The sequence below is a fragment of the Prevotella sp. oral taxon 317 str. F0108 genome, from assembly GCF_000162415.1.
GTDB classification, from domain to species: domain Bacteria; phylum Bacteroidota; class Bacteroidia; order Bacteroidales; family Bacteroidaceae; genus Prevotella; species Prevotella conceptionensis.
The window spans coordinates 163,809-221,479 of record NZ_GG740076.1 but is presented as its reverse complement, the minus strand read 5'-3'; the positions used below and the strand labels follow the sequence as shown (position 1 = coordinate 221,479).

Genomic DNA, 57,671 nt, shown 5'->3' with positions numbered 1-57,671 from the left:
AGATAAGAAAGGGTTAGTTTCTTTCCCGAAACAACTTTGTAATAGCAATCACCGAAATTCACAATTTGGTCGTCGGTGTATGAAAATCCCCTAATTGGCATTGCCACAAACAGCATAAAAAATAAAAGTCTAAACGTGTTCATGTTATTATGAGTTATTTAATGAAATGGTAATTGCCCCAGAAGGTTAGATGTTTAACAATACGATAAGCCCCAGCAATAAACAACATGCCAGCTGCTTAAACGCCCAACGCACCACGGCATTGCCGTACTCAATGGTTTTGCATTTGCACAAGACTTGTGTTTCGTAACCCCCTACGGTATTAATTCTCTCGTTTTCCATGACATGTATAAGTTGCATCCTTATAATACGTACGTACAATTCCGTAACTCTCAATAAAGGGGCATTTGCCATCTCTAATCTCTATCGGACGCTGTTTTTCATGGGCATCCGCTGTGCGTTGCGAAGTTTCCAACCCGTTGTCCACGATGTTGAATACGAACGTGCTTTACCTGTCACGACCTTTACAAAGCAACTATTTGCCTCTGCATAGTCTTATGCTGCAAAGTTAAACAATTTTACAGACATGGCAAACAATAAGAGGTTATTTTATGTTATTATACGTTTTGAAAAACGGAAGTTGTGAAATTTTGAATGAAACAAACGCACCTTGTTTCGGTTTTAGCCTAAGGTCTGTTCTAAAAAACATCACGCTTATGCCGTTCTCCTTAACTAACTTTCGCAAGTGAATAAATCACCCTGCGATTTTATATTTATAGTCAAACAAAGGAGTATTTAACAACGATAGCTGTCAACTAATCTCAGTACACTACACTTTTTAATCTATCAGATGGCGTCAGCATCATTGACATCCCCTCCCCTTTCCGCCTATTGTTCGCCAATTTCACCACCAAATGTCCGTTTTTGTGTATTTTTAAATAAGCGTTTTGTCCTTATATCAAGATAATTGCGTATTTTTGCAGATGCTGCGCCACGCGCAATAAAACGAGAAGAGATGCTGAAAGTAAAGATTATTAACCGCGGACACCAACCGCTACCCACATACGCCACGGCTCTTAGTGCAGGAATGGACTTGCGAGCCAACATCGACGAAGACATCACTCTGCTGCCCATGCAACGCCGACTGGTGCCAACGGGGCTGCACATGGCTCTGCCCGAAGGCTACGAGGCGCAGATAAGGCCACGCAGCGGTCTTGCCCTTAAACACGGCATCACCGTGCTTAACACCCCTGGCACAGTGGATGCCGACTATCGCGGCGAAATTATGGTGCTGCTGATTAACTTCTCTAACGAACCTTTCATCGTGAAAGACGGCGAACGAATAGCACAAATGATTGTTGCCAAGCACGAACAAGTGAGCTTTGAACTCACCGAAACGCTCGACGAAACCGAAAGGGGAGCAGGCGGATACGGACATACTGGACTGAAATAACACAACTGATGAAACGAAATCTGATACACATCGCCGTTGCGACAGCCACTATCGCCACGGCTTTCACCATGGCAACACCCACGCTATGGGCCAAGAAAAAGGTGCAACCCGCAAGAGTTGTGCCTACCAAAACTTTGTCGTATAACGACCAACGCCGTTTCGACTACTTCTTTCTCGAAGCCGTGAAACAAGAAAACACAGGCAATTACGCCTCGGCACTTGCCTTGATGAGCCACTGCCTGAGCATCAACCCCAACGCAGCGGAGGTTTATTTCATGCAGGCACCTTACTATGTGCAGATAAAAAACGACTCGTTGGCATTGGCCTGCCTGCAAAAGGCGGCATCGCTACGCCCCGACAACGCCACCTTTACCGAACGCCTAGGGCAGTTTTACATCAGCAGCGGCAACTTCGACAAGGCCATCGAGACGTACGAAAGGCTCACCACAAACAGTGGGGAGCGCGACAACGACGATGCGCTGAACATCCTCATGCAGCTTTATAACAAGAAGAAAGACTTTGCAGGGGTGCTAAGGTCGCTCGAACGACTGGAACAAGTGAACGGCGTTAGCGAAGAAACAACCCTCTCGAAGGTGCGCGCCTACGAGATGCTGGACAACAAGAACGCGGCATACAAGGCCTTGAAACAGCTAAGCGACGACCATCCCAATGACGTGAACTATCGTCTGATGCTCGGAAACTGGCTTATGCAGAACCAAAAGGAGGCCGCCGCGCATAAGATTTTTACCGATGTGCTGGCCGACGACCCCGACAATAGCTTTGCACAGGCATCGCTCTACGACTATTATCGCGCCAAAAACGACGAGGCGAAGGCCTCACAGCTGCGCGACAAGATGCTAATCAGCTCGAAGACCGACGACGAAACGAAACTCTCCATCATGCGACAGGTGGTGCAAGAGAACGAACGCGCAGGCGGCGACAGCACAAAGGTGCTGGCACTTTTCGACAAAATAACGGAGGCCAACCCCAACGACGCGGGCATGGCCGAGCTGAAAGCGGCCTACATGTCGGTGAAGAAGATGCCCGACAGCTTGGTGGTTGATGCCCTGAAGCGGGTTGTTGCCATCGCACCCGACAACGCTGGGGCACGTTTGCAGCTTATCGAGAACCTTTGGAGAAAACAAAAATGGGACGAAATACTGGCTTTGAGCAAGCAGGCACAGGCCTACAACCCCGAAGAGATGGCTTTTTACTACTTCGAAGGCATTGCCTGCTTTCAGAAAGACAAGAAAGACGAGGCGTTAGATGCTTTCAGAAGGGGTGTAACGCAGATTAACGCCAACAGCAATAAGGACATCGTGTCGGACTTTTACGAGCTGATGGGGGAAATTCTGTATCAAAAGGGGTTGGCAAAGGAGGCTTTCGCATCGTATGACAGCTGCCTGCAATGGAAGCCCAACAACCTGGGATGCCTTAACAACTACGCCTATTACCTAGGTGAAAAGGGCATCGAGCTAGATAAGGCCGAGGCCATGAGCTACCGAACTGTGAAGGAAGAACCCAACAACGGCACCTATCTCGACACCTATGCGTGGCTGCTTTTCCTTAAAAGGAGGTATTCGGAGGCGCAGGTTTACATCGACCAGGCACTCAAAAACGACTCTAACAGCCTTAAAAGCAAGGTGGTGGTGGAACATGCAGGCGACATTCACGCCATGAATGGCGACACGAACAAGGCCATTGAATATTGGAAAAAGGCCTTGGAACTGGGTGCCGACAAGGCGGTTATCAACAGGAAGATAAAGCTTAAGAAACCTTTCTGAGTGAACAGAAGAAGGCATTTCGGGAATTAAGGAGTTAAACCGCATGATGAAAAGTAACATGGAGTGAAGGAGGAAAGATGTTTAAGGAGTTAAGCAATGCCCTTTTCCGAGCTTTGTTTGGCAAGCTAATTCAACTAGTTAGGCTAGAAAAACTAGAAAAACAGGAGTCTAGAAAGTCTAGAACAACTAGAACAACTAGAAAACCTAGAATAACTAGAATAACTAGAAAACCAAAAACAACTAGAAAACCTAGTTCAACTAGAAAAATTAGCAAGCCAAAGCCAACAAACGCAACGGGCGCAGCCATCTTTTCACCCTTTCACCTTTTCACCTTTTCACCTTTTCACCTTTAAAGGCCCTTTCACTCTTCGAGAGTACATATACACTATTTACCACCAAAAAACATACAGTTATGATAAAGAAGAAAAAAACAACAACGGCATGCACCCGCAATGGGCTGCGACACATAACAGGTTTTAAAGCGGCAGTAAGAATACTAAGTCTTGCTCTCGTAGTGGTACTTACACCACTGATATGGACCTCTTGCAAAACAAAGTCGGCTGTGGTGTCCGACAGTTCGACACCCACGCACAAGGCTGCACGCGACCGCGAAGTGCTGGCCAACAACCAATTGGCCTTTATGCGCCGCGTTAACGACAACCAAGTGTATGCCAAAAACATCGTTGGAAGTATTTCGCTCAACGTGCAAGGCGCGGGAAAAGACGTAACAGTGCCAGGACAACTGCGCATGAGAAAAGACGAAGTGATACGTCTGCAAGCATTTGTGCCACTGCTTGGCACCGAAGTGGGGCGTGTAGAGTTCACACCCGACTACGTACTGGTTATCGACCGCATTCATAAAGAATACATCAAGGCCGACTACAACCAAATGGATTTCTTGCGAAAGAACGGACTTAACTTTTATAGCTTGCAGGCCTTGTTCTGGAACCAACTGCTATTGCCCGACCGCCCACGCATCACCGAAAGCGACCTCAACCAGTTCAGCGTTACTTTCGGCGGCGGCAGCAGCAACCCCATAACCTATTCCACGGGCAATTTCAACTACGCCTGGCTAGCCGATGCCGACAACGGACGCTTACGACAAACGGACATAACCCATCAAGACGCCACACGCGGAACTTCTAGACTTACATGGAAGTATGGCGACTTCAAAGGAGTTGGTGTAAAGATGTTCCCCGCATCGCAAGTGTTCAGTATGAGTTCTGCAGCCGTGAAGGGCGGACAAACTTTGCAAGTGAGCATCAAGATGAACGAAGTGAAGACCGACGAGAAATGGGAGGCACAAACAACGGTGTCGCCTAAGTATAAGCGCGTAAAGGCACAAGATGTCTTCAACAAAATACTCAACATGTAAATGAAACACGTTCTAACCATCCTCCTTGCCCTCATGGTGGCCTTCCCACTCGGTGCGCAGAAAAAGCGTACCGCCAAGAAGTCGCGCCCTACGGCCACCACACAAAAGCGAACGCAGGCTAAACCCAAAGGCGCAACCAAAGGCAAAACCGCTCCGCCTGCCAAAAAGAACGCCAAGATAGCAAAAGCTCCTGCTAAGAAAACAGTCAAGCCTGCACCCAAGAAGGGTGCAAAGGCGGCAAACAAACGTGGAAACGCCGCGCGCGAAAAGAACACGCAGGCCGAAACCAACAAAGTTATCAAGGGCTTACAGGGGCAAAGGGAGGCCATAAAGAAAAAAATTCAACAACAAGAGGCCGCACTTAAAGCCAATCAGGCCGACGTAAAGAAGAGGTTGCAAGAGTTGATGGTTATCAACAGCGAGATTGGCGAACGCCAAAAGAACATCGACGGCATTCAAAAAGACATCAAGCACATCGAAGGAAACATCGGCATACTTAACTCGCAGTTGGCTACGCTTGAACAACAGTTGGCCGATCGCAAAGCAAAGTACATCCGTTCGGTGCGCTACATGGCGCGCCACCGTTCGGTGCAGGACAAGATGATGTTTGTTTTCTCGGCCAAAAATTTGGCACAAGTATATCGCCGCATGCGTTTCGTGCGCGAATACGCCTCGTATCAAAAGGCACAAGGCGAATTGGTTAAGGCCAAACAGCAACAAGTAACCGAGAAACATATCCAATTGGAAGAGGTGAAAGGCCAAAAGAACACCTTATTATATAAGGGACGCCAAGAACACGCCGCACTGCAAACCAAACAAGGCGAACAACAAAAAGCCGTTGACGGACTGCAACAGCAACAAAAGACCATTCAGGCCGTCATTGCCGAACAACAAAAAAAAGATGCCGCCTTAAACGCCGAGATAGACAGACTCATTGCCATCGAAGTGGAAAAGGCTAGGCAAAGAGCCATCGCCGAGGCCAAGCGTAAAGCAGAAGCGGCCGAGGCTGCTAAACGTAAAGCCGAAGAGTTGGCAAGAAAGAAAGCTGCGGCCGAAGCTGCGGCACGGGAGAACCAACGCCGTATTGCCGAAGCCAAGGCGCGCGAAGAGCGACTAAGAGCAGAAGCTAAAGTGGCCGCAGAAGCCGAAAGGGCACGCCGAGTTGAGGCCGAAAGGGCTGCACGCGAGGCTGAAGAACGCCGGGCAAGAGCAGAAAGGGAAACGGCAGACAAACGGTCACGTGCCGAAAAGGAGGCCAGAGAGGCTGCCGAACGTAAGGCAAGAGCCGACCAAGCGGCGCGCGAGTCGGCCGAGAAACAAGCACGAGCACAACAAGCGGCACGCGAAGCCGAGGCTGCACGCGTGGCGGCCGAGCGCAAAGCCGAAGCCGAAAGGGCGAGAAGCGAGAAGGCCATTGCCGACAGCAAGAAGGAAGTGGAAGAGACACGCAAGCTCAGTACGGTAGACCGAATGGTGAGCGGTGGTTTCGAAGCCAACAAGGGGCGCTTGCCCATGCCCATTACAGGCAACTATCGCATCGTTAGCCACTTCGGGCAATACAATGTTGAAGGCCTTAAAAACGTAAAACTAGACAACAAGGGCATCAACATCCTTGGCGGCAATGGCTGTCAAGCACGCAGCATCTACGATGGCGAGGTGAGTGCCGTGTTTGGTTACGGAGGTTCGATGGTGGTAATGGTACGCCACGGTGCCTATATCTCAGTGTATGCCAACCTCCGTTCGGCCAATGTAACGCGTGGCCAGCACGTAACCACACGCCAAACGCTCGGAACCGTGGGTGCAGATAACATCCTGCAATTCCAACTGCGCAAGGAAACAGCAAAACTAAACCCAGAAACTTGGCTAGGCAGGTAATTCCTGTTGCTCACCACCAATCTACATCTAGATACTCGCTACTCAACAAGTGTCACCATGTTTGGCATGCTTGCTGAGTAGCGTGTTTGTTGTCTTATAATGAAGTCATCCAGACTTTTAAAATCTCTACAAATTGAGAGGAGTTTATTATCCTTATGCAGTAAAACCAAGACAAACACTCCTCTCATGTACGAAGTACTGGACAAAGATACAATAAAAACTGTAATCTTGCCACATTTGTCTGTGGCAAAACGCTGTTGTGTTACTAAAAGCAACCTGGTGGAGGCCATTCAGTGCATTCGCTACAAGTTGAAAACGGACTGTCAGTGGCACATAATGAGGAAAAAGTAAAGGACGTTTCTTTATGTTTCTTATGTTCTTATGTCAAAAGTGGACGTGTTTATGCCAACACACGAGAAAAGAACGTTTTCAGTAAGCCAATTGAACACTGTCGAGCTTGCTCGAACATTGTCATGGCGAGAAAACGCACTTTTCGAGGAACGAGAAAAGAACAATCAACTTGTCCACTTGTCTTCTTGTTAACTTGTCAACTTACCACACCCTGTCAACTTTTCCGCAAGAAATTTAACATTATGAGTGCCCTTTTTACCAACCAATCACCCACCTTGTCGCAAAAAATCGATTCTCGCGAAGGTTTGTTTTGATGCAAAAAAGGGTTGGTCTGTGAATACGATAAAATGAATATTTATTTCAAGAAACCGCCATTTGTACCACATTTGAGGCTATTTGCGGCTAAATATACTGCAATTTGCAGCAAAACGCAGTGCAATTTGCCGCTAAACGCAGTGCGTTTTGGTGCTAAATGCAGTGCGTTTTGATGCTAAATGCAAGGTAAAATGGTGCTAAATGCAGTGCAAAATGCAGCTAAACGCAAGACGAAAAGTATAAATATGCGCCGCAATGGTATAAACAAAACCTCTTAGAGCCATGAAATATATGGCAAAAAAGGCAAAATGGTGGTTAAAAAGTGAGGTTTTAGGGGCTAAAAGTGGGTAATTGGGGGTAAAAAATAATGAGTTGGCAGCCAATCTAGAAAGGCTAAATGGTACAAAATGCAGGTTCTTTTCTTAAAATTAAACATATTGGGAACCGTAAAAGATCAAAAACAGTGGCAATTTACCCACTTTATGGCCTATATTTTCGCTAGAACGGAGCGAAAACTAGAGCAATGCTGTAAAATAAAAGATAACGATTTAAGCTTTTGAGTTGATGAGTTTTTCAGTTGGGGAGCTTTTGGGTTGATTAGTTCTTGAGTTGATGAGCTTTTCAGTTGATGAGCTTTTCAGTTGATGATGTTTTCAGTTGATGATGTTTTGGGTTAATGGGCTTTGGAGTTGGGGCGTTTGTGAATTTGTGAGTTGATTTCTTCGGGAGTTGTTGGGCTTTTGTGAGTTTATAAGCCAGTGAGTTGGTTTGTCAAGCACTTCTCTCAATTTATAGAAACATTAAAAGTCAAGACGACTTCAAAGATAATAAACCCCTCTCAATTTGTCGAGATTTAAAAAGTCTAGATGACTTCAATGGTTAAATTTAAATTTCAATCGGTCGTTAGTCTGCTTATCAATTCTTTTAGGCCGTTTCCATCTCCTCCAATAGCAAGTGTAACGAAAGACGTTTTTACCAGAAAGCATGAACCCAAATTGGACATTAAGGAACACATCTTTCTTTTTTGCTGGAAAAACACAGTATGCTTGCAAATGGTTCGTTCTCCATTAACGTCTTTGTCGATTACGGGAGGCGTCTCATTACACTTTACTTTCAACCCCAACCAGAGTTCATTAAACCGTTTATCAAACATTTTAAGTTATTCCCATCGCTGCCTGTTCATCTTTCGTTTGCTTGCAGGCATATTGTCTGTCTTATCCTCTTAAAAGTAGCCCGTTACGCCTTCAAAAGAATAAGCCGACAAGATGCCGGCAAGCAAACAAAATCCGCGCTGGCTCGAACGACTGACTTGGGACAAATGACTGGTTTGGGATTAATCATTTGCGCCCATATAGCAATTTCTCCGACAAGATGAAAGTGTTTTTTCTAATGGCCAATTTGACATAGACAATTCACGCTGGCTGTTACTCCTGATGAGGAACGTTGCGTCCATGCTACGCGGTAGCTAACGAATAACGTTCTTCTCTTACGCCTTAGACATGTTCAACACATGGTAGCCTTATTTCATAACTCGTATGGTTTAGTCCGTCAAAATCGAACATCTTAGCGGTGTACCGCTGCCACAAAAGGAGAATAGGGGAGTGTTACTCTCCCCTATTCGATCAACCATAAATATTCATTTAACCATGAAATTTATCGCCCTTCCTATTTCAAACGAAGTGATTCGATCGCCCATAAAATTTCGTTTACTCATGAACAATCTATCTTTTTATGAAGGTTTGGCACGAAAAAGAGCCTTCGTAGCCTAATACCCCCAAGTGGGTTCGTAGCCCTGTTGCTTAATTAGTTCGTCTTCGTTTTCATCGAAGAAATCAGAACCTTTTCCATCTATGGGCTTGCCAGGATCATACTCTCCGCCAACTCCAGGGCTGGCAATAATCATCAGCTGTTCTATGGGCAAAAACATGTTCTCGGCTCTGGGGCCTTTTGTATGTTTTCTTCTCCATAGCCTTGTCTTTACTTGACAAGCACTTTCCTGCCATTATGTACATATACACCCTTTTGCGGATTGCTCACGCGCTGCCCGTTCAGGTTATAATAAACGTCGTTGGCTTTCATTTCCTCACTCGTGGTGGCGTTTTCGATGTTGGTGGTCTCGTCATCGTCAAAGCATGGTTTCAACTCCTTGGATGGTGCAGCCCCAGAAGGTAGAGTCAGATATGCCTTATGTACGGGGAAGTTGAGAATAGGTGCTGTTGCCTTTTTAAAGACACCCTTTTGCAATACATAAATGGGAGAAGTTGTACTGGCGTCTACTTTTTTTGACTTCACCTCTATGCCATTCATGACATTGTCCGTGATGTGATAAGTAACGTTGTCTTTCTCACCGATGGTGTAATACAACAGACCGCCGGTGCTATTTTTCGAGCCAAGAATCTTCAACAGTACGCCCGTGTTTGCTGGCACGTATGTGTAGGAATCACTAACGCCTCCATGCTGGTCGATGCTTTTCATTCTTATGTGTTGCGGTGTGTTTCCACCATAATCCCCTGATCCATTCAATAGCCTACCATAGACGAATGCAGCTACATTCACCCCTCCATTAGAGGCGCAGTCGCCAAAGTCAACATCGAATTCACGGGCGAAAGTCACGTATTTAGTTTCAATCTGTGTGTCCTTTATCTTATAGTCTATCTGTGATGTGAAGTTAAAGGGACTTAACCCCTCTCTCTTCTTGGTGTCGTTATAGACCGTCTTGGTCCATTCTGCTTTATACTTGTCGTATGCCGACTTCTTAACATATATCTTCGTGTCGGGGTCGAACTCGTTATAGTTTTTCCCAGTGGCATCAAGTTCGAAACGCGTAGTGCCGAGCATCTCCTTGGTTGGTTCGCTTTCGATGAAGAACACACTCTGTATTTTACTGTTGTTCTTTACGAAAGCCTTAGCCCCAATATACTTTACGTTCTGCTTAACCACAACTTCCTTTATGCTGTTGGGAGCATTCTCGAAGGCGTAGTCGCCAATGAGGCTCACTTCGTACTTCTTACTCCCATTGCTGATTTCAGTGGGTAAGATAAAGGTATGATCGTTGCGGGTTGTGCTGAGCAAGTCTACGGCATTCTCAGATACGGCTATATACTCCTCCGTCCCAGCTTGGAACGAACTGTTTATCGAGGCGAACTTTTGATAGAAGGGATCGCTTTGATACGCGCTCAACTTGTCTTTACGCACGTTGATCTTGATCTTCCCCATCTTCTTTTGTCCTGGTTTGTCTACATCAAAAGATTCTTCATTCTGCTCTTGATTGATGTTCATAGGGGTGATGATCTGATCGCAAAGGAATGTTATGGTGTTAAGGTTGTCGCAAAGACCAAATGCGCGCTTTCCGATAGACATCACCTTGTTGGGTACGGTGACGTTTTCCAGTTTTTTGCAATCGTAAAATGCATATTCACCAATGGCGGTGATGGATGGTGGCAGAGGTGTAAACTTACTGTTGGCCTTGCCGGGAGGGAATATCATCAGCGTATTCTTGCTTTTCGATAGTAAGTATCCGTCAACGCTAGAATATACGCTATTATCCTTGTCTACGTTTATTGCTGTAAGGTTAGAGCAGTATTTAAACGCCTCAGGACTGATATAGGTTGTTGCCTTCGTTATGTCTATCGTCGTGAGAGCCTGACATCTCAAGAAAGCTTCCCTTTCTATCTTCTTTACCTTCTTGGGAACGTTGATACTGGTGATGCCGCAATCGGCAAAGGCCCCTGCGCCTATCTCCACCATATCTGCGTTAGGATCAAACGTAACCGTCTTCATGTTCGTGCAACCGATAAAGGCATTAGACTCGATGGTCTTCACCGACTTGGGTATTTTAAACGACTGAAGATTGCTCAAACCTGCAAACACGTTCCTCTCAATCTTCTCCAAATCACAGTCACCTAAAAAGTTAAACGCTTTAAGTTTGGTGTTCGTGGCGAACGCCTTTATTTTAATGCCTCTCAACTTCGAACCTGCGGGAATGTTGATGGTTTCAAGACCCGTACAAACATAGAAAATCTCATTTAGGTAGAGCAACGACTTTGGCAGTGTCACTTCCTTCAGTTTGTTACACGACCAAAACGCGTAATATTGGATATCCTCCAATTGTGAGTTCGCGTCAAAGATTATCCTTTCGAGATTTGACATGCCACGAAATGCCATCGCGTTTATGCTCTTTACTTTTGCAGGAATGTGCATCGTAGTTATCCCTTTGACACCTTGAAACGCCTGTCTAGCGATTAGCTCCACTGTCGAGGGTATAGTATAGCTCGCACCAGCTTTGGCGGCGGGGTAGAAATACAGTGTTTTCATATCCTTAGAGAACAGCACTCCGTTTACGGCAACAAAGTCGGCATTTCCTGGGTCTACCTTATATTCCGTCAAATTCGGACATGCCTCGAAACCTCCTTCCATCATACCATCGCCAGTTTCGTAGGTGAATGGTTTCAGTTTTTTAGGCAAAGTGATGGTGGTGAGCTTGGGGGCATTGTAGACCGCCGATCCTACCAGCCTTGTCACTTCATTAAGACTGATGGATTCGAGAAAGCGACTACTTGATATCGCATAACTTGTAATAGCCTTAATTCCGTTAGGCACCGTATAATTTTTATCCGCTTTTGCCATTGGGTACACAACGAGTGTCGTGTCTCTGAAAAGTACGCCATCGATAGTCTTGTAGTGTGGTGCATCCGATGGAATCTCCATTTCGACGAGTGTGCTAATTGGTGCAATTGTAGGGTAGCCTTCATACGTACCTTCTAAGTTCTTGGGCAAAACAATCTTTGTGAGGCCCTCAATGTTTTGGATGGCCGCTGCGTTGATATACTTCACATCTGAGTTAACGGTATACGTTCCTCCCTTGAGTGGAACATTAGACGGAACGGAAAGGAGCGACCTCTTGCCCGTGGTATAAAGAGCGCCATCCTCATCGTTCTCGAAGTAGGAGTTTGATGGGTCTACGGTGAACTTGGGTGTAGAGAAAAGGGCAATCCATGCACCAGGTTCAATCGTTTTCACCTTTTTAGGAATGTTCATGGTAGATAGCTTAGCCCAGCGGAAAGCGTACATCTTGATAAATTCGATGGTTTCCGGCAATTGCACAGAAGTAATACCAACACTTTTGTAAAGTGGATTAAACTCTACCCCGACAACGGTAAGGACGTATCCCTCATTGTCGGTAATCTTTGCGGACAAAGTCAATGCGCCCGTCTTAGTGGGTTTCGTTCCAAGAAAGGATAAGGTTAGTTTCTCCTCGGAAACCACCTTGTAATAGCAGTCGCCGAATACCACGACTTGATCGTTGGTGTATGAAAAGCCTCTAATCGGCATAGTTACAAACAGCAATACTAAAAACGTAAATCTAAATGTGTTCATGTTCGTGTGTATTTAAGATGTACCATTAATTATCTTCTATTATCTTCGTGAGTCCTAGGTCTGTAGAGGGAATGCCCTCCATGCCCCATGAGTAAAGCCTTGGGGACACCAAGCACTTTAATTCCTTATTCTGTTTCTTCGAGAAGAGACAGGTTCCAGATCATTATCATTCTCCCATTTACATTTGTTTCCCATGATATTTTCAACGTAAAACGTATCAATATATATTATAAATCCATCAGGCCATTTGGCGTGTATGGACACGGATTGCAGTTTTCGCCTTCTTACAGGGGGCGGCAAGTCACTGCGCCATCCAACGCAAAACAAGATAATTTTACAAGGCGAGCAAATTATATGCGTCACCACTGTCACCTTAAGACGAATCGGCCGATCTTCGGAATTGTTGGATTACAGTCTTTTAGAGGCTCTTCTGAGAGTCTACAGCTTTGAATTTGCAGCTTTACAACCTAATTCAACAGGGTGTAATGAATCAAAGTCTAGAGGTATGCTCTCAATTCGCAAGTTATTTAGACGGAAACCACTTCAATTATATTGTTTGCGAATATGATGGAGACAAGTACACGAAACATTTCTAATGTTAGGACCAACCATTTGCAATGATATTTGGACCTCTCTCATATCATGAAAGTCAGATAGGTGCCGTCGCAGTTTTGAAATCTCACCAATTCAAGTGTCAGTTTCTTGGTATAGGAAGTAAGCCGATTGCCAAAGTCACATTGGCAGCTGCAAACCAGAGCCGCCACTACAAGGGTTTCGAGATTTTCGTCCTCTACATGATGAAGGAGACTTGCAAGAATCATTCGACCAACCTTCTGGACATTTCAGTAAAGAAATAGGTATTTCACCCAACGACCATTACCTGCACCTCTCCACGTTTCCATATGCAAGATTCAGAAAGACAAAAGGCGGTACCAAAGCCCATGTATCGTATCACATTGAGGTTCAAATGCGATTTTTCTACGCGGCAACCACTGCATCAAAGCATGGATTCTACGACAATGGTTCCAATTCATTACACCCCAAACGCTTACTAAACACACGACAGGGATTATGAATTCTCCAAGGAACTCTATGGGATACAACATCTAAAAGAGTCCTTTTCTGCAGTCAGAGCCAAGACCAAATTGAAATACAAGATAGTCAGATGGAAAAGCCACACACCAAAGAACGTGTAGACCGATGCCGAGGTGAAACTTTCATGCCACCCGCCTGAGGAGAAACACCCACAACCATTTAGGTTTGTAAGACATTATGATGGGGAAAAGAACATGAGTTCACTTTTCTCGCCAAAGCCAAGCAGCTTACAACTCTTGAAGTTGCATATCTTTACAAGGAAAGATAAGTGGTCGAATTCTTCATCAAATGCCCAAAACAGCATTTCAAAGTCAAGACGTTTGGGGTACGATATAGAATGCCGTCCGTTTCCAGATTGCTGTCGCCATTATAACCCCTTGTCTTGTGGCTATGGTCCATCATGATATGAATTTGGAAAGCTCTACCTATGAAGTCTTGCAAATCTCAAGCATGTCCACTAGTGGACAAGGCTCGCTTAACAGCCCCGCTCGATAAGACTAAATTCAACGAAGTCAAAGAACTCGATAGCCACCTCCTTCCGAGATTGTTCGACCAACCATTAACTTTCCCAATTCTAACGAAACGCCGATGACCATTTCTCATGAACGACCTTTTGCGTAGTCATGCAAGACACAATCGTCTACCAATAATCGCCAATGTCTTGATCGTTTTCTGGTTCTAAGCTCGTATCTTCCTCGTCTTCGAAACAGTTTGTCCCCTTGCCCTCTATGGGTTTTCCAGGATCGTAGCCGCCACCAACACCAGGACTGGCTACTATCATCAGCTGCTCAATCTCCAAGTTCACTAACCCGGCCTGAGGTTTTCTGTATGTTCTCTTTTTCATTACAATGTACTTTATTTAATGATTACCTTCTTGCCTCGATGGATGTAAATGCCTTTCTGCGGATTGTCTACACGTTGTCCGTTAAGGTTATAGTATGCGTCGTCCTCCTTACCGTTCTCGTCGTTTGTTACTCCGCCTATACCAGTAACCGTTTCCCCCTCGTCGGCAGCAATCTCTTCGTCGTCAAATTGTAGTATCAGCTTGGCACCGGCAGGTTTATTCACCTTAAGGTAGGCCTTATGTACGGGGAAATTATTCACGGGTACTGTTACCCTTCTGAACGACCCTCCTTGCATCACATAGTAACGTGCAGAACCAAAGGGCACCACTTTGGTGGCATTAACCGTAACACCTTTCATTACATTATTGGCAATGCTGTACTGCACATCGTCTTTCTCTCCTATAGTGTAATAGAAATCGGCATTAGTGGTACTTTTGTTATCAATAACTTTCAGCAGCACGCCAGTGTTGGCTGGGACGTAGCCGTACGAATCGCTCACACCACCGTTGCAATCGATACTCGTCATACGAATGCGATATGTAGCCGTCCCATAGTCGGGCTTGCCGAACACCACTTTCGAGCCAGACACGAATGCAGCCACGCGCGAACCGTTCTCTGTAACACATTCTTTGAAGTCTACATCAAATTCGCGAGCGAATGTCGCATACTTCGTATTAATCTTCACGTCTTTTATACGATAGTCTATCTGATTTGTGAAATTATAAGGGCTCTGTTCCTCATGCTTTGTAACGGAGTTGTAGCGTGTCTTGGTCCATTCAGCCTTATACTTATTGTATGCCGACTTCTTAACATATATCTTAGTATCGGGTGCAAACTCATTGTAATTATCCCCTGTTGCATCTAGATCGAAACGAGTAGTGCTAAGCATTCCCTTAGTGGGGTTACCCTCAATGAAGAACACGTTCTTCAAAGTATTTCCAGTAGTCACGAAAGCCTTGGCTCCGATATACTCAACATTCTTCTTCACCACCACCTCTTTTACATTGGGCGAAACATGTTCGAAGGCATAGTCGCCAATAAAACTTACTTCGTATTTTTTGCCCCCATAGTGGAAGTCGGTTGGAAGCACGAAAGTATGGTCGGCGTTCTCGGTGCTGAGCATGGCCGCGGCCTTCTCCGAAACAAGGATATACTCTTCCTTGGAAATAGTGAATGATGGACGTATCAAGGCAAATTTCTTGTAGAAAGGAATGCTTTGATAATCGACAAACTTGTTCTTACGAACGTTAATGGTAATCTTACCCATTTTTTTTGTCGCTCCTTTGTCGGCATCGAATGCCGCATCATTGCCACCTTGACTAATGTTGGCAGCAGGTATTATCTCGTCGCAAAGGAATGTGATGGTGGTAAGATTGTCACAAAAGCCAAACGCACGTTTACCAATATGTTTCACTTTATTGGGTATAGTCACGTTCTTCAGTTTCTTGCAATCGTAGAAAGCATAATCACCAATCTTAATGACGGAAGGAGGTAAGAGCGTGAAACGCTCATTAGCCTTGCCTGGAGGGAATATCATTAGTTCCTGTTTGTTTTTCGACAACAAGTATCCGTCAATGCTTGAATACACTTCGTTGTCCTTATCCACGTTTATGGCGGTAAGTCTGGAACAGTATTTAAATGCCTCCGGGCTGATAGAGGTCGTTGCTTTCGTGATGTTTATTGTGGTAAGGGCCTCGCATTTCAAAAAGGCCTCCCTTTCTATCTCCACCACTTTTTGGGGGATTTTGATGTTGGTTATTCCACAGTCGGCAAAAGCTCCTTCACCTATTTTCTGTATTACAGCATTCGGATCGAAGGTTACGGTTGTTAGATTTTTACATCCAATGAAAGCATTAGCATCAATGTAGGCCACTGACTTGGGAATGCTAAATGCCGTAAGTTCTTTAAGGCCAGCGAACACGTTGGCCCCTATTCTGTTCAGTTGGCACTCGCCCATGAAGTTAAACGCCTTCAATTTTCTATTGGTTGAGAATGCGCCCGAACGGATAGTGGTTAACTTAGAGTTAGCGGGCACATTGATAACCTCCAGGTTTTCACATTCGTAGAACACCGCTCCAAGTGAGGTTATACCTTTGGGAAGTGTCACCACGTTCAATTTCGAACATCCTCTGAAAGCTAAATCAGAGATGTAGTTCACTTTAGAATTAGCATCGAAAGTTAATGTTGAGAGGTTACTCAATTGGCGAAATGCACTTGAACCTATTACTATTACGTTTTGCGGAATATGAATGGAGGTGATGAATTGCGCATTTTGAAAGGCATTGTTGCCAATTTGGGTTACACTATTGGGAATAGCATAACTACTTCCCGGCTTACTTGGCGGATAGCAGTACAGTAGCGTTTTATCTGCCGAGAACAAAACACCATTCTCAATAACAAAGTCGGTATTGCCGCTGGCCACATAATAGGTTGAAACCTTTGGGCACGACTCGAAACAACCTTCCATTAGTCCTTGTCCAGGAACCTTGCCATACTTTTTAATGTCTTTGGGGATTGTTATCGAAGTCAATTCCAATGCATTATATATGGCAGAATTACGGAGCGTGGTAACTTGGTTCAGGTCGATACTTCGTAAGTGTCCGTTGTCTGATATGGAATAGGTCGCTAACTTCTTGATACCATTTGGAACTACGTAGTTCTGCGTAGATTTTCCTTGTGGGTACAAAACAAGCTCATCTCCCTTAAACAGCACACCGTCTACAGCCGAAAAAGGAGTGCTACCACCTGGCCTGACCTCAAAAGCTTCAAGTGAGGACGTGGGAGCAATGGTGAACATACCCATATCAATACTCTGCAATCCATTGGGCAACACCACTTTTTTTAGACCGTTGGTTTTAAGAAACGCACCTATGCATATACGTTTAACATTATTGTCTACATTATATACGCCCCCAGCTGCCAATTGTACGTCCGAGGGCACTGAATAGAGCTTAGTCTTCCCTTTTGAGTAAAGTGCACCATCGCTACCTGCCTCAAAATGTAGGCTCCCCGATGCAACGGTAAATTTTGGTGCTTTATTTAAACAGCAAAAAGCACTCTCGGAAATATTGGTTACCGATTGGGGGATATGTACTTTGATAAGTGGAGCCCAAAGAACACTAAACGCCCCAATTGTCTTGACCGTCTCTGGAATTGTTAACTCGGTTACTCCATAACAGGCATAACCAGGTTCATACTGCAACTCGGTAATTGTAAACGTAGCATCTTTGCCATCGAAGACACTGTTAGGCAATGTTAATGGACCAGAAGGAAAACCATTAGTGCCTATGAAAGCCAGCGTATGACTAGTGGGAGATAACACCTTGTACCATAATTGGTTAAATGTGACAATTTGACCGCCAGTATAAGCGAAACCCATGATTGGCATTGCTGCAACAAACAACGTCAATAATAAAAGTCGAAAAGTGTTCATGTTCTTGCGATTTAAATGGATTATTAGACCTTTTTTGAAACTTCTACGAATTGTAGCAAACGCACCGCTCATGGCAGCACATTCGAAGTATTGCGTACCTCGAACCCAATCGCGTCTTAGACAAGACCCATTGGGGCGATAGATTCCACCTTCTACACTTATATTTCTTTCTTTTGTGTTTCATGATCTTTCTAAACTTAGTATCAAATGACGAGGCGTACAAATCTCCTAATTCTCCATTAAGGGCTATTGTCGTCTCTAATTCTCCAAATCTTTATTTCATGGCATGCCCGTTATTTGCATAGTGGGCATTCTCTTTTGCTTATTGGCCAAACACCGACATAGAAAGCCATCTTAGATCCCAACAAGGATGGCAGAATGGGCAACTGCATTGCCGGCATTCGGTTATGTTTTGCAAAGTTAAACGTTTTTACAAACAAAACAAACTTCTTGACGTTATTTTATGTTATAATTCGTTTAGAAGACGGTAAAAAAGCAGTAGAGTTTTCCTGTTTCTCGCAACTATTCTCCTACCTTTAACCATCTTCGCCTATTTTAACATACATCACATAGATTATGTTTATCAACTTAAGCCCCAATCGACGAGTTAAACCGCTTATCAGACATTTTAAGTTGATTGCATTGTTTCCTGTCTGTCTTTCGTTTGCTTGTCGACACCTTGTCTGCCTTTTCCTCGTACGCTGCCCGCTACGCCGTCAAGAACAAGACGGGCGATACGCTCTACTGTCAAACAAAATCGGCACAGGCACCAACGATCGGTTTAGGCTAAACCATATGATGACGTATGCCCCTAAAATACACGGTGAAAAAGAGAGGAAACAAAGCAAAAATGAGAGAACAGCCAATAAGCCTCAATCGTGCCAATGGTCTATTGTGGTTTTGGGTGTTTTCAACAGGTAGAAAACTAGCTGTCAAAGGCGGATGTGTTCTACATTTCCACGATGAGGTTTCTGTTGGTCATGAGCGGCATACCCAACAAACGCACGCATTGCCAGTGTTAACAGCAAAAACAAAGTTCCAACGCAAGAGCTACATATCCTGCAAACGCTCGTATTGCCAGTGATAGGCATACGCGCGATTTCAGAGCCGTTGCCCTTACACGCGTACATGCGACGAGCCCGCTTGTACAGTTTTCGGCAATTATTTTAACATTATGGCTGACTTTTTCGCCACCAATCGCCTACCTTCTCGCAAAAAATCGATTCTCGCGGAGGTTTATTTTGGTGCAAAAAGGGCTTAGTTGTACATACAGGCAAAATGAATTTTTATTTAAACTGACCGCCACTAACACCCATTTTTGGTCGATTTGCGGCAAAACACAATGCGTTTTGCCGCTAAATGCAGTGCAATATGGTGCAAAACGTAGTGCGTTTTGGTGCTAATTGCAGTGCGTTTTGGTGCAAAACGCAAGGTGAAATGGTGCAAAACGCAAGGTGAAATGGTGCAAAACGCAGTGCAAAATGCCGCTAAACGCAAGACGAAAAACATAAATATCCACAGCAATTGCATAAATAAAACCCTTTATCGCCACCAAAATCATAGCTGGAAAGAGTGAAATAGCGGTTAAAAAGTGGGGTTTTAGGGTCTAAAAACGTGTAATTGGGCATGAAAAATTACGAGCTGGCAAGCAAACTAGAAAGGCTAAATGGTGCAAAACGCAGGTTGTATGCTTAAAAACGGACAATTCGAAAGACGTGAAAGACTAGAAATAGTGTCGATTTACCCACTTTATGACCTCTATTTTCGCTAGAACGAGATAAATTTTAGAGGCGTATTGTAAAGATAAAAATAATAATTTAAGATTTTGAGTTGATGAGGTTGTGTCGTGTAGGCTGATGAGAGCACGAGCTTGAAAGTTGATGAGGGTGTGAGGATGTTAGTTGATGGGTTGGTGGGGCTGTGGGGGCGTGAGGTTGAAAGAAGGTGAGAGCATGAGCTTGAGAGTTGGCGAGGGTGTGAGAATGTAAGTTGATGGGGTAGTAAGTTTGTGGGGGCGTGAGGTTGAAAGTTGATGAGAGCATGAGCTTGAGAGTTGGTGAGGGTGTGAGGATGTAAGTTGATGGGTTGGTGGGCTTGTGGGGGCGTGAGGTTGAAAGTTGGTGAGTGTGGAGTTGTAAGTTGATGAGGTCGTGAGGGTGTGAGTTGGCGGAGCTGTGAGTTGATGGGATTGTGAGTCGATGGGGTTTTGAACTTGGAAGTTGGTGAGGGTGTGAATTTGCAAATTGATGGGGATGTGAGTTCATAAGTTTGATGCGTTTGTGAGATCGCAAGTTGATGAGGTAGTGAGGTTGTTAGTTGGGTAAAGTTGTGTGTTTACAAGTTGATGATGTTGTGAGTTGATGAGGTAGCGAGTTTGTAAGTTGGGTAAAGTTATGTGTTTGCAAGTGGATAATGTTATGAGTTGATGAGTTTGCAAGTTTGGAAATTGGTGAGGTTGTGAATTTGTAAGTTGACAAGCTTGTGGGTTTGATGCGTTTGCGAGGTTGTGAGTTGATGAGTTTGCGAGTTGGGAAATTGGTGAGGTTGTGAATTTGTAAGTTGACAGGCTTGTGGGTTTGAAGCGTTTGCGAGGTCGCAAGTTGATGAGTTTGTTAGTTTGGAAATTGGTGAGGTTGCGAGTTTGTAAGTTGACAAGCCTGTGGGTTTGAAGCGTTTGTGGGTTCGTAAGTTGATGAAGTAGCGAGTTTGTAAGTTGGATGAAGTTGTGTGTTTGTAAGCTGGTGAGCCTGTGGGTTTGCAAGCTGACGAGGTTGTGAGGCTGAAAGTTGGAGAGTTGATGTATTCGGGGAATACGGGGCTTTCGTGAGTTTATTAGACATTGAATTGATTTGTACTGCAATACGCATGTGGCAGGGGCACTTATTTTGGGTAGGCATCACAAGGTCGACAAGCAACTCTCTATTTATAGAAACATTAAAAATCGACGTGGATTGTACATTGCAGGAGACGAAACACATGATGTGCGCTATATAAAATATGTGTGTGAATAGTGTGCAAACGAACTTTTTTGTGTAAGTTTGCAAATACAAAATAATGAACAACGACGATGAACTGGCAACAACTGATATCCAACATGCGCCTTGGACAAGAAGGCAAACACCCCGAAAGGCACGACGACCGATCGGAATTTAAACGCGATTACGACCGATTAATCTTCTCGGCTCCTTTCAGACGTCTGCAAAACAAGACGCAAGTGTTCCCGCTGCCGGGCAGCGTATTCGTACACAACCGCCTTACACACAGCCTTGAAGTGGCCTCGGTGGGCATGTCGCTGGGCAACGATGTGGCTCGCGCGTTGGTAAAGCTGCATCCCGAATTGGCCAACACGCTGTTCGAAGAAATCGGCACCATCGTAAGTGCTGCCTGTTTGGCACACGATATGGGTAACCCTCCCTTCGGGCACAGTGGCGAAAAGGCCATACAGACGTTCTTTTCAGAAGGTGCCGGGCTGACGTTGAAAGACAAACTGCCGCCCAAATTCTGGACAGACCTCACCCATTTTGAAGGCAACGCCAATGCCTTCCGCCTGCTTACACACCGCTTTAACGGGCGTCGTGCGGGTGGTTTTGTGATGACTTACACCATGCTATCCAGCATTGTGAAGTACCCCTTCGAAAGTGGCGCATCGGGAAAGAAGAGCAAATTTGGGTTCTTTGCAACGGAATCAGACACCTATTGCAAAATCGCCGATGAATTGGGCGTTATTCGTCTGTCGGCACCCAACGAGCCTTTGCGGTTTGCTCGCCACCCATTGGTGTATCTGGTAGAGGCTGCCGACGACATTTGCTATGAGGTAATGGACATCGAAGACTCGCACAAACTGAAAATTCTCTCGTTTGAAGAGACCGAAAACCTGCTGTTGGGATTCTTCGATGAGCAGGAAAAACAACGCATAAGGAACCGAATTGAGGAAGAGGGCGTTACCGATGTGCACGAGAAGGTGGTGTATATGCGGGCTTGCGTGATAGGCTTGTTGGAACGAAAATGCGTAGATGCCTTCGTTGCCAACGAGCAAAAGTTGCTTGACGGTACGCTTGAAGGCTGTCTTATCGACCATATCTCGCCCCTGGAACGCGAGGCTTACCGCCGCTGCGAAATGGTTTCGAGACAGAAAATATACAACAGCAAGCCTGTGCTTGATGTGGAGTTGAGCGGTTATAACATCATGGAAACCCTGCTTACGGCATTGGTTGAGGCCGCCGCCGAACCGCAAAGGTACTATTCTAGGCAACTTATTCAGCGGTTTAGCAGCCAATACGACATTAACAGCCCTAGCCTTGAAACACGCATACAAGCCGTGATAGACTATATTAGCGGCATGACCGACCTGTTTGCGTTAGACGTTTACCAAAAGATTAAGGGTATTTCGTTGCCTATCGTGTAAGGCGTTGCAGTGCGAAAAGCCGTGGCAAGCGCATGGGTTGTGACTTTTCCACCGACCCATTTGCTTACCACGGCTCGTATTTTCACCCATTCCATCGGCATTAAGCTTAAAAGGTGATGTAGGGTTGTAGCCTTCGTATCTTCTCTTCCGAGAAGTCTTTCAGCAGCTTTAGTTGTTCAAGGCTCTGCAGGTCGCCATGCAAACGGCGGAAATCCACAATGGCGCGGGCCATATAAAAATTAATGTACGGATGCCTTTTCAGTTCGTTTAGGCTTAGCTTATTGACGTTAAGACGATGAATTTTGGCCAATTCATCGGCAGAAACGGCAAAGAAAGTGAGCGACTCGATGGGAAAATCGTCTATCTCGGCCAACTGTTCGATACTTGAAAAACCGCCTAACCTGTTGCGATAATTCACTATTTGTCGGGCAAAATAACTGCCTATGCCGGGCACTTTCTTCAAGTCTGTGGTATCTGCCGTGTTTAAAAACACGTGCATACCGGCCTTCAACTTCATGGGGTAGTGCAAAGTATCGCGCTGGTGCATGGTGCGCGGGCGTTCAGAGGCGATGAAATCGGCCGCAGGGCGATAGTCGTCAGCAATGCGGATGTAGGGTTCTAGTTGCCGATATTGCTTTAAAGTAAGCCCATACAGTCGGGCAAAGTCTGATGGTTGCCGAAAAACACCGCCTTTGTTTCTATATTTCAGCAAGCTTTTCACCTGCCACGGCTGCAATCCCAAAGCCAAAAGTTGTTCGGGCGGAGCCGTATTGGGGTCGAAGGGCGTTAGGTGAATGGCCATCTGTGTGGGTTCGTCCAAGCTCCAATCTTTATCAGCATGCGACGATGAAACCGCCTGTTTTGACGCCTTACGCTGCTCGGCAGCAGGTTTGTCAGCCGTTATTGACAAGCCACTCGACCAACGAATGGCCACGAAAATCACCACAATGGCCACCAAGAGAAAAAGGATGGCCTTGCGGTCGGATTTTGAAAAGTAGAACAATTCTTTTATTGACATGGTATGTAGGATTATTGGTTTCGGTTAAATGGGGCTTTTTCGATGGTTCGCCACATGTGTGGGCAAACCCGAAACATCAGAATAGCCCTAGCTGATGCAAGAAAATGGCGAGTATGCACAGCGGACAAATGTAGCGCACGCTGAACAAATAGGTGCCAAAGAGCGTGGAACGAAGTGTACCCCAGTTGGTGAACTCGTCTTTTACAAGCTTTCGCGGCACGAACCAACCAAGGAATATGCAGGTGAGGAAACCGCCCACGGGCAGGAATATCTGTCCTGTTACGAAGTCGAAGATGTCGAACAGTGTGTGTCCGGCGATGCTCAAACCGCTCATTGCACCCAACGAAAGCGAACAAAACACGCCTATGGTGAGTGTTCCTGCCGTTACGATGGTGGCTGCTTTCTTACGAGTGGTGTGCAATTCTTCGAAGAAGAAGGCGGTGCTTACCTCGTGCAACGAGATGAGCGACGTGAGTGCGGCTAAGCCCAAAAGGGCATAGAACATCAGCGAAAGCACATATCCCACGATGGGAACGCCCGAAAAGGCTTGCTGAAACACGTGGGGAAGGGTGATAAAGATAAGCGACGGGCCGCTATCGGGGCTTACACCCACCGAGAAAGCGGCGGGAAATATCATCAAACCGGCCAAAATGGCCACCACGCTGTCGATAACGGAAATCTGAACAGCCGACTTCAGCAGGTTGGTTTGTCTACTGAAATACGAGGCATAGGTGCAAATGCAACCCATTGCAATGCTCAACGAATAGAACGACTGGCCTAGGGCATCGAGAAAGACGTTGGAATTGACCTTAGAGAAGTCGGGATTGAAGAGGAAAGCAATGCCCTTGCCCGCCCCTGGCAGCATGCACGAGGCCACAACGATAACCAACAGCAACACGAAAAGCGTGGGCATGAACAGCTTGGAGGCCTTTTCGATGCCCCCACGCACGCCGTGGATGATTACATAATGGGTGAAAAGCAAGATGATGGCCGTCCAAAACACGGGTAGGAAGGCACTAGACGAAAAGTTGGAGAAGTAATTGGCAATGGCCGCATGGTCGCCTTGCAACTGATTTGTGGCCGAGGCGTACATATATTGCAGGCACCAACCCGCCACAACAGCATAATAGCCCGTGATGAGAAAGCCTGTTGCCACACCCAAAAAGCCCACCCAACGCCACGGACTGCCTTTGCCTGCCACCTTGGTATAGGCTCGAGCGGTGTTGGATGCGCCGTGTCTGCCAATGATAAACTCGCTAACCATGCAAGGAATGCCTAGAAACAGGATGCAGCACATATAGATAAGGATGAACACAGCACCGCCATCGGCACCAGTCATATAAGGAAAACGCCACACGTTGCCCAGGCCTACGGCCGAACCAGCCGTGGCTAATATCAATCCTAACTTGCTCCCAAATCCTGCTCTACTTTCAGACATAATCGTAACTATTTTGGTTTATCATGGTGCAAATTTACAAAAAACATCTACTTTTGCATAGAAGTTAGCAGCATTATTACATCTCGGCCATACGATTTGGCGACTTTTCGGTGTTTAAAACAGCGATTTCGTACTTTCAGAAACACATAATGAGCCATTCGTTAGCCAAAAAGACATTAGAGATATGAAACCGACAGGACTGCAAAAAGTGAACTATGGCCGGCACATCATTATGGCCTACCCCTTTGCCACATGCATCATCTTGGTGATATGGGTGATTTGCCTGATGCCCATTCCTGAAACACCCCTGAGCCATCTCACGCTCTTCGACAAGTGGATGCATATAACGATGTATGCCGTTTTGTGCGTGGTGGTGTGGGCAGAGTACCTTCGCAGGCATCGAGAGCTGAACAAAATGCGCCTTTTCATCGGCATTTTTCTAGCCCCCCTGTTGATGGGCGGACTGATTGAGTTGGCACAAGCCACCTGCACGGGCGGTAACCGCAGTGGCGACTGGCTCGACTTTGCCGCCAATAGCATAGGCGTTGTCTTGGGCAACCTTATCGGTATGCTTCTGGTAAGGTGTTTCGCCAAAGGCAAAAGGGATTAGCCAGGAGGTTGGAGTTGTAGAAACGGCGGTCGCCTGTTACTTCCGGCCCGATGAAATGGGGCTTTTCAAAGGTCTCATCCTCACTTTCCAATTCCACTTCGGCCAACAGCAAGCCTTCGTTATTGCCGTAAAATTCGTCGATTTCGAAGGTGTGAGCACCGCTTTTCACAAGATAACGCCGCTTGTCTACCACTCCGCCGCGACAGAGCAGCAGCAGTTGGTCGGCCTCGTGGGGCGGTATCTCGGTCTCAAACTCGTATCGCGACAAGCCGCCATTCGTCGAACGGCCTTTTATTGTAAGGTATGCGCGGTTGTCGCGTTTGCGTATGCGCACCGTGGCTCCCTCGCATGGGATGTAGCCTTGCACGATATGACTGCTCGAAAAAGCCGCCTCGCGATAGGCACTGCCTTTTTCTACCAAGAATTTCCGTTCTATTTCTTGTCCACTCATCTGATTGGCATGTTGTGTTTAGCGGTCTTCACCTGGCTTGCAGCACGTTTCGTAACTACATTTACAAGCAAGGCGAAGACCTGAAATTACGAAAAATCACGAATTCATCGCATAAACCAGCAAAATAAGAGCCAGCAAGGCCAATACGGCCACTAGCCAATAAATCACTTGTTTGGCTTGTTTCTCTTGGCGCGCCTCACGTTGTGCGCGGCGCATTTTGCTTTTCTCACTCATAGACTTTTAGTTTTTAGGCTCGCGTTCGGGTAGTTCGACTTGCAGCACAGCACGCGTCCGTTTCTCAATTGAAGATGAATTTCAACCTCGTTTCGGGCTTAATGAAATCGTTTTTGGCGGTTTCTTGTCCACTGTTCATCACTTAGATGGGGCCTTGTGCATTGCTTTAAACGGTTGCTCTACATGCGAGCGGCATTATTAATTAGGTTTTTATATTAGTTGATGGCGTGACGAGTTGACGGGGTGACGAGTTAACAAGTCGACGGGTTGATGGGTTGACGAGCGAACAAGATGACAAGTTAACGAGTTGACAAGCTGACGAGTTGACAAGCTGAGGGGGCTGACGAGGCGTCGTGGTTTGTTTAGTTTCCCTTTACTTCCCTATCGCAACTGGTTAAACCTGCTTACTAAACCAAGCATGTAGCCTAACCCGCCCGTTACTACTTACTCCTTATCACCCACTCCTTACCACTTACCACTTTACTCCTCTCCACATATTCCTCACTCCTCTGTCACGGGGAACTCCATCAAGTAGGCCTTAATGAAGTCGTCTATCTTGCCGTCCATCACGCCGTCTACATCAGCCGTTTGGTAATTGGTGCGGTGGTCTTTCACACGGCGGTCGTCGAAAACGTAACTTCTTATCTGACTTCCCCACTCTATTTTCTTCTTTCCAGCCTCAATCTTGGCCTGCGCCTCCAAGCGTTTCTTCATTGCGCGGTCGTACAACTGCGATTTAAGAAGTCGCATGGCGTTGTTTCGGTTCTCCAATTGCTTGCGGCTTTCGGTATTCTCGATGAGTATTTCTTCTTCCTCGCCTGTGTCGGGGTCGGTGTATTGGTAACGCAATCGCACGCCCGTTTCCACCTTATTGACGTTCTGCCCGCCTGCGCCGCCACTTCTAAACAGGTCCCACGACACCTTCGAGGGGTCCACATACACCTCTATGGTGTCGTCTACCAATGGCGAAACGAACACCGAGGCAAAGCTTGTCATGCGTTTTCCCTGCGCATTATAGGGCGAAACGCGCACCAGTCGGTGCACGCCATTCTCGCTTTTGAGGTAGCCATAGGCGTATTCGCCGCCCTCAATCTCCATCGTTACGCTCTTAATGCCGGCCTCGTCGCCCTCTTGTAAGTTGCTGATCGTAACCCGATGGCCATGCGACTCGGCCCAACGCATGTACATACGCATCAGCATTTGCGCCCAATCTTGGCTTTCGGTTCCACCTGCACCCGAGTTTATTTTCAGCACGCAGTCCATTGGGTCTTCCTTCTGGCGTAGCATGTTCATCAGTTCGAGGTTCTCAACAGCCGTTATCGCCTTGCGATAATCCTCGTCCACCTCTTCTTCCGTCACCATGTCGTCGTGGTAGAAGTCGAAGGCAAGCTGCAATTCGTCTGCTGCCTGGCGCACTTCCTTATAGCCCACAATCCATTTTTCAATGCCTTTCACCTTTTTCATCTGCTCTTGTGCACGTGCGGGGTCGTCCCAGAAGTCGGGAGCTTGCGTTCGTAGCTCCTCCTCTTCAAGTTCCACCCGCTTATGGTCGATGTCCAAGTAGCGGTGTAAGGCCTCAGCCCGTTCTTGTATATCTTTAAGTTGGTCTGCTGTAATCATGTTTTGCGTTATTGGTTCCCCATATTGTTCCGCATAGTGGCACATAGGCGTGTCTTTGCAGACGAAGAAGGCTAAAATTGCCCATTCCATCGTGCATTGGCAGGCTTGGGGGTGTTCGTTCGTTTCGTTGTACTCCTATTTATATATCAAGTGTGCAATGCCAAAATTGTTTTTACTCCTCGTACATCTTGTCGATAAGTTCCTTATAGTTGGCTAGGATAACGGGTCGACGTAGTTTCAGCGTATTGGTTAGTTCGCCATTCTCCATGCTGAAATGGTGAGGAATAAGCGTTATGCGCTTGATTTGCTCGTATGGCGAGAGCTGTTGCACAAGCGTGTGAATGCGGTCGAGCATCATTTGGTGTATCTGACGGTTGGCGCAAAGGTCTTCGCGCGAGTTGAAGTCGATGCCATGAGCATGCGCATACTCCTCAACAACCCTAAATTCGGGCACCACCAATGCCGAAACAAACTTGCGCTCGTCGGCGACTACGGCCACTTGGTCGATATACTTATCCACCAAGAGCAACGCCTCTATCATCTGCGGAGCGATGTACTTGCCGTTCGATGTTTTGTAAAGGTCCTTTATGCGTTCGGTAAGAAACAGCTCGCCGTTCTTGATGTAGCCAGCATCGCCCGTTCGGAAGAAACCATCCTTATCGAAAATCTTACTGTTAAGAGACTCCCGCTTGTAATATCCCTTAGTGATAGTAGGGCCTTTTAACAGCACTTCGTTGTTCTCGCCAATCTTTATTTGCAGTCCGTTGATAACCCTTCCCACCGAGCCCAGGGTGTAAGGTTTGTCCACACGATCGCACGAAACCGTGGCAAGGCTCTCCGTTAAGCCATAGCCCACCATCATAAACAAGCCGATGGCATGTACGAACTCTTCCACTTCGGGCGACACTCGCGCGCCGGCCGTGGGAAAGATGTTGGCGTTTTCAAGCCCCAATTGTTTGCGCACAAGGCTCAGCACCGTGCGGTTGAGCACCTTATACTCCATGCGTAAGGGCAACGGCGGGCGTTTTCCTCGGCTCAGATAATGCACATTGTGCCGCCTTCCCACCTCCAAAGCATGCTTAAAGAGGCGACGTTGCAGCGGCGATGCAGCCTCCATGCGTTCCTTTACGCCAGCATACACCTTCTCCCAGAAACGCGGAACCGACGACATGCACGTGGGATGGGTCTGCCGCATCGAGTCTTGTATGTCGTGCGGGTTAGTATTGATGATGATTTGCGCCCCTTCCGAGAGTGCCAGGTACGCCCACGCACGCTCAAAGATGTGCGTGTATGGCAAGAAACTGATAACCCTATCGGTCTCACCAACAGGCACGCACTCGTCGTTGGCTTTCAGTGCGGCGTGGTATTGGCTGTAAGTAAGCATCACACCCTTACTGTCGCCCGTTGTTCCGCTGGTGTAAAGAATGTTGCAGAGGTCGTTCTCGTTGGCGTCTCTCCAACGTCTTTCCAACTCGCTTTGCCGTGGCAGGTTCTCGCCCAGTTTCAAAAAGTCATCGAAGTACAGGGCATTGGGGTCGTGCGTACTGATGCGCACATTGCGGTCGAACACCACAATACGTTCCAACGAGTGACAAAGTGCGAACACGCGGTGCGCCTTATCATATTGCTCTTGTTCGCCTACGAAGATGAAACGCACTTGCGCATCGTTCACAACGAACTGTACCTGTTGCTCGCTACTGGTTGCGTAGAACGGAATTGCAACGGCACGAACGCCATACGCACCGAAGTCGGTGTACAAATATTGCAGGCAATTCTGCGAGAACACGGCGATATTCTCTTGCGGTTTAACACCAAGGTTTAGCAAGGCATTGCTCACTTGCTTTACACGCAGTGAGAAATGGTTCCACGACACGGTTCTCCATCCGTCTTCGCCAAAGGGTTTAAACGTTAGTGCGGGTGCGTCGCCATACTTGCGCGCTTGCTCGTGAATGAGCATTGAGAGGTGGCATCTTGTCTGCATACTGGCTATTGATTTGCTTGCAAAGATAATATAAATCTGCCAAAACGATGCGAACAGCAGTCTTTAAATTATGCCATGCGCGCTCACTCTGGCGTTTGCGCCCCGCTTACGGCATAAGGCACCTGCGCAAGATGTGGCTCTCCGCCTTTGGCCTTAGCTAAAATGGAACAGGCTTTTGCGTGCCAATAGGCAAGCACCAGTAACGCCGGCCTTGCCTTGCAACTTGGAAAGCACGATGGCCGAGTCGCGGTTAACCATGTTGAGCGAGTATTTTCTTACGGCACTCTTCACGGGTTGCAGCACCGAGTCGCCCGTTCGGGCCAGCGAACCGCCAATGATAACCATTTCGGGATTGAGCAAATTGATAAGGCCCGCCAAGTAACGGCCAAGCTTTTGGCCGATGTCCTCAACCAGTTCAATGCACAGCAGGTCTTCTTTCAGGGTTGCTTCGATGATGTCGTCGAGGGTAAGCGAGGCCTCGTCTTTCATGATTTGTTCGCTCAGCAGCGTTTGCCGGCCTTCCTTCACGCATTGCAGCAGGTTGCGATGCAAGGCCATGCCCGATATTTCTGTTTCCAGGCAGCCACGCTTCCCGCAGTGGCAGAGAATTTCATTGTCAAAGCTGGGGAAGTGCCCCAGTTCGCCCGAGAAACCCGACTTGCCCATATACAACTCGCCATTAAAGATAAGTCCGCAGCCAAGTCCCCAGCTAAGGTTTATGAAAATGACATCCTTTTCGCCCTTAACCACACCTTTGCTCATTTCTCCGTACGTCATCGAGCGCGTGTCGTTGTCGATATATACCCTACATCCTATTCTTTCAGCCATGAGGTCTACCAAGGGTCGTTCTTCAAAATTAAAGCGGCTGAAACTATGTCCCATTTCCGGATTCACACGTCCGGGTATGTTCACGCCAACGTTTAGGATGCGTTCTTTGGCAATGTCCAACTGGTCGATAAAGTCTGTAACATAACCGCACAGTTCGTCTAGTCCCTCTTGCGAGTTGCGGTACTCGTAAGGCACGTCCATGTCGAGTTTCACCAGCTCGCCGTTAAAGTTCATCAGCCCCAGGTTAAGTCCGTTGCTCATCAGGTCGACGCCAACGAAATAGCCCGACTCTGGCGCCAAACCATAAATCACCGGCGAGCGTCCCTTGCCCGTATCCATCTTACCGCAGTTAACGATATATCCGTCTTCGCACATCTCGGCGATAACTTTGGCGATGGTGGGTACGCTTAGGTTTAGTTCTTTAGCTAACTCGGGTATGGTAGACGTGCTGTTGTTCAAGTAATAAGCGATGATGCGTTTGTGCGTCATAGCCGACTTCGTCCCCCTTAACAGGTCATTCAATAACATGGTTGCCATATTCTATACTCTATATTTTTGCGTGATGTGGCATCGTTTGCCACCGTATGCAAACTTACAAAAAATATCCTATACTTCCCTACTAATTAATAAAAAGAAACGCACCGTTTTACACTTTATAACAAACTTTTTAGCAATGCGCGCCAAATGGAGTGCCGAAGCGCACCGGTGTTTGCCCATTTTTGTTTATCTTTGCACACATGAACAGATTTAACACTATGATTAAAAGTATTTTTGCGACAGCGTTCGCACTTCTCATCTCGGCTACGGCATTTGCCGAAAGCAATGCCAGCATTCAGGGTGTAGCCTTCGGAACAAACTACGAAACGGCCCTTAAAGGGATAAAGGGACAATTCGGAACGCCCACATCCATCAACAACAAGCAAATTGAATATCGCAACATGATGTTCAAGGGTGTGAAGTTTGAAAAAGTAACGTTTAACTTCCAAACCGACGAACAGGGCAACACTTATTTCAGCGAGGCCCGCTTTACGTCGCGCCCCGTCAACAAGAAAAACGCGTTGAAAGACGTTGAACTGCTTGCCAAGACGATGGATAAGGACTATCCCGGCGTAACCATCGACTGGGAAGACGACGACATGCCCTTTTACAAAGGCGGTTCTTCGCCCGTTGAAAACAACTATCTCTTCACCGTTTGCATCTACCCAGCCGGAAAAGCCTACACCACGGTGCTGCGCTATGGGCCACTGCCCTATGTCAGGAACTGACAAGCCCCACCTCACACTACGTAAAAAATATATTTACTAAATCCGTTTCCATAACGAGCATGGCTGGCTTATGAAGACAGCATGGAGGTTCCTAGCCGCCCAATAAACCCTTTTCCACAACCTTGCTGAGGGCAACTTCATGGGCGTTACAACCGAAAGTAAGCGTTTATGCAAAACCAATTGGGCAACGCCATACGCGTTGGAACCAGGCTTTCCCCCTCAACCTCTTGCCTACAAACGCAAGCCAGCATCAAAGCAGGCCATTTTAAGAAAGGCCCCATTGCACCAAGCATAAGCCAACAAAGCACCTGCGGGCTAAGCCCGAGGTGCGATTAAGGTCTACAAAAGGGAAAGCTTAAAGGGTTGCGACACATTAAGGCACCAGCGAGAGCGTCTTGAATGTAAAAAGAAACGAGGTTGCCACGCCGGGCTTCTGTGTCGCTCCCTTTCTTCAAACAACAGTATGTATCTTCAAATCAGTTGCGGCAGTCAATCATAATCGTGCCGGCATGGCAACGATACACCTGCCTCACTCGTCCGTCGGCGGAGTAATGGGAGGCCAAAGCCTGTCGCAGCTGTTCGTAATCATCGTCGGAGGCCATGCTATCAATCTTCACATTGATGAGTCTTCCCATGGGAAACACCTGGTAAAGGCCGTCGCGCGTGTACTTAATCTTATCCACACCGCCGAGAAGTCCGTAGCTCTGGTAGTCCGTCTCGAGGCTCGACACGAACTCGTCTGCCAAGCTTAGTACCTCACGATACTTCACCTGCCCGCAGGCCCACAGCTGCAATAACATAAAAACAAACAATACTACCTTCTTCATACAAACATCAGTTTAGATTATTTTATATACATATCAGGTTTCCCGCTTTCAAAGCGGAACATCGAGAGGTATTAGCGACCATAGAAATACGCTCGTTCACAACATGGCATGTATGGAAAAGGAAAGGCGGTTGCCTTACGAAACAGGGCTCCGATGGCTTTGTTACCACGCGAAGTGGCTTGTCTCTTGGCTTTCTTCTCTAATCCTTCGACTGAATAGTTGTTGAACTTGCTATATTCTTCTACTGGTATTTGCGCAACCGCCATTCGCTGGATGGCGGGTGTTGGGGCATTGGCGTGATTCCCCGTCTTGTGGATTTGCGCTTGTAAAATACGCGCACCACCTGTGAATCTCTGTTTTTGTTTTCAAAGACTACTAAGTACTTGGCAAAGATAGGCATTTGTAAAATAACTGCCAAACATTTTCTTCATTATTTTTAATATAATGCGAAAAAACTTCTTTACTAAGTACGAAATAAGTATAAATATCGAATAAATACGTCAAAATTTCCCATAACGTGCTTAACCACCAGCAAGTAGGTGTTACTTTAAAGTCAACTTGTCTCCTTAAATTTCAAGCGGTTCATCAGACCGCCCATCAGATGTTTTAGGCCCTCCCCATCGTTTCGTGTTTGTTCTTCGCTTGCTTGTTGGGCCTATTGCCCACCATTCAGCTGAAGTAACTTGCCGCACCTTCAAGAATAAGACGGACGATAGGCCCGACAATCAAACAAAATTTGCACAGACCCTAATGAACCCATTGGGGTGGAATGTTTGCGGCAAGACCTGCTGTTGGCGGACGAAAGGGCAGTAACGATGCTTAAATCTGCGTTCGTTAACACGCGCCCAAATGTTTTTGCCGATAAGCTTGTGCTGTAACGGTTCTGAAATTTGCGTTCGTTAATACGTTATCCGACGTAAATTATTCAGCAAGAAATTTAACATTATGAGTGCGATTTTTTCCACCAATCGTCCACCTTGCCGCAAAAAATCGATTCTCGCGAAGGTTAGTTGTGATGCCAAAAGGGGTTAGTCTGCGAATGCGGCAAAATGAATTTTTATTTAAAAACGACTCCATCCGCACCACTTTTGGGGCTATTTGTTGCTAATTGCAGGGTAAAATGGTGCAAAACGCAGTGCGTTTTGATGCTAAATGCAAGGCGTTTTGGTGCAAAACGCAAGGTAAAACGGTGCAAAACGCAGTGCAATTTGATGCTAAATGCAAGGCAAAATGCCGCTAGATGCAAGGCGATAAGCATAAATATCCACTGAAATGGTATAAACATAACCTTTCAAAGCCATTAAAAACATGGCCAAAAAGGGCAAAATAGGCATTAAAAAGTGGTTTTTTGGGGGTTAAAAGCAGGTAAATGGACTTATGAAAATCTGAGTCGGCAACCAAACTAGAAAGGCAAAATGGTGCAAAATGCAGGTTTAAGGCCCAAAATTGCAGACAACGAGGGGACAAACGAACCAGGATCTAGCCACTAAATGTATGCTTTTAGACCTTGATTTTCTCTAGAAGGGTCGGCCAACAGAATGCGTTTTGTAAAATTAAAACACCAATTTAACAAATACTACCACTAGAACAAAGATTAAATCCCAATAGGTTGTTAAACCGCTTATCGATTATTTTAGGTTGTTTCCCTCGTTTCATGTTCATCTCCCGTATGTTTATAGGCATCTTGCCCGTCTAAATTTCTCGACGTAGTCAGCTACGCTTTCAGCCCCAATCGGTTCATTACACTGCTAACCAATTGTTTTAAGTTCTTCCTATCAATTCCCGTTCAGTTTTTCTTTATCTGTCGGTGTCTTGCCTACCCTATTCTCTCGACGTAGCCCGCCACTCCTTTAAGAATAAGACAGACAATATGCTCAACAATCCAACGAAATCAACACAGGCCCAGCTATCGATCTGGTTTTAAGAAAAAGACAGGCAATATGCTCGACAAGGCAGCGAAATCAACACTGGCTACAACGAGCGGTTGGGGTTAAAAGCAGGTTCCGAAGTGAATTGATTAGGGCCAACTGGTTTGTAGACGAAGAGGTTAACCAGGTTAAAATTAGGTTTCAAAGTAGATTGACTGGGGTCAACTGGTTTGTAGACGAATAGGTTAATCAGGTTAGAAGTACGTTCCAAAGCGAATTGATTAGGGTCGACTGGTTTGTAGACGAATAGGTTAATCAGGTTAGAAGTACGTTCCAAAGCGAATTGATTAGGGTCGACTGGTTCGTAGACGAATAGGTTAATCAGGTTAGAAGTACGTTCCAAAGCGAATTGATTAGGGTCGACTGGTTCGTAGACGAATAGGTTAATCAGGTTAAAAGTAGGTTTCAAAGTAGATTGACTGGGGCAACTGGTTCGTAGACGAATAGGTTAATCAGGTTAGAAGTACGTTCCAAAGCGAATTGATTAGGGCCGACTGGTTCGTAGACGAATAGGTTAATCAGGTTAAAAGTAGGTTCCAAAGTGAATGGGTTTGGCCACCCAAAACAGCTTTCGCCCACTTCTTGAAAACGCGCAACTAATGGCGCATCCACAAGAAATGGGCGAAACAGGCTGTAACAAGGCCAAATGCCTTGCGAAAAAGGTTTCAGCACACGCTGTTTACTTCTTTGCCTTGGGCTGTGCCGCCTTTGGTTGCGGTTTCAGCAAGTCGGCATATCGCTTAGGGTCTGCCAGCAGCTTGAGGGCCTCTTTCATTTGCTTATCGTCAACAAGCGAGTGCCTGATGCGGCCCTTTTGGAAGTAATACGTGGGTATGATGCCGTCGATGATAAGCCGCTTGACAGCATCTTTGTTGATGTCGAGGTCTTTGGCGATGTTGTGGCTCAACTTCTTTTCTAGCGCATCGAACTCGGTTTTGGCATCATCATAATAGCCTTCGAACTTAGCCAGCTTTACCAATTCCTTTAAGAATTTCTCACTTTCGCGGTCGTAAGTGAACTTCGAGTTGAGCACACGCTGCTTAAACTCGTTGTATTCGGCATCGGTAAGCGTAAAGTCTTCGGGTTGCGCGATGGTGGGATGCTTGGCAATGTAGTCTAATTGATAGTTCAGCAACAGCTCGTTAGAGTCTCTGATGCCTGCCAGGTAAAACGCGATGTTGGGCAGCGAGTCGGCTTTCACCACCACATCGGGCAGAATTCCGCCGCCATCGCGCACAGGCCTGCCGTTGGCCGTGTGGAACAACTTGGTTAACGAGTCGGGCACCTGCTCGGTTGTGCCGCCGTTTCCGTGTTTATAGTTAATGGCCTGAATACATCGCCCGCTAGGTATGTAGTACTTGGCCGTCGTCAGTTTGAGTGCAGTATTGTAAGGCAAGTCCATCGTCATTTGCACCAAGCCCTTGCCAAAAGTGCGCGTTCCCAGCACCACAGCCCGGTCGAGGTCTTGCAGCGAGCCGCAAGTAATTTCGCTGGCGCTGGCCGAATTGCCGTCTACCAGCACCACGATGGGCATCACGGTGTCTATGGGTTCAACCGTTGTGCGGTACTCGTGGTTAGAGCGTTGCAGCTTTCCGCGGTTGGAAACGATGAGTTTTCCTTTTGGTACGAACATGTTTACGATGCTTACAGCCTCCGACTCGGACCCGCCGCCATTGCCGCGAAGGTCGAACACAAGGCTCTTCATGCCTTTTTGTTTAAGGTCGAGGAAGGCACGGCGCACCTCGCGCGAGCAGTTTTCGGTAAATCCAGAAAGGTTGATGTAGCCCACATTGTTGGGTTGCATGCCATAATAGGGCACGGCAGGCGACTGGATGGCCTTACGGGTAACCTTAAACTTCATGACCTTGCCCGTTGACGGGCGTTTTATTTGGAGGATGAAGCTTGTTGCGGGGTCGCCTCGCAGATGGTCGCTAACGTAAGATTGGTCTTTCTTGGTCATGTCTTCGTTGTCGATGGCCAAGATGATGTCGCCCTTTTTCAGTCCCACTTCGGCAGCGGGCATGTTTTCATAGGGTTCTTCTATGATGACGCGTTTAAGCTGGCTGTTGTACTTAATGATGGCGCCAATACCTCCGTACTTGCCCGTAATCATGAATTTAAGGTCTTTCACCTTGTCTTCGGGGTAATACACGGTGTAGGGGTCTAGGGCTTTAAGCATGGCGTTGACGCCCGTCCCCACCGTTTGGTTAGCGTTAAGCGTGTCTACATACATCATATCGAGGTTTTTGTAGATAGCGTTAAAAATGTTAAGGTTCTTGGCCACGTCGAAGTTGTGGTCTCGTTCGTTTTGCGCCGCTGCCGTGTAGGCGGTGGCGGCCAGGCATAATGCGATGAATGTCTTCCTCATTGTAAATAGGTTTGTTCTGTTTTACAAAATTACGACATTCATATTACCTAGCGTTATCTTTATTCCTATTTTATTATAAAATCGAGAAAAAACGATTTTTTTCGCCAAAACATTTGGTGGTTTCAACAAAATGCAGTACCTTTGCAACCGCAAACAAGCAAAAAGCTTCAATAGCTCAGTTGGTTAGAGCACCTGACTGTTAATCAGGGGGTCGTTGGTTCAAGCCCATCTTGAAGCGCGAAAGGGAATTACTTCGGTAGTTCCCTTTTTCTTTTTCACCCCGCATGAGGCACGTTTCGGCGAACCATGCAGGCCATTGAGCTTGGCTAAGCAGTCCAACGCACAGGCATCGGCAGAAGAAATTGATTAGGCGAAGACTTTGAGATTTAAAAGTTAACCGCCCTCCAGGACTTCGACAGGTGTTTTCCTGAACCTCAGCATGCCAAGAAGGACGGCCGTTTCACACCTTTATATCTTACGGGCGTATGTGCCAACATGCCCATTCACAAGGTTTTGATTTCCAGAGTTTCAGTATCGGGGTGGGTGTGGTGGCATGATGGCTGCCTCCCTTTTCGAAGTATGCTGTAGGCGCTTGTGGCCTTTGCCACAGGGAATGGCCGCTCTTTTCTCAGAGGAAAGCGGGTTAAGGACGTTGCCTTTCGTTTCTTACACTTGTACACGTATATGTACAAAAACAAGTACTTAAAAGCTTGGTGGCTTGAAAAATAATCACTAACTTTGCCATATACTTAAATAGATATGTTATGCAGATAATAAGCCCGGCAGAACTTAGAGCCAACCAAAAGAAATATTTTGATTTGGCCGCGCACGAAACAATCTTTGTGGCTAGGAGAAACGATTATCCTATCCGGCTTGTGGTGGTTACAGACGAAGAGGAGTTTCCCACAAGAGAAGAGGTTGCATCTTTACAGAAAGCCTTAGAAGACGTGAAGAGCGGCCGTGTAAATCGCATGGAAAGAGGGGAAAGCCTTGATGATTTTTTAGAGCGCACAGGCCATGTATGATTTAGACTTTACAGAACAGTCGCAAAAAGAAATCGCCAAGCTGCGCAAGTCTGACGCACAAGGCTACAAAAAACTCAAAGCCCTTTTAGTTGAACTTAGCGAGCACCCTTACACAGGCACGGGGCATCCGCACCAACTTCGATATGCCAATGGCGTTTGGTCTCGCAAGATTGACAAGAAGAACCGGCTGCGGTATCTTGTCAACAACACGACGATAGTCGTACTAGTGTTATCCGTGGTTGGCCATTACGACGATAAGTGATGCCCAATTCCAATTTTCGAAACCCCACAAAAAACGCTCATTGCTTTAATCCCTTTTGATTCTGCATTCGTAATTCTTTCATGTTCTTTCGGTCGGTTAGGTCTGGCTATCGATAAAAATCATTGGGCAAACCCTCGTTTTGGTTGCTTTGCTTTTGGCGATGCTTGCCAAAGGAATGGCACGCCCCCTTGTTGATGTGGGTGTTTTACAAGGTGCGGAATGTTATTCTTAACCGACGATTGAAGAAACAATAAAGAACCAACTGCTTGTGAATAGGTTTCTCTCCTCTTTTGTTTATTTGCAAAATGTTGTATAGCAAATTCACTTATAGTCAAGCAGAACTGGATTCGGAACGCCATAGATACGCTGTTAGCAAACCAAAGTGTTGCCTTTTCTCTGCATAAGGGTTTGTTCACGCCATGCTACGCACAACTTACGTTCTTCTAACAACAATTTTCCAAAAGCAACCCTGTTTGGCTATAATCAAACAATCACCAAGCAAGGCTTTGGCACATAGTCACACCTATTTATTATATCGACTAGTTGCAGATATAATGTATTTGTGAAAAACACCCACATCACCCGACATCCAACACAAGAAACATGCCCACAGGCCACACTGCCGAAAAGCAAGATGCCAAGCGAAGGCCAGACCAGGTTGTACAGTAATGTGCCCGAAAGCAACGTTTAGCAAGCCACAATTGAAAGACAACGCAAAAAAACACGCATTTTTTAGGCCGCACACCGCACATATTAAAAAAAGAAGTGTTATTTTTGCAAATTGTTAGTATTGTTTTGATAGAACGACATTGTGGAGAAAACCATAGACATAGACAACATCCTTAAAAGCAAGATGGGCGACAAGGCGCGTCTTGTACCCCGTCCGTTGGTAAGATGGCTTAAACACATCGTGCACCAAGACGAGGTGAACGGTTTTCTTTGGGACAACCGCGAACGCGTGGGCGTAGACTGGTTAGAGGCTTGCGTAAGCTATCTAGACCTGACATTAAACGTGCGCGGCATGGAAAACCTGCCTGCAAAGGATGATGGTAGGCTATACACGTTCGTGTCTAACCATCCATTGGGCGGCATCGACGGCGTGGCACTTGGCGCAATCGTGGGTCGGCACTACGACGGCAACTTCCGTTATCTGGTTAACGACCTGCTGATGAACCTGCCCGGTTTGGCTCCGCTATGTATTCCTATCAACAAAACTGGCAACCAAAGTCGCGCTTTCCCTGCTATGGTTGAGGCTGGTTTCAAGTCGCAGCAGCACATGATGATGTTCCCTGCGGGCCTTTGCAGCCGAAGAACGAAAGGCGAGATACGCGACATACCGTGGACAAAGACGTTCATCGCCAAGAGTGTAGAAACACAGAGAGACGTGGTGCCCATACATTTCGGAGGGCAGAACTCCAACTTTTTCTATCGTTTGGCCAACACCTGCAAACGCCTAGGCATCAAGTTCAACGTGGCCATGCTGTTCCTTGTAGACGAAATGTACAAGAACAGGCACAAAACCTTTAACGTAACCATCGGCAAACCCATTCCGTGGCAAACGTTCGACAAAAGCCGAACGTCCCTGCAATGGGCGCAAGCGGTGCAAAACTTGGTGTACCAACTGCCCACAAACAACCAAAACCAGCGACTTAATCCCTAAGCCATAAACCATAACCGAAGGAAGAATGGAAGAAAAAATCATCCAACCCGTTGAAAGGGAACTGCTGAAAAGCGAACTCACGCCCAACAAACAATTGCGCCTGACGAACAAGAGCAATAACGAGATATACATCGTTACCGCACAAGACTCGCCCAACGTGATGCGAGAGATTGGCAGGCTGCGCGAGATTGCGTTCAGAAACGCCGGCGGAGGAACGGGAAAGGCGTTGGACATCGATGAGTTCGACACGATGGAAGGCGGATATAAGCAGCTCATCGTGTGGAACCCCGACGCAGAAGACATCATTGGGGGATACAGATATATATACGGAACGGACTGGAAGATGAACGACGACGGACAACCGCTGCTGGCAACGAGCCACATGTTCAAGTTTTCCAATCGCTTTCTCACCGACTATATGCCTTATACGGTGGAACTAGGCCGTTCGTTTGTGGCCGTAGAATACCAAAGCATCCGCAAGGGAACAAAGAGTATCTTTGCGCTAGACAACCTTTGGGACGGGCTTGGCGCATTGACGGTCATCAACCCGAAACTGAAATACTTCTTTGGAAAGATGACGATGTACCCCTCGTACATCCGTCGCGGCAGGGATATGATACTCTATTTCCTTAAAAAACACTTCGACGATAAGGAGAATTTAATTACACCGATGAAGCCCCTTATTATCGAAACCGACCCGAAAGAGTTGGAGGCGCTGTTCTGCGAAAACGACTTTAAGGCAGATTATAAAATCTTGAATCGCGAAATTCGTGCGTTGGGATATAACATTCCGCCGCTGGTTAACGCCTACATGGGGCTTAGTCCTACGATGAAACTCTTCGGAACGGCCATCAACTATGGTTTCGGCGACGTTGAAGAAACGGGCATCCTCATCGCCGTTGACGAGATTTTGGAAGAGAAACGCGTGCGCCACATCGACAGTTTCATTGCCGAAAACCGAGAAACGCTGGAACTGACAACGGGACAAAACAAGATTATATATAAAGAGAAGTAAAGGCCGAACAATTGCTGCACACACCGTGCGCCCTTTCATTCGTCCGCTTGCTAGCGTGGCAAGGGGGAACAAGCCTTGTAAAACGGATCGCAATTCATAGACAACGTGTCTGCCAAACAGCTGACGAACCAACTTGTCGGCTAAAATTCAGCTATTGCAACAACGCCTATAATAAAAGAGGTATCGTAGACTTTTCAGGCCACATTCTGCGAGTGTGTAAACAACAAACACGCCTTTTCGATACCACGTTACCAAACAAAAGCCGTCAACATTGCCGCACATTAGAAGCTGTCAATCTGTTAAACTTTTGTTCGTTCGAGATAAAAACACTATATTTGCACTATAAAATAACATCCAATAAAATAAAAGGAGGCTTTATGTACATCATAAAAAGCATGATACAATTTGTGGCAAGGGCCACATACGTGTTTGGAAGAGCTTCCAAAGGTCAATATCACTCTGATTCGGAAGCAATAAAAGAACTAGAAAGGGAAGTGCTGTATGGCAAATCGGATCGTCGTACCGATGCAGAGAACCTGATAAACGACAGACGGAATGTTGCAGCCGACATACGAAAAAGCTTTAATAAACTTATAATGGAGAATGGCTAAACAATCTATCAGCAGGAAAGAAACCCAAGTATCAACTGGCGATTCGGTAGGAAAGCAACTAGAACAAACCGTGTCGGTTGATGATAACTCATTGCCTTCGCCCCAAGAGTTATCCCAATACCAGAAAATCAGCCCCAATATTGTTGAGTTCCTGATAGAAACAGCGAGAAAAGAACAAGAACATAGGCATTATATGGAAAAAGAGAAGTTGGAATTAATAAAGGAGTCTGAACAAAAAGACGCAAAGATGAACATTAGGGGTATGCGTTTTGCCTTCTTATCACTTGTCATTTTCATGGGTATTACAGCTTTCGCTCTATACCTAGATAAGCCTTGGTTCTCTGGTATCTTTGGAGGAATCACCATTCTGTCCATCATGTCAATATTCGTTGAAGTAGGAAAGAAACCGAAAAAAGAAAAATAGGGAGCCATATATATAGGAAACCATCGTTCCCTATTCACGTTCTCACTAAAAGCAATCGGCCACGCCATTGGAAACCCAATGCGTGGCCGATTGTTTTTTGGTCGGGATGAGGCGACTCGAACGCCCGACCCCTACGTCCCGAACGTAGTGCGCTACCAACTGCGCTACATCCCGATGCCAAAACGAATGCCAATGACGAACCGCAACATTACTTACGCAACTGGCTTTCTTCGCTTAAATGCGGTGCAAAGGTACTGCAAAAATCTGAATAACGTGCAAATGACGAGAAAATATTAAAGAAAATGCAGAGAATGTTTGCCAGTTACACAAATTATCACTACCTTTGCACTCGCAATTCAGAAGTTGGTGCCATAGCTCAGTTGGTAGAGCAAAGGACTGAAAATCCTTGTGTCCCCGGTTCGATTCCTGGTGGCACCACATTTTTTGGTTAATAAATTGTGTGGGTCTTTGAAGTCGTGAGATTTCAAGGACTTTTTTTTATACCCCAAACTTAGCCAAATGCCTTGTTTATAGTCAAACATAATGGGTTTTGGAAAATTGTTCTTTTCTCGTTCCTCGAAAAGTGCGTTTTCTCGCCATGACAATGTCCGAACAAGCTCGGCATTGTTCATTTGGCTTAACGAAAACGTTGTTATAAGTTTGCTTACGTAGCACCTATAGCTTTCCATATCCAATTCTGTTTGGCCATAAAAGTCAGAAAGAAACGCGCAGCCATTGCTCTCGGCACATCGTTCGGTAGGCAATCGCCCACCCCACCCCCAACCAAACACACACCTTATATATAATAAGGAGTGCCATCCGCACCACATCCACCACCCCATCCCCATTCAAAATATTCCGCATACCAAATAAAAAATGTGGCATTGGGGGCATCCATCCCCACGATTTTGTGTACTTTTGTAGCACATAACGCGCTGCCGACATGCTCACCACAAGCTTAACGGGCACATGCCAGCGCAAAACACAACCAACTTACACAAAGATGAATCTACCATCCCAACTCTCGCTCACCATGCTTCCTGCCCTCGCATTGGCCACAACGGCCGATAAGACAGTGGCACAAACCAACGACACCCGCTACCCCAAGTGCCCTGAACTGGCCACAGTTCCCGTAAACGCAGCAGCGCAAGCCACTGCCGTGCGTCCCAACATTTTATATATCATGTGCGACGACCACTCCATGCAAACCATCAGCGCATACGGCAGCGCCCTATCTAAGCTTGCGCCCACGCCCAACATCGACCGATTGGCGCGCCGCGGCATGCTGTTTAGGTCGGCCTTTGTCGAAAACTCGCTGTCAACGCCCAGTCGCGCCTGCCTCATCACGGGCCTTTACAGCCACCAAAACGGACAACGACAACTGGGAGAAGGCATCGATACCACCCGAACTTTTTTCAGCGAGCTGCTACAAAAAGCGGGGTACACCACAGCAATGGTAGGCAAATGGCACATGCACTGCCGCCCCAAGGGGTTCGATTTCTTCCATATCCTCTACAACCAAGGCTCTTATTACAACCCCGTGTTCTGCTCAAACCGCGAATACGGCAAGTACAAGCAAGAGAAAGGCTACGCAACGACACTCATTACCGACCACGCCATCGACTTCTTAGAGCATCGCGACAAGTCGAAACCCTTCTGTTTGCTGGTGCATCACAAGGCACCGCACCGCAATTGGATGCCCGAAGAAAAATACTTCGGCCTTTATAGCGACGTAGAGTTCCCACTTCCCAAAACCTTTTGGGACGATTACGCCACGCGCGGCTCGGCTGCCAGAACGCAAAAGATGCGCATCGACGACGACTTGCGCATGATTCAAGACCTGAAAGTGCCCGAAACGCTAGACACGGCCGACGTGGAAAGCATGGATTCGTATTACGCACTGCTCGGCGAAACAAGCAGATTTACCACCGAACAGCGCGTAGCCTTCGACAAATACTATATGCCAAGGAACAAGAAGTTTATCGAATCAAAACTCACAGGCAAGGAATTGGTGAAGTGGAAATACCAAAACTACATTCGCGACTACGCTGCCGTGATACGTTCTGTTGACGACAACGTGGGCCGACTACTTGATTATTTGGAACAAAACGGACTTAGCGACAACACCATCGTGGTGTACACCTCAGACCAAGGCTTCTATATGGGCGAACACGGATGGTTTGACAAGCGGTTCATGTACGAAGAGTCGTTCCACACGCCGCTCATCATCAGCTATCCCGGACATGTAAAAGAAGGAACAGAATGCAACCAATTGGTGCAGAACATCGACTTCGCGCCCACTTTCCTCGAACTTGCCGGGGTGAAAAAGCCCAGCGAGATGAGTGGCCGTAGTCTGCAACCGCTGTTCAAGGGCACAAATGTAAAGGACTGGCGAAAAGACCTTTACTACCACTATTACGACTATCCCACTTACCACCTTGTGCGCAAGCACGATGGCGTGCGCAACGAACGCTACAAGCTTATCCACTTCTACGGAAAGGGCAGCGACCGCGCCGTGCAAGAAAACAAGTACCAACGCACGCCCGGAACCAGCGAATATTATACCTATCAGGCATTGAAACGCATCAATTATTTTCGCGATGATGCCGACATAGATTATTACGAACTGTACGACTTGCAGGCCGACCCCGACGAACTGAACAACATCTACGGCAAACCGGGTACGGAAAAAGTTACCAAGCAGTTGCTTAAACGATTGGGCGAATATCGCAAAGAATTGAAAGTAGACGAGTAACGCACGGCCAAAGGCACAAGCTTGCGCGTGCCAACAGGCTGCTGCACGTTTTGCAGAAGTAGCCATTATACAAACAAAGCGTATGACAACAGAACAGTTATATAAGATTTTTGAACGCCATCCCATAGTAACCACCGACAGCCGCGACTGCCCCGCGGGTAGCATTTTCTTCGCCCTTAAAGGCGAATCGTTCAACGGAAACAAGTTCGCTGCCGCGGCCTTGCAGCAAGGTTGCACCTTTGCCGTGGTAGACGAGGCCGAATTTTGCCCACCTAACGATGAGCGATACATACTGGTAGACGACGTGTTGCGTGCCTTCCAGCTGTTAGCGCGCCACCATCGCCGCACCCTTGGCACGCGCATTGTCGGCATAACGGGCACCAACGGCAAAACAACCACCAAGGAACTACTGGCGGCTGTGCTGGGCCAAAAGTACAACGTGCTGTACACTTTGGGCAATTTCAACAACGATATTGGCGTTCCCAAAACCCTACTACGCCTTAAACCCGAACACGAAGTGGCCGTGGTAGAAATGGGAGCCAGTCATCCGGGCGACATCAAGACGTTGGTTGAGCTGGTCGAACCCGACCTTGCACTCATCACCAACGTAGGCATGGCCCACCTGCAAGGCTTTGGTTCGTTCGAAGGAGTGGTAAAAACCAAAGGCGAACTATACGACTTTATGCGCCAAAGCAAGCGCGGAAAGGTGTTTATCGATGCCAACAATCCCCACCTGATGGGCATTGCCGAGGGGCTAGACCTCGTAACCTATGGCACACCTGCACGCCCCGACCTCTTCGTTAGCGGCAAAGTGGTTTCGGCTGCCCCCTTCTTACGTTTCGCTTGGCAACGCGAAGGCGGCGCATGGAACGAGGTTCAAACCCATCTTGTTGGGGCATACAATGTGCTAAACATGCTTGCCGCCCTCAGTGTAGGCCTTTTCTTAGGCGTTTCGGCCGAAGATGCTAACCGTGCCTTGGCCAATTACGTGCCCAGCAACAACCGTTCGCAACTGGAAGAAACGGCACACAACAAGCTGATTATGGACGCCTACAACGCCAACCCAACAAGCATGAGCGTGGCCCTGAACAACTTTCACGATATGGAAGTGCCGCACAAGATGGCCATTTTGGGCGACATGCTCGAATTGGGAGCCGTTAGCCAAAGCGCACATCAAGCCATTGTCGACCAGCTTTCGCAGCTCGCACTCGACGAAGTGTGGCTCGTTGGTTCCGAATTTGCCCGCACAAGCTGTGCTTTCCGCAAGTTCAACAACGTAGAAGAAGTGATAGCCGAGTTGAAAAAGCATCGCCCCGAAAACCATTACATCCTTGTAAAAGGCAGCAACGGCATACATCTCGACAAGTTACCACAATGGCTTTAACCCCAGTGCGCCACTTGGTAAGCCATTAAGTAGACAAACATTATCGCGCACAACCACACGTTGCGCTTTGAGAAAACGGAGCAAAACACGCTGCATTCCTCGCACACGACGGGGTGATAAGGCGTACAAACAGCTCTTTTACTCAAAGCGCAACGTTTTCTCTAAGGCCTGCACAGCATGGCCACCTCCACGTGCAAAACCCCAGTTGACTTTCCAAACGTTATACTTATATTGCTGTCTGCTAAAAGTTTTTCTCTCAATAAAAATTTATTTTTAGCGGACAGTAATAGAAGTCGTCTTCACTTTTATGTTTCTAAAAAGGGATAGGGGTTTATTATCTTTGCGTTATAAATCCAGGATAAACACACCTATAATGTACGAAGTACTGGACTAAGATATGATAAGTACTGAAATTCTGCCCCATTTGTCTGTGGCAAAACGTGTCTATGTCTCAAAAAAGGTAATCTAGTGGAAGTTGATTCAATGCTTTCGCTGCCAGTTGAAAGCGTCTTTCCAGTGGCACATAATGAGGAGAAAGTAAAGAGCACTTCTTTATGTTCCTTATGTTCTTATGTCAAAAAGGACGTTGTTATGTCAAAAGACGAAAAGATAAACGTTTTCGCTAAGCCAAATGAACAATGTCGAGCTTGTTCGAACATTGTCGCGGCGAGAAAAGAACGATTAGCTCGTTCACTCGTTAACTTCTCCACTCGTCAACTCGTTAACTTGTCCTCTTGTCAACTCGTCAACTCGTCAACTTCCCAACTCGTCAACTTCCCCGCTCGTTAACTTGTCCTCTTGTTAACTCGTCCTCTCGTTAACTTGTCCTCTCGTTAACTTGTCCACTTTTCAGCAAGAATTTTAACATTATGAGTACTCTTTTTGCCACCAATCGCTCACCTTGCCGCAAAAAATCGATTCTCGCGAAGGTTTGTTTTGATGCAAGAAAGGGGTAGTTGCACATACGGGCAAAATGAATATTTATTTCAATAGAGTGTCGTTTGCACCAAGTTTTGGCCAATTTACTGCTAATTTGAGTGCATTTTACCGCTAAATGCAGCGCGTTTTGGTGCTAAATGCAGTGCGTTTTGGTGCTAAATGCAGTGCGTTTTGGTGCTAAATGCAGTGCGTTTTGGTGCAAAACGCAAGGTAAAATGGTGCAAAACGCAGTGCAAAATGGTGCTGAATGCAAGACGAAAAGCATAAATATACGCCGCAATGGTATAAACAAAACCTCTTAGAACCATGAAATACACGGCTAAAATGGGCAAAATAGTCGCCAAAAAGTAGAATTTTAGGGGCAAAAAGTGGGTAATTAGGCCTGAAAAAATACGAGCTGGCAAGCAAACTAGAAAGGTAAAATGGTGCTAAATGCAGGCTTTGCTCTTAAAAACAGACAAAACGGAAGGCGAAAAAATCTAGAAATAGGGGCTATTTACCTATTTTTTAGCCTATATTTTCGCTAGAACGGAGCGAGAATTAGATCCATATTGTAAAATAAAAATAAGAATTTTAAGTTTTTAAGTTGATGAGTTTTTGAGGTTGTCAGTTGGTGAGTTTTTGAGGTTGTTAGTTGATGAGTTAGTAAGTTCGCAAGTTGATGAGTTTATTAGTTGGCGAGTTTTTGAGGTTGTTAGTTGATGAGTTTGTAAGTTCGTAAGTTGATGAGTTTGTTAGTTGGCGAGTTTTTGAGTTCGTAAGTTGATAAGTTAGTAACTTTGTTTGTTTGTAAGTTGGTGAGTTTTTGAGTTGATGAGTTTGTCGGTTGATGAGTTGATGTTTTCGGGAGTTGTTGGTTTTTCGTGAGTTTATAAGCCAGTAAGCCGATTTGTCCTGCACCTTGTGTATGAGAAATGTGTTTATCTTGTGTTGGCATCTGCTAGGCGATGCGCCATAAGTGCGCGTTGCGTGTATGAGAAACGTGTTTATCTTGTATTGGCATCACAAAGATGACAAACCCCTCTGAATTTACAGACTACTCCCTCTGAATTTATAGAAATATTAAAAACCAAGACGATTTCATAGAAAAATAATTTTCGGGATATTTGGAACTTTCGAAAAAAACGCATAAATTTGCAGCAAACGATTTCTTAACGCCTTTTCGCAATCTAACAACAATACCGCTGACAGTAAAGTAGAACGTGGACAAACAGGCAGGAGATCAACAGTATTTAACAACCCCTGTACACTAATCGCAGGGAAAACACGAGCAATTAACAAAAATGAGAACTTTCTTTATGCGAAGAAACAGACAAGTGGGACGAGTTACCAGGCTCTTGTTGTTGATGTTGTGGACCACATTTCCACAACTGCCTTGCCATGCCGAAAGTGCCGAGTTGGCATCCAAGACGAGCCAACAAGCCACGCAGGGAAGTAAAAGAACGATGAAAGGGCAAGTGAAAAGCGAAAGCGGCGAGCCGCTGATTGGCGTCACCGTGTATGGTGCCGACGGTAAGGTGAGCGGCGTAACGGACATGGATGGCATGTATCACATAGACATTCCCACAAGCCTCACCGTTGTTCGTTTCTCGTACGTGGGCATGAACCCTGTAAGCATCACCATCGAACCGGGAACCACAGCGGTTGTCCGCAACCTGTCGATGCAGTCGAGCACAACGATAAAAGACGTCGTTGTGACGGGTATTTTCCAGAAAAACAAAGAGGCGTTTACGGGAGCGGTGGCCACCATCACGAACAAGGAGCTAAAAGAATTCGGTAACAAGAACCTGCTTACATCTATCGCCAACATCGACCCGTCGTTCAACTTACTGGCAAACAACCAGTATGGGTCGGACCCCAACCGTCTGCCCGATGTTCAAATTCGCGGTACCGCCAACCTGCCAACCCTTACAAACCTGCAAGACAACACACGCACCGACCTGAACACGCCGCTCATCATTTTGGACGGATTTGAGATCAGCTTGGCGCGGATGGTGGACTTGAACGAAGACGAGGTGGAATCCATCACGCTGCTAAAAGACGGTTCCGCCACGGCCATTTACGGTTCGCGCGGAGCCAACGGCGTTATCGTCATCAAGCGCAAGACACCCCAAACGGGGCGACTGCGGTTCTCGTATAGCGGTAGCCTTAACGTTGAGGTGCCCGACCTGTCGGACTATCACTTGCTGAACGCCGCCGACAAGCTAGAATTGGAACGGCGTTCGGGTTATTATGAAAGCACCAACCCCGGACGCGACTTTATTTTGAAGAAAAAATATTCGGCCATTTTAGAGAACATCACGCGTGGATTTGAAACCGACTGGTTGTCGAAACCGCTACGCACTGGGGTGGGACAACGGCATAACATACGTATTGAGGGCGGCGACGAGAGTTTCCGCTATGCAGCCTCGCTACAATATAACGGTGTGGCAGGTGTGATGAAAGGTTCAAACCGCAACAACTTCAACGGTGGCATCACCCTTTCTTACCGCCATCGCAGCTTGATTTTCACCAACGACCTCAGCATCGGATACACCAAGTCAGCCGAATCGCCATACGGCTCGTTCTCCGATTACACCCGATTGAACCCCTATTGGCGGCCATACGACGACAACGGCAGGCTTATCAAGATGTTCGACAACGATGTAGACTTCTATGGCGGGTTCCGCAATCTGCCTGCCAATCCGCTTTACAATGCCATGCTCAACCAGAAAAACAGCCAACAATACACCGACATCACCAACAATTTCTCCATCGAGTGGCGGCCTTTCGAGGGATTCATCACGCGAGGGCGCGTTGGTTTGACGTGGCGAAACACCGAGACCGACGACTTTAAGCCGGCCAAACACACGATGTTCGAAGCCGACGAATATCAAACGGAGGAAGGCAGCTTGCGCAAAGGGCGCTATAACTACGGCACAGGCAAGCTAACAAATTATGAAGTGGCACTCACGGCAAGCTATTCCAAGCACTTCGCAGAGAAACATCTTCTGTATGCGGCAGCCAACTGGAATGTTACATCTAACTTCGCCCGCAACTACAACTTCGTGTTCGAGGGCTTTACAGACGAATACCTCGACTTTCCTTCCAACGCCTTGCAATACCAAAAAGGCGGCAAACCATCGGGCGGAGAGTCGCGAACCCGCGCCGTGGGATTGGTGTTTAACGCCAACTATTCCTTCGACAACAGGTATTACACCGACCTGGCCTACCGCATAGACGGCTCTTCACAGTTTGGGAAAAACCGCCGTTTCGCGCCGTTCTACTCGGTGGGCATCGGCTGGAACGTGCACAACGAAAAGTTCATGAAAAGCGTTCGCTTTGTTGATAGGCTCAAATTCAGGGCTTCTTTCGGGCAAACCGGTTCGCAGAAATTCAGTGCCTACCAAGCCATAGCCACCTATTCTTATTATCTGAACGACCGCTACAACAGCTGGATTGGCACTTACCAAAAGGCACTGGAGAACCCCAACTTGGAATGGCAGAAGACAGACAAATGGAATGCAGGCGTTGAAATCAACCTCTTCGACAACCGACTGAACCTTGTTGCCGACGTTTATCTCGACAAAACATCTAACTTACTCTCGTCGTTAAAACTGCCCCTCTCTAACGGTTTCACATCGTTTGTGGAGAATATTGGCGAGGTGGAGAACCGCGGCTTTGAAGTGAAAGCCACTGGCTTTCTGTTGCGCAACACCTCGCAAAGGCTTGCATGGTCGGTAACAGGCTCCATCGCACACAACAAAGACAAGGTAGTGAAACTATCGCAAGCCTTGAAAGACGAGTATGCCAAACGACTTCTTACGGGTGGGACAACGCCTAACAAAGTGATACGCGAGGGCGAATCGCAACACACCATCTATGCCGTTCAGTCGCTGGGAATAGACCCCAGCACGGGCAACGAGGTTTTTAGAAAGAAGAACGGCGAGCTAACCCACACGTGGAGCGCGGCAGACCGCGTGGCGTGCGGCATCAGCCAGCCCAAATTCCGCGGCACATTGAGCAGCATGATTCGCTGGAAAGATTTCACAGCCAACGTGGTTTTCGGCTATCGCTTTGGCGGACAGATATACAATTCCACGCTGGCTAACCGCATCGAGAACGCCGACAAACACTACAACGTGGACGAAAGGGTGTTTCGCGACCGCTGGCAACAGAAAGACGACCGTACATTCTTTAAAGGCTTGAACAACGAAACCATAACCAATGCCACGACAAGGTTCGTGCAAGACGAACGCACGCTCAGCTGCCAGAACATTCACCTTGCCTACATGTTCAGCAACAACCCGTGGCTGAAACGCCATTTGGGCATACAGGTATTGACGTTGAGCAGCGACCTAAGCGACCTCTTCTATCTCTCGAGCGTTAAGCAAGAACGCGGACTTTCCTACCCCTATTCGCGGCGTTGCTCGTTTACCCTATCCGTTAGTTTCTAAACTTTAAACACCTAAACACAATGAAATTTGGCAAATTTATCATAGCCTTGTTGCTCATTCTGGGCACAACCACGGCCTGCAACGATTTCCTCAACGTGCTACCTTCCACCGAAAAAGAGAAGGATGAGATGTTCTCTACGGTGGACGGCTGCCGCAGCGTGCTTATCGGAAGCTATATACGGATGAAGCAAACCAACCTCTATGGGGAAGAGATGGTGTGCGGAACAGTAGAGAATTTAGCGCAACACTGGACCTACAACGCTGGCAGCGTGGGCGAATATCTCAACAAATACGACTATAAGGCCGCCGTGGTAGAAACGGCGATGGGCAACATCTACAACAACCTATACAAGGTTGTGGCCGACGTGAACGGGTTGTTGAGCGGCATAGAGCAGCATCGCAGCGTGCTAGACGACACCAACTACAACCTCATCAAGGGCGAAGCCTTGGGTTTGCGCGCTTTCTGCCACTTGGATGTGTTGCGCCTTTTCGGTCCGATGCCCAACAATGTGCCCACATCCAAAGTTCTTCCTTACGTCACGACAGTAACCAACCGCCCCAACGCCTTTCTCTCCTACTCCGAATTTACGACACAATTGCTCAAAGATCTTGACGAGGCGGAGACCTGCCTGAAAGACGACCCAGTGCGTTCGAAATCTATCGAGGCTTTGAACAAGGATGCGGCATCAGAAGATAACTTCTTCACTGCCCGTCAACTGCGAATGAACTATTACGCCGTGTGTGCGCTAAAAGCTCGCGCCTATCTGTGGATGGGCAACAAGGAGAAAGCATTAGCGTATGCCAAGCTCGTGATAGACGCCAAGACACCCGAAGGTAACGCGATGTTCCGACTGGGCACACGCGACGATTGTTCGCGAGGCGACAAGACGCTTTCAGCAGAACACGTCTTCAACTTAAAAGCGAACGACCTATCAAAAACATTGGGTACGGGACGCACCTATCAAAAGCCTAAGGCCGAACTAACGGCACGCCTGTATGAGGCAGGCACTTCCGACATACGCTTCGTCAACCTGTGGGAAGAGGTGAACATCAGCTATTACAATCGCCCGTTCTACTTCCAGAAGTACACCCAAACCGAGAAGATGCCCACACTTGCCAAGAACGTGATACCGCTCATCCGACTTTCCGAGATGTTTCTCATCGCGATAGAAAGCAGTCCGCTTGCAGGTGCCAATGCCTATTACGCCACATTCTGCACAGCGCGCGACGTAACGCCCACCACGATGGCCAACGACAGCGAGCGGATTGACCTCTTGGTGAAAGAATATAATAAGGAGTTTTACGGAGAAGGACAGGCGTTTTATGCCTACAAGCGACTTGGCGCAAGCACCATTCTTTGGACCTCCGTGCCTGGTTCGGTAGAAACCTACATAGTGCCTCTGCCAAAAGACGAGGCTGTATATGTAAACTAAACCATCAGAACAATGAAAAAAATATTATATGCCGCCTTGCTGTGTGCCCTCTTTACAACGGGATGCAAGGAAGACGAGAAGTTGCTCTTTAACGAAAAGGCACGAGCAGAACTGGTTAGCGAAAACCAAAAGGCACCCGCCGACCATCCCTTTTCATTTGTATGGGGTAGCGACACGAGGGTGCGCGACACGGTTTTCATCCCCATTCGGGTGATTGGCGGGTCGGCCCCCACAGACAGGCACGTGCTTTTCGAGCAGGTGAGTGAATACATTGTAGACTATACCTACGACAATAAAGGCTACATCATAGACTCTACCGTTACCGAACGCACCGACAAAGCCATACCCGGCACACACTATGTGCCGCTGAACGACGAGTCGATACGGCCTTTATTCACCATCAAGGCCGGCCGCGTTAAAGACAGCGTGGGCATTGTGGTGTTGCGCGACGCATCATTGAAGAAAGCCAGCGTGCGCCTACGCCTGCGGTTGAAGGAGAACGAAAACTTCGCTTTGGGCGAACGCAGGTTGCAAGAACAAACCATCATCATATCCGACAAGTTGGAAATGCCCTCCAACTGGAACTACACCACCAAGGCCTACTTGGGTAATTACAGCGCACCCAAACACCGGTTGATGATGCAGGTGGTGGGCAGCAAGGTAGACGACGTATGGATTGCGGAGGTAAACAAGTCGCAAGAACTCATCGTTTACTGGCGCGGCAAGTTTATCGAGGCGTTGGAAGCCTTCAACAGCGACCCTGCCAACATTGCCTCTGGCTTAGCACCAATGCGCGAAGACCCCACCAACGCCAGCAGTCCGCTCGTCACTTTCCCTTCAAGGGTGTGACACAGCCGACACCTTTCTCTTTATCTAACCAACACAGACAATAACACGATGAAACATATAGCTATTTTCTCAGCCCTCGCAATGGCTTGTTTGCTTGGCAGTTGTTTCTCAGACAACGGCAACTACGACTATCAGCCGCCCATCAACATTCGCGTTACTGGGGTGAACGAGGCCTACACCGTTAACCCTACGGGCGATAAACTGCAAATCGCACCCAAGATTTATCCCGAAAACAGGCAATACGATTGCTTCTGGATGGTGATACCTGCCGCTGCATCATGGAACGAACAGGCCGACACCATCTCACGGCAACGCGACCTAGACTATAACGTGAACCTGAACGTGGGCAACTATAAACTGCGGCTATGTGCCAAAGACAGGGCCACGGGCGTGTTTGCCTACGAGCAATACGACCTATACGTAACCACCGACATGGACACGGGATGGTGGGTTTTGAAAAGCGAGAGCGACAGTGCCGACATCGATTTCTTCTCGGAAACGAAAGCCAAGCCCAACATTGTGCACGCCGCCAACGGCCACCATCTGCAAGGGGCGGCACAAAATCTTTACTTCACCATCAACTATTGGAACTTCAACACCGCCACCTTACGCGACACACGCGTCAACGCCGTGTTCGTTGCCAGCAACAAAGACCTGGCCGTGTTAGATTATTTCACGGGCAAAATAATCCGTGGTTATGAAGAACTCTTTGTGGAAGAACCCGCACGCCGCGAAGTGCGCGACATGTTCGCAGGCCCGTCAGACGTGCACGTATATGTGGGCGACTTTGTTTACACGCTCTTCAACTCAAAGTACGACATCTATAAACAGTTCGTTCTTAAAACGCTGGGCGACTACAACCTCTCGCCCATCCACCACTCTGGGCGCGCACTCCCCCTGCTGTTCAACACCAAGAACAGCTCGCTGTGCAGCGTGAGCCGCACTTCGCCCGCCATCAACTACTTCGTAGACGGCAACGGGCCGCTTTCCCCAAAGAACATGAACATGGATCTTGTCTTCATGGGTGGGCGCACCACGGCAGCCTACAACGAAGGCGATGAGGCCTTAGCCATCGTCAAACGCAAAGACACGGGCAAATATCTCTTGCTCACCTTAAACGGGAAACCCAATGGGATGGACCTCAATCCCATACGCAAATCCGAAGAGTTGGACGGTTCGCTCAACATGTTACAGGCCACCCACCGCGCCCTGAACCAAAACAATCGTATCATCTATTTTGCCAAAGACAACCGCCTTTACGCCTGCAACCTCGACAACAACACCGAAACGGCGCAAGGCATCAGCTGGAATTCGGGCGAACAGGTTACTTACATGGAGTTCTTAAAGTATGCGCCTTACGGGTTAGACAGCACATGGTTCGACTATCTGGCCATTGCCACCGCCCAAAACGGACATTATAAGCTATACCTGCACCCCGTGCCGGCGGGCAATGTAAAGCCTGCCGTCAAGGTGTTGGAAGGTAAGGGCGAGGTGAAACGCGCTTGTTTCATGAGCCAAACCAAAAACGGTTTCTACACCTCAACCCTGTTCTAAGTGCCGAAACCTCCTTTTTCGGCAAACAAAACGCTTTGCCCAAGGCACAACAAGCAACGCCACATTATCGCAACAACAGCAAATTAAACTCATCATTCCAAACATTCAATGAAAAGAACAATAACGGTTCTCACCGCAGCATGCCTCTGCCTCGCATCGTATGCAGCCGTCGTCATTCGCGGAACAATAGCCCCCGACTTGGGAAACAAGGTAAGCCTTTACGCCATCAACGACGGACTGGATAGTCTTTGCGCCACTGCACAAGTTACAAGGGGGAAGTTTGTGCTCAAATCGGCAGTGCCTTACAACGGGCTTTACGTGCTTAGCACCGACGAAAACAACAAGCTAAAACATGCCATATACCTGAAAGACGGCGCACAACTTGCCGTGAACTATGGCAGCAATTTGGTTGTGCAGCCTACAAACGGCAATGCCCACGAGAAAGATTTCGCCCTTTGGGCCACCAAAAGCGCGCCGGTGTTCTACCATGCCTATCTTTATAACCACACGCCAGGGGGAAAGACGGTAAAGCCCCAGCAATTCTTGAAAGAGATGGAAGTGCTGAAACAAACCGCCGCTGCTTTGAAACGTAAGGCCAATGGCAAGGGAGACAAGAACAGCTTGCTGCAACTGAAAATAGATGCCGACCTTGCGTTCTACATGCTTTCCTATCGAAAGAACAATCCAGACACCGTGGACGACAACTTCATTTCGCCCGCCGCACTGCAAGACTACAAGCAGCTGTTTAGCGACAAAAGCGTGTTGCGCCTACCCTACGCTCCTGAGATGTTGGCACTTTATGCAGATTACCTTGCCGAAAAGCAAAACATCGGCAAGGAAGACTATCGGCAACGTCTCTCGCTTTTGTCCAGCGAACCGTTGCGAGAAGCCTATCTCTACCAAGTGGCACAAGGCCTGAACTACGACGAGAAGTACACGGCACTGCTCCGCGCCTGGGGAGACACTCCCCTATCCTCGCGGTTACAGCAGGCGTTAAAGCCCATCGAAGAAGCATTGGCCTGGTCGAAAGTGGGACAAACAGCCATCGACTTCCGCGGCATTCGCCCCGACAGCACAACACTATCGCTGAGCGATTTGCGCGGAAAGGTGGTTGTTATAGACGTCTGGGCCACATGGTGCGCACCCTGCATCCGCATGATGCCCTATTTCAAGCAACTGGAAAAAGAATTGTCGCACCCCGATCTCACATTCATGAGCGTCTGCCTTGGCGTATGGGCGGAGAGCGACCGCTGGGAAAAGCTCATTCAAGAGCACGGACTCACGGGCAACCTCATCTTTATCGACAGCTGGACCAAGGGTTTCGCCGTAGACTATCACGTAACGGGCGTGCCCCGATTTATGCTCATCGACCGCGAAGGCCGCGTACTATCTTTCGCCGCCCCCGCCCCCAACAAACCCGAGCTGAAAGCAATGATACTCGAAGCATTAAACGCAAAGCAGTAAAACAGGCTTGCCAACTCGCGCAAAATCATAAGGCCTAAAAACACCCACGCTGTTTTTAGGCCTTATCCATTCTTCCTGTTCGGGATAACAATGGATGTTGTTTGTACGTAAGCATCCACTTTACCAGATATCACCAACACACCAAAGGCAATTTTTAGCCCCAGCCTTAACCCTCTGTTTTGCTCTCCCCGCTCTGTTAATTCTGGTTGCGTTTTTTTACAAAACACATCTTCCTAGCCAAGCCCTTTTAGAGAAAAAGGAGGGGCAAAACCACGTAAAAAGCATGGTTTTGCCCCTCAATGGGTTTCGTCTTCCTCGTTTTTTTGACGTAAAAGCCTGCATTTAGCATCAAATTGGCTCGCTAGTTTGTCGGCAGCTCATGATTTTTTCACGCCCAAAACCTGCTTTTTACCCCTAGATTTCCACTTTTTTACTGCCATTTTGCACCTTTTCTACACACATTTTCTATCGCGCGCAAAGTTTTTTGCCCCTACGTCCACAGCATTTTTATACATTTTGCCTCCCATTTAGGGGCAAATCACAGTGCATTTAGCAGCAAATTGCCTTGCATTTAGCACCAAAACGCACTGCATTTAGCACCAAAACGCAGCCTATTTTGCACCAAAACGCAGTACATTTTGCCGCAAACAGCATGGTATTCGCATCAAACAGCGGCCATTCTGCATAAAGTTGCGTTTAACACAACATAAATATGCAAATAGCTAGTTATGCACAAAGCTCCATTTTGTACCGAAACCAACTCTCGCGAGAATCGATTTTTTGCCGCCCGTCATCCGCTCGGCGACTAAAAAGGCACTCACAATGTTAAAAACTCTACTAAAAACATTACATTTCCACCCATGCACAACCGCCCATTGTCTACACAAATCGCCAAAAAACAAACCTTTACGTGAGTTCGACGAATTCAGAACAATGCAAGCTGTGTATCAATAGTCCTTTTCACATTGATGCACGGCTTCTTTGG

The 57,671-nt window shown here is 47.2% G+C and carries 34 protein-coding genes, 3 tRNA genes and 1 pseudogene (1 of these 38 only partly in view); 23 read left to right on the top strand and 15 right to left on the bottom strand.

Annotation, left to right across the window (positions count from 1 at the left end; genetic code table 11):
- Positions 1-143, bottom strand: the 5' portion of a protein-coding gene (locus tag HMPREF0670_RS13420; protein ID WP_232213934.1) for a leucine-rich repeat domain-containing protein. It extends 3,250 nt beyond the left edge of the window; 143 of the gene's 3,393 nt are visible here — the first part of the coding sequence; its start codon is at positions 141-143; its stop codon lies beyond the left edge, outside the window.
- An 872-nt stretch (positions 144-1,015) separates the two neighbouring features.
- Between HMPREF0670_RS13420 and dut the strand changes: the two genes are divergently transcribed.
- The 5 genes and pseudogenes from dut to HMPREF0670_RS17215 all read left to right on the top strand — a co-directional run.
- Entirely contained in the window at positions 1,016-1,453 is a 438-nt protein-coding gene (gene dut, locus HMPREF0670_RS13410; protein ID WP_198009313.1) for a dUTP diphosphatase, read from the top strand.
- An 8-nt stretch (positions 1,454-1,461) separates the two neighbouring features.
- Positions 1,462-3,237, top strand: a complete 1,776-nt coding sequence (locus HMPREF0670_RS13405; RefSeq protein ID WP_009231687.1) for a tetratricopeptide repeat protein — start codon at positions 1,462-1,464, stop codon at positions 3,235-3,237.
- Positions 3,238-3,649: 412 nt separating this feature from the next.
- Positions 3,650-4,612: a DUF4292 domain-containing protein gene (locus HMPREF0670_RS13400; protein ID WP_157579652.1), complete on the top strand. Its 963-nt coding sequence runs from the start codon at positions 3,650-3,652 to the stop codon at positions 4,610-4,612.
- A complete protein-coding gene (locus tag HMPREF0670_RS13395) occupies positions 4,613-6,487 on the top strand; it encodes a peptidoglycan DD-metalloendopeptidase family protein (protein WP_009231685.1) in 1,875 nt (624 codons plus the stop codon).
- Positions 6,488-6,673: 186 nt separating this feature from the next.
- A pseudogene (locus tag HMPREF0670_RS17215) lies at positions 6,674-6,817 on the top strand (IS5/IS1182 family transposase); the annotation flags it as partial.
- 2,101 nt (positions 6,818-8,918) lie between these two features.
- Here the strand turns inward: HMPREF0670_RS17215 and HMPREF0670_RS13385 are convergent.
- The 4 genes from HMPREF0670_RS13385 to HMPREF0670_RS13365 form a co-directional block, all read right to left on the bottom strand.
- Positions 8,919-9,080 carry a hypothetical protein gene (locus HMPREF0670_RS13385; RefSeq protein WP_009231684.1) on the bottom strand — a complete coding sequence of 54 codons (162 nt, stop codon included), beginning with the start codon at positions 9,078-9,080 and terminating at the stop codon, positions 8,919-8,921.
- A 50-nt stretch (positions 9,081-9,130) separates the two neighbouring features.
- The gene (locus HMPREF0670_RS13380; RefSeq protein WP_232213933.1) at positions 9,131-12,529 is read right to left on the bottom strand and encodes a leucine-rich repeat domain-containing protein; all 3,399 of its coding nucleotides are present in this window, start codon (positions 12,527-12,529) and stop codon (positions 9,131-9,133) included.
- Between the two features lie 1,735 nt (positions 12,530-14,264).
- Entirely contained in the window at positions 14,265-14,468 is a 204-nt protein-coding gene (locus HMPREF0670_RS13370) for a hypothetical protein (RefSeq protein WP_009231681.1), read from the bottom strand.
- An 11-nt stretch (positions 14,469-14,479) separates the two neighbouring features.
- Positions 14,480-17,848, bottom strand: a complete 3,369-nt coding sequence (locus HMPREF0670_RS13365; RefSeq protein ID WP_009231680.1) for a leucine-rich repeat domain-containing protein — start codon at positions 17,846-17,848, stop codon at positions 14,480-14,482.
- A 3,121-nt stretch (positions 17,849-20,969) separates the two neighbouring features.
- Here HMPREF0670_RS13365 and dgt point away from each other — a divergent pair.
- The gene (gene dgt, locus HMPREF0670_RS13355) at positions 20,970-22,307 is read left to right on the top strand and encodes a dGTP triphosphohydrolase (protein ID WP_009231679.1); all 1,338 of its coding nucleotides are present in this window, start codon (positions 20,970-20,972) and stop codon (positions 22,305-22,307) included.
- Between the two features lie 106 nt (positions 22,308-22,413).
- On the opposite strand, the gene HMPREF0670_RS13350 is transcribed toward dgt, so the two are convergent.
- Together HMPREF0670_RS13350 and HMPREF0670_RS13345 are read right to left on the bottom strand one after the other, a co-directional pair.
- A complete protein-coding gene (locus HMPREF0670_RS13350; RefSeq protein ID WP_009231678.1) occupies positions 22,414-23,325 on the bottom strand; it encodes a ComEA family DNA-binding protein in 912 nt (303 codons plus the stop codon).
- A gap of 76 nt (positions 23,326-23,401) precedes the next feature.
- Positions 23,402-24,763, bottom strand: a complete 1,362-nt coding sequence (locus HMPREF0670_RS13345) for a sodium-dependent transporter (protein ID WP_009231677.1) — start codon at positions 24,761-24,763, stop codon at positions 23,402-23,404.
- Between the two features lie 184 nt (positions 24,764-24,947).
- Between HMPREF0670_RS13345 and HMPREF0670_RS13340 the strand changes: the two genes are divergently transcribed.
- Complete coding sequence (locus HMPREF0670_RS13340) at positions 24,948-25,373, top strand: VanZ family protein (protein ID WP_044078327.1); 426 nt, start codon at positions 24,948-24,950, stop codon at positions 25,371-25,373.
- Here the strand turns inward: HMPREF0670_RS13340 and HMPREF0670_RS13335 are convergent.
- From HMPREF0670_RS13335 to HMPREF0670_RS13320, 5 genes are all read right to left on the bottom strand, one after another.
- Positions 25,324-25,824, bottom strand: a complete 501-nt coding sequence (locus HMPREF0670_RS13335) for a CYTH domain-containing protein (protein WP_009231675.1) — start codon at positions 25,822-25,824, stop codon at positions 25,324-25,326. The two genes, HMPREF0670_RS13340 and HMPREF0670_RS13335, sit on opposite strands and share 50 nt — an antisense overlap.
- A gap of 96 nt (positions 25,825-25,920) precedes the next feature.
- Positions 25,921-26,058, bottom strand: coding sequence for a hypothetical protein (locus HMPREF0670_RS16775; RefSeq protein ID WP_198009312.1), 138 nt, complete (start codon positions 26,056-26,058; stop codon positions 25,921-25,923).
- Positions 26,059-26,559: 501 nt separating this feature from the next.
- Positions 26,560-27,678 (bottom strand): peptide chain release factor 2, encoded by a 1,119-nt coding sequence (gene prfB / locus HMPREF0670_RS13330; protein WP_009231674.1) that lies wholly within the window; start codon positions 27,676-27,678, stop codon positions 26,560-26,562.
- A gap of 172 nt (positions 27,679-27,850) precedes the next feature.
- A complete protein-coding gene (locus HMPREF0670_RS13325; RefSeq protein ID WP_009231673.1) occupies positions 27,851-29,659 on the bottom strand; it encodes an AMP-dependent synthetase/ligase in 1,809 nt (602 codons plus the stop codon).
- Between the two features lie 153 nt (positions 29,660-29,812).
- Positions 29,813-31,024 (bottom strand): ROK family transcriptional regulator, encoded by a 1,212-nt coding sequence (locus HMPREF0670_RS13320; protein ID WP_009231672.1) that lies wholly within the window; start codon positions 31,022-31,024, stop codon positions 29,813-29,815.
- Between the two features lie 218 nt (positions 31,025-31,242).
- Here HMPREF0670_RS13320 and HMPREF0670_RS13315 point away from each other — a divergent pair, with 218 nt between their 5' ends.
- Entirely contained in the window at positions 31,243-31,752 is a 510-nt protein-coding gene (locus HMPREF0670_RS13315; protein ID WP_044078326.1) for a hypothetical protein, read from the top strand.
- 476 nt (positions 31,753-32,228) lie between these two features.
- Here HMPREF0670_RS13315 and HMPREF0670_RS13310 read toward each other — a convergent pair whose 3' ends face one another.
- Positions 32,229-32,579, bottom strand: a complete 351-nt coding sequence (locus tag HMPREF0670_RS13310) for a hypothetical protein (protein ID WP_009231670.1) — start codon at positions 32,577-32,579, stop codon at positions 32,229-32,231.
- 2,607 nt (positions 32,580-35,186) lie between these two features.
- The gene (locus HMPREF0670_RS13300) at positions 35,187-36,875 is read right to left on the bottom strand and encodes a S41 family peptidase (RefSeq protein WP_009231668.1); all 1,689 of its coding nucleotides are present in this window, start codon (positions 36,873-36,875) and stop codon (positions 35,187-35,189) included.
- Positions 36,876-37,039: 164 nt separating this feature from the next.
- On the opposite strand from HMPREF0670_RS13300, the gene HMPREF0670_RS13295 reads away from it, so the two are divergent.
- The 7 genes from HMPREF0670_RS13295 to HMPREF0670_RS13260 all read left to right on the top strand — a co-directional run bounded on the left by HMPREF0670_RS13295 (position 37,040) and on the right by HMPREF0670_RS13260 (position 41,872).
- Positions 37,040-37,113: transfer RNA gene (locus tag HMPREF0670_RS13295), tRNA-Asn, on the top strand.
- Between the two features lie 526 nt (positions 37,114-37,639).
- On the top strand, positions 37,640-37,900 hold the full coding sequence (locus HMPREF0670_RS13290) for a hypothetical protein (RefSeq protein ID WP_009231667.1): 261 nt from the start codon (positions 37,640-37,642) through the stop codon (positions 37,898-37,900).
- The gene (locus tag HMPREF0670_RS13285) at positions 37,893-38,162 is read left to right on the top strand and encodes a Txe/YoeB family addiction module toxin (RefSeq protein ID WP_009231666.1); all 270 of its coding nucleotides are present in this window, start codon (positions 37,893-37,895) and stop codon (positions 38,160-38,162) included. Before HMPREF0670_RS13290 ends, HMPREF0670_RS13285 begins: the two co-directional genes overlap by 8 nt.
- An 811-nt stretch (positions 38,163-38,973) precedes the next feature.
- Positions 38,974-39,822: a 1-acyl-sn-glycerol-3-phosphate acyltransferase gene (locus HMPREF0670_RS13275; RefSeq protein WP_009231665.1), complete on the top strand. Its 849-nt coding sequence runs from the start codon at positions 38,974-38,976 to the stop codon at positions 39,820-39,822.
- Positions 39,823-39,847: 25 nt separating this feature from the next.
- Positions 39,848-40,837, top strand: coding sequence for a GNAT family N-acetyltransferase (locus HMPREF0670_RS13270; RefSeq protein ID WP_009231664.1), 990 nt, complete (start codon positions 39,848-39,850; stop codon positions 40,835-40,837).
- Between the two features lie 377 nt (positions 40,838-41,214).
- Positions 41,215-41,448, top strand: a complete 234-nt coding sequence (locus HMPREF0670_RS13265; RefSeq protein ID WP_044078325.1) for a hypothetical protein — start codon at positions 41,215-41,217, stop codon at positions 41,446-41,448.
- Positions 41,441-41,872, top strand: coding sequence for a DUF2335 domain-containing protein (locus HMPREF0670_RS13260; protein ID WP_009231662.1), 432 nt, complete (start codon positions 41,441-41,443; stop codon positions 41,870-41,872). Before HMPREF0670_RS13265 ends, HMPREF0670_RS13260 begins: the two co-directional genes overlap by 8 nt.
- Before the next feature lie 98 nt (positions 41,873-41,970).
- On the opposite strand, the gene HMPREF0670_RS13255 is transcribed toward HMPREF0670_RS13260, so the two are convergent.
- Positions 41,971-42,046: transfer RNA gene (locus HMPREF0670_RS13255), tRNA-Pro, on the bottom strand.
- A gap of 191 nt (positions 42,047-42,237) precedes the next feature.
- Here HMPREF0670_RS13255 and HMPREF0670_RS13250 point away from each other — a divergent pair.
- The 8 genes from HMPREF0670_RS13250 to HMPREF0670_RS15370 all read left to right on the top strand — a co-directional run bounded on the left by HMPREF0670_RS13250 (position 42,238) and on the right by HMPREF0670_RS15370 (position 56,686).
- Positions 42,238-42,310 (top strand) — tRNA-Phe (locus tag HMPREF0670_RS13250).
- 595 nt (positions 42,311-42,905) lie between these two features.
- Complete coding sequence (locus HMPREF0670_RS13240) at positions 42,906-44,627, top strand: sulfatase (RefSeq protein ID WP_009231660.1); 1,722 nt, start codon at positions 42,906-42,908, stop codon at positions 44,625-44,627.
- 82 nt (positions 44,628-44,709) lie between these two features.
- A complete protein-coding gene (locus tag HMPREF0670_RS13235; protein ID WP_009231659.1) occupies positions 44,710-46,011 on the top strand; it encodes a UDP-N-acetylmuramoyl-tripeptide--D-alanyl-D-alanine ligase in 1,302 nt (433 codons plus the stop codon).
- A gap of 2,237 nt (positions 46,012-48,248) precedes the next feature.
- Positions 48,249-51,386, top strand: coding sequence for a SusC/RagA family TonB-linked outer membrane protein (locus HMPREF0670_RS13230; RefSeq protein ID WP_232213932.1), 3,138 nt, complete (start codon positions 48,249-48,251; stop codon positions 51,384-51,386).
- A gap of 20 nt (positions 51,387-51,406) precedes the next feature.
- Positions 51,407-52,819, top strand: a complete 1,413-nt coding sequence (locus HMPREF0670_RS13225; protein ID WP_009231657.1) for a RagB/SusD family nutrient uptake outer membrane protein — start codon at positions 51,407-51,409, stop codon at positions 52,817-52,819.
- 12 nt (positions 52,820-52,831) lie between these two features.
- Entirely contained in the window at positions 52,832-53,668 is an 837-nt protein-coding gene (locus tag HMPREF0670_RS13220; RefSeq protein WP_009231656.1) for a DUF4843 domain-containing protein, read from the top strand.
- Positions 53,669-53,716: 48 nt separating this feature from the next.
- On the top strand, positions 53,717-55,222 hold the full coding sequence (locus HMPREF0670_RS13215) for a PKD-like family lipoprotein (protein ID WP_009231655.1): 1,506 nt from the start codon (positions 53,717-53,719) through the stop codon (positions 55,220-55,222).
- A 108-nt stretch (positions 55,223-55,330) separates the two neighbouring features.
- Positions 55,331-56,686: a TlpA family protein disulfide reductase gene (locus tag HMPREF0670_RS15370; protein ID WP_009231654.1), complete on the top strand. Its 1,356-nt coding sequence runs from the start codon at positions 55,331-55,333 to the stop codon at positions 56,684-56,686.
- Positions 56,687-57,671 lie beyond the last annotated feature (985 nt).

Coding starts and splice junctions, on each gene's coding strand:
- dut (WP_198009313.1), top strand. CDS start 1,016: ATGCTGAAAGTAAAGATTATTAACCGCGGACACCAACCGCTACCCACA.
- HMPREF0670_RS13405 (WP_009231687.1), top strand. CDS start 1,462: ATGAAACGAAATCTGATACACATCGCCGTTGCGACAGCCACTATCGCC.
- HMPREF0670_RS13400 (WP_157579652.1), top strand. CDS start 3,650: ATGATAAAGAAGAAAAAAACAACAACGGCATGCACCCGCAATGGGCTG.
- HMPREF0670_RS13395 (WP_009231685.1), top strand. CDS start 4,613: ATGAAACACGTTCTAACCATCCTCCTTGCCCTCATGGTGGCCTTCCCA.
- HMPREF0670_RS13385 (WP_009231684.1), bottom strand. CDS start 9,080: ATGTTTTTGCCCATAGAACAGCTGATGATTATTGCCAGCCCTGGAGTT.
- HMPREF0670_RS13380 (WP_232213933.1), bottom strand. CDS start 12,529: ATGAACACATTTAGATTTACGTTTTTAGTATTGCTGTTTGTAACTATG.
- HMPREF0670_RS13370 (WP_009231681.1), bottom strand. CDS start 14,468: ATGAAAAAGAGAACATACAGAAAACCTCAGGCCGGGTTAGTGAACTTG.
- HMPREF0670_RS13365 (WP_009231680.1), bottom strand. CDS start 17,848: ATGGGTTTCGCTTATACTGGCGGTCAAATTGTCACATTTAACCAATTA.
- dgt (WP_009231679.1), top strand. CDS start 20,970: ATGAACTGGCAACAACTGATATCCAACATGCGCCTTGGACAAGAAGGC.
- HMPREF0670_RS13350 (WP_009231678.1), bottom strand. CDS start 23,325: ATGTCAATAAAAGAATTGTTCTACTTTTCAAAATCCGACCGCAAGGCC.
- HMPREF0670_RS13345 (WP_009231677.1), bottom strand. CDS start 24,763: ATGTCTGAAAGTAGAGCAGGATTTGGGAGCAAGTTAGGATTGATATTA.
- HMPREF0670_RS13340 (WP_044078327.1), top strand. CDS start 24,948: ATGAAACCGACAGGACTGCAAAAAGTGAACTATGGCCGGCACATCATT.
- HMPREF0670_RS13335 (WP_009231675.1), bottom strand. CDS start 25,824: ATGAGTGGACAAGAAATAGAACGGAAATTCTTGGTAGAAAAAGGCAGT.
- HMPREF0670_RS16775 (WP_198009312.1), bottom strand. CDS start 26,058: ATGAGTGAGAAAAGCAAAATGCGCCGCGCACAACGTGAGGCGCGCCAA.
- prfB (WP_009231674.1), bottom strand. CDS start 27,678: ATGATTACAGCAGACCAACTTAAAGATATACAAGAACGGGCTGAGGCC.
- HMPREF0670_RS13325 (WP_009231673.1), bottom strand. CDS start 29,659: ATGCAGACAAGATGCCACCTCTCAATGCTCATTCACGAGCAAGCGCGC.
- HMPREF0670_RS13320 (WP_009231672.1), bottom strand. CDS start 31,024: ATGGCAACCATGTTATTGAATGACCTGTTAAGGGGGACGAAGTCGGCT.
- HMPREF0670_RS13315 (WP_044078326.1), top strand. CDS start 31,243: ATGATTAAAAGTATTTTTGCGACAGCGTTCGCACTTCTCATCTCGGCT.
- HMPREF0670_RS13310 (WP_009231670.1), bottom strand. CDS start 32,579: ATGAAGAAGGTAGTATTGTTTGTTTTTATGTTATTGCAGCTGTGGGCC.
- HMPREF0670_RS13300 (WP_009231668.1), bottom strand. CDS start 36,875: ATGAGGAAGACATTCATCGCATTATGCCTGGCCGCCACCGCCTACACG.
- HMPREF0670_RS13290 (WP_009231667.1), top strand. CDS start 37,640: ATGCAGATAATAAGCCCGGCAGAACTTAGAGCCAACCAAAAGAAATAT.
- HMPREF0670_RS13285 (WP_009231666.1), top strand. CDS start 37,893: ATGTATGATTTAGACTTTACAGAACAGTCGCAAAAAGAAATCGCCAAG.
- HMPREF0670_RS13270 (WP_009231664.1), top strand. CDS start 39,848: ATGGAAGAAAAAATCATCCAACCCGTTGAAAGGGAACTGCTGAAAAGC.
- HMPREF0670_RS13265 (WP_044078325.1), top strand. CDS start 41,215: ATGTACATCATAAAAAGCATGATACAATTTGTGGCAAGGGCCACATAC.
- HMPREF0670_RS13260 (WP_009231662.1), top strand. CDS start 41,441: ATGGCTAAACAATCTATCAGCAGGAAAGAAACCCAAGTATCAACTGGC.
- HMPREF0670_RS13240 (WP_009231660.1), top strand. CDS start 42,906: ATGCTTCCTGCCCTCGCATTGGCCACAACGGCCGATAAGACAGTGGCA.
- HMPREF0670_RS13235 (WP_009231659.1), top strand. CDS start 44,710: ATGACAACAGAACAGTTATATAAGATTTTTGAACGCCATCCCATAGTA.
- HMPREF0670_RS13230 (WP_232213932.1), top strand. CDS start 48,249: ATGCGAAGAAACAGACAAGTGGGACGAGTTACCAGGCTCTTGTTGTTG.
- HMPREF0670_RS13225 (WP_009231657.1), top strand. CDS start 51,407: ATGAAATTTGGCAAATTTATCATAGCCTTGTTGCTCATTCTGGGCACA.
- HMPREF0670_RS13220 (WP_009231656.1), top strand. CDS start 52,832: ATGAAAAAAATATTATATGCCGCCTTGCTGTGTGCCCTCTTTACAACG.
- HMPREF0670_RS13215 (WP_009231655.1), top strand. CDS start 53,717: ATGAAACATATAGCTATTTTCTCAGCCCTCGCAATGGCTTGTTTGCTT.
- HMPREF0670_RS15370 (WP_009231654.1), top strand. CDS start 55,331: ATGAAAAGAACAATAACGGTTCTCACCGCAGCATGCCTCTGCCTCGCA.